Source organism: Heliobacterium chlorum, from assembly GCF_014502795.1.
GTDB lineage: Bacteria > Bacillota > Desulfitobacteriia > Heliobacteriales > Heliobacteriaceae > Heliobacterium > Heliobacterium chlorum.
On sequence record NZ_JACVHF010000001.1, the window covers coordinates 288,357 to 346,027 of the forward strand.

58 protein-coding genes, 1 tRNA gene and 1 pseudogene (2 of these 60 cut by a window edge) are annotated in these 57,671 nt (G+C 50.4%); 54 read left to right on the forward strand and 6 right to left on the reverse strand.

Annotation, left to right across the window (positions count from 1 at the left end; translation table 11 throughout):
- The 4 genes from H1S01_RS01315 to H1S01_RS01330 form a co-directional block, all read left to right on the forward strand.
- Positions 1-633 carry the 3' portion of a spore coat protein gene (locus tag H1S01_RS01315; protein ID WP_243236873.1) on the forward strand. 87 nt of this gene lie to the left of the window's left edge, so only the last 633 of its 720 coding nucleotides appear in the window; its start codon lies beyond the left edge, outside the window; it ends in the stop codon at positions 631-633.
- Positions 634-758: 125 nt separating this feature from the next.
- Positions 759-2,000: an aspartate aminotransferase family protein gene (locus tag H1S01_RS01320; RefSeq protein ID WP_188038317.1), complete on the forward strand. Its 1,242-nt coding sequence runs from the start codon at positions 759-761 to the stop codon at positions 1,998-2,000.
- A gap of 107 nt (positions 2,001-2,107) precedes the next feature.
- A complete protein-coding gene (locus tag H1S01_RS01325) occupies positions 2,108-2,566 on the forward strand; it encodes a type II toxin-antitoxin system RatA family toxin (protein ID WP_188038318.1) in 459 nt (152 codons plus the stop codon).
- A 332-nt stretch (positions 2,567-2,898) separates the two neighbouring features.
- Positions 2,899-3,588, forward strand: a complete 690-nt coding sequence (locus H1S01_RS01330) for a polyprenyl synthetase family protein (RefSeq protein ID WP_243236907.1) — start codon at positions 2,899-2,901, stop codon at positions 3,586-3,588.
- A gap of 286 nt (positions 3,589-3,874) precedes the next feature.
- Here H1S01_RS01330 and H1S01_RS01335 read toward each other — a convergent pair whose 3' ends face one another.
- On the reverse strand, positions 3,875-4,030 hold the full coding sequence (locus H1S01_RS01335) for a hypothetical protein (RefSeq protein ID WP_188038320.1): 156 nt from the start codon (positions 4,028-4,030) through the stop codon (positions 3,875-3,877).
- A gap of 143 nt (positions 4,031-4,173) precedes the next feature.
- Here H1S01_RS01335 and H1S01_RS01340 point away from each other — a divergent pair, with 143 nt between their 5' ends.
- The 12 genes from H1S01_RS01340 to H1S01_RS01395 all read left to right on the forward strand — a co-directional run bounded on the left by H1S01_RS01340 (position 4,174) and on the right by H1S01_RS01395 (position 15,870).
- Positions 4,174-4,938, forward strand: coding sequence for a demethylmenaquinone methyltransferase (locus tag H1S01_RS01340; RefSeq protein ID WP_188038321.1), 765 nt, complete (start codon positions 4,174-4,176; stop codon positions 4,936-4,938).
- A gap of 200 nt (positions 4,939-5,138) precedes the next feature.
- Entirely contained in the window at positions 5,139-6,011 is an 873-nt protein-coding gene (locus tag H1S01_RS01345; protein WP_341479005.1) for a UbiA-like polyprenyltransferase, read from the forward strand.
- 47 nt (positions 6,012-6,058) lie between these two features.
- The gene (mqnE, locus tag H1S01_RS01350; RefSeq protein WP_188038322.1) at positions 6,059-7,162 is read left to right on the forward strand and encodes an aminofutalosine synthase MqnE; all 1,104 of its coding nucleotides are present in this window, start codon (positions 6,059-6,061) and stop codon (positions 7,160-7,162) included.
- Between the two features lies 1 nt (position 7,163).
- Positions 7,164-8,012 carry a menaquinone biosynthetic enzyme MqnA/MqnD family protein gene (locus tag H1S01_RS01355; RefSeq protein WP_188038323.1) on the forward strand — a complete coding sequence of 283 codons (849 nt, stop codon included), beginning with the start codon at positions 7,164-7,166 and terminating at the stop codon, positions 8,010-8,012.
- 10 nt (positions 8,013-8,022) lie between these two features.
- Complete coding sequence (gene mqnC / locus H1S01_RS01360) at positions 8,023-9,093, forward strand: cyclic dehypoxanthinyl futalosine synthase (protein ID WP_188038601.1); 1,071 nt, start codon at positions 8,023-8,025, stop codon at positions 9,091-9,093.
- Positions 9,094-9,108: 15 nt separating this feature from the next.
- The gene (gene tatC / locus H1S01_RS01365) at positions 9,109-9,858 is read left to right on the forward strand and encodes a twin-arginine translocase subunit TatC (protein WP_188038324.1); all 750 of its coding nucleotides are present in this window, start codon (positions 9,109-9,111) and stop codon (positions 9,856-9,858) included.
- A gap of 242 nt (positions 9,859-10,100) precedes the next feature.
- Entirely contained in the window at positions 10,101-10,493 is a 393-nt protein-coding gene (locus tag H1S01_RS01370; RefSeq protein WP_188038325.1) for a bacteriohemerythrin, read from the forward strand.
- A 12-nt stretch (positions 10,494-10,505) separates the two neighbouring features.
- Positions 10,506-11,198 (forward strand): chemotaxis protein CheC, encoded by a 693-nt coding sequence (locus H1S01_RS01375; protein ID WP_188038326.1) that lies wholly within the window; start codon positions 10,506-10,508, stop codon positions 11,196-11,198.
- Positions 11,185-11,670: a chemotaxis protein CheD gene (locus H1S01_RS01380; protein WP_188038327.1), complete on the forward strand. Its 486-nt coding sequence runs from the start codon at positions 11,185-11,187 to the stop codon at positions 11,668-11,670. The genes H1S01_RS01375 and H1S01_RS01380 overlap by 14 nt, the downstream gene beginning before the upstream one ends.
- 150 nt (positions 11,671-11,820) lie before the next feature.
- On the forward strand, positions 11,821-12,444 hold the full coding sequence (locus H1S01_RS01385; protein ID WP_188038328.1) for an acetate uptake transporter: 624 nt from the start codon (positions 11,821-11,823) through the stop codon (positions 12,442-12,444).
- A 166-nt stretch (positions 12,445-12,610) separates the two neighbouring features.
- Positions 12,611-15,223 carry a PAS domain S-box protein gene (locus H1S01_RS01390; protein WP_188038329.1) on the forward strand — a complete coding sequence of 871 codons (2,613 nt, stop codon included), beginning with the start codon at positions 12,611-12,613 and terminating at the stop codon, positions 15,221-15,223.
- Positions 15,224-15,477: 254 nt separating this feature from the next.
- Positions 15,478-15,870 (forward strand): hypothetical protein, encoded by a 393-nt coding sequence (locus H1S01_RS01395; RefSeq protein ID WP_188038330.1) that lies wholly within the window; start codon positions 15,478-15,480, stop codon positions 15,868-15,870.
- A gap of 55 nt (positions 15,871-15,925) precedes the next feature.
- Here the strand turns inward: H1S01_RS01395 and H1S01_RS01400 are convergent, their stop codons facing one another.
- The gene (locus tag H1S01_RS01400; protein ID WP_188038331.1) at positions 15,926-16,579 is read right to left on the reverse strand and encodes a superoxide dismutase; all 654 of its coding nucleotides are present in this window, start codon (positions 16,577-16,579) and stop codon (positions 15,926-15,928) included.
- Positions 16,580-16,753: 174 nt separating this feature from the next.
- Here H1S01_RS01400 and H1S01_RS01405 point away from each other — a divergent pair, with 174 nt between their 5' ends.
- From H1S01_RS01405 to H1S01_RS01485, 17 genes are all read left to right on the forward strand, one after another.
- Positions 16,754-16,981 carry a transcription initiation factor TFIIIB gene (locus H1S01_RS01405; protein ID WP_188038332.1) on the forward strand — a complete coding sequence of 76 codons (228 nt, stop codon included), beginning with the start codon at positions 16,754-16,756 and terminating at the stop codon, positions 16,979-16,981.
- A gap of 247 nt (positions 16,982-17,228) precedes the next feature.
- A complete protein-coding gene (locus H1S01_RS01410; protein WP_188038333.1) occupies positions 17,229-18,056 on the forward strand; it encodes a formate dehydrogenase accessory protein FdhE domain-containing protein in 828 nt (275 codons plus the stop codon).
- Positions 18,057-18,076: 20 nt separating this feature from the next.
- Positions 18,077-18,310 carry a twin-arginine translocase TatA/TatE family subunit gene (tatA, locus tag H1S01_RS01415; RefSeq protein ID WP_188038334.1) on the forward strand — a complete coding sequence of 78 codons (234 nt, stop codon included), beginning with the start codon at positions 18,077-18,079 and terminating at the stop codon, positions 18,308-18,310.
- Between the two features lie 96 nt (positions 18,311-18,406).
- Complete coding sequence (locus tag H1S01_RS01420; RefSeq protein WP_188038335.1) at positions 18,407-19,369, forward strand: polyprenyl synthetase family protein; 963 nt, start codon at positions 18,407-18,409, stop codon at positions 19,367-19,369.
- Between the two features lie 81 nt (positions 19,370-19,450).
- On the forward strand, positions 19,451-20,839 hold the full coding sequence (gene resB / locus H1S01_RS01425; protein WP_341479019.1) for a cytochrome c biogenesis protein ResB: 1,389 nt from the start codon (positions 19,451-19,453) through the stop codon (positions 20,837-20,839).
- 33 nt (positions 20,840-20,872) lie between these two features.
- Positions 20,873-21,712: a c-type cytochrome biogenesis protein CcsB gene (gene ccsB, locus H1S01_RS01430; RefSeq protein ID WP_188038602.1), complete on the forward strand. Its 840-nt coding sequence runs from the start codon at positions 20,873-20,875 to the stop codon at positions 21,710-21,712.
- A gap of 38 nt (positions 21,713-21,750) precedes the next feature.
- Positions 21,751-22,383 (forward strand): NAD(P)-dependent oxidoreductase, encoded by a 633-nt coding sequence (locus H1S01_RS01435; protein WP_188038337.1) that lies wholly within the window; start codon positions 21,751-21,753, stop codon positions 22,381-22,383.
- Complete coding sequence (hemA, locus tag H1S01_RS01440; protein WP_188038338.1) at positions 22,365-23,672, forward strand: glutamyl-tRNA reductase; 1,308 nt, start codon at positions 22,365-22,367, stop codon at positions 23,670-23,672. Before H1S01_RS01435 ends, hemA begins: the two co-directional genes overlap by 19 nt.
- 12 nt (positions 23,673-23,684) lie before the next feature.
- Positions 23,685-24,629: a hydroxymethylbilane synthase gene (hemC, locus tag H1S01_RS01445; protein ID WP_188038339.1), complete on the forward strand. Its 945-nt coding sequence runs from the start codon at positions 23,685-23,687 to the stop codon at positions 24,627-24,629.
- A complete protein-coding gene (cobA, locus tag H1S01_RS01450) occupies positions 24,626-26,173 on the forward strand; it encodes a uroporphyrinogen-III C-methyltransferase (RefSeq protein ID WP_188038340.1) in 1,548 nt (515 codons plus the stop codon). The genes hemC and cobA overlap by 4 nt, the downstream gene beginning before the upstream one ends.
- 144 nt (positions 26,174-26,317) lie before the next feature.
- Positions 26,318-27,493 carry a putative heme d1 biosynthesis radical SAM protein NirJ1 gene (nirJ1, locus tag H1S01_RS01455; protein WP_188038341.1) on the forward strand — a complete coding sequence of 392 codons (1,176 nt, stop codon included), beginning with the start codon at positions 26,318-26,320 and terminating at the stop codon, positions 27,491-27,493.
- A gap of 54 nt (positions 27,494-27,547) precedes the next feature.
- Positions 27,548-28,537 (forward strand): porphobilinogen synthase, encoded by a 990-nt coding sequence (gene hemB, locus H1S01_RS01460; RefSeq protein WP_188038342.1) that lies wholly within the window; start codon positions 27,548-27,550, stop codon positions 28,535-28,537.
- Positions 28,538-28,851: 314 nt separating this feature from the next.
- Entirely contained in the window at positions 28,852-29,847 is a 996-nt protein-coding gene (nirJ2, locus tag H1S01_RS01465; RefSeq protein WP_188038343.1) for a putative heme d1 biosynthesis radical SAM protein NirJ2, read from the forward strand.
- Positions 29,848-29,850: 3 nt separating this feature from the next.
- Positions 29,851-30,336, forward strand: coding sequence for a siroheme decarboxylase subunit alpha (gene ahbA / locus H1S01_RS01470; protein ID WP_188038344.1), 486 nt, complete (start codon positions 29,851-29,853; stop codon positions 30,334-30,336).
- Positions 30,337-30,361: 25 nt separating this feature from the next.
- On the forward strand, positions 30,362-30,835 hold the full coding sequence (gene ahbB / locus H1S01_RS01475; RefSeq protein ID WP_188038345.1) for a siroheme decarboxylase subunit beta: 474 nt from the start codon (positions 30,362-30,364) through the stop codon (positions 30,833-30,835).
- Positions 30,836-30,847: 12 nt separating this feature from the next.
- Positions 30,848-32,155, forward strand: a complete 1,308-nt coding sequence (gene hemL, locus H1S01_RS01480) for a glutamate-1-semialdehyde 2,1-aminomutase (RefSeq protein ID WP_188038346.1) — start codon at positions 30,848-30,850, stop codon at positions 32,153-32,155.
- A 304-nt stretch (positions 32,156-32,459) separates the two neighbouring features.
- On the forward strand, positions 32,460-33,308 hold the full coding sequence (locus H1S01_RS01485) for an EamA family transporter (RefSeq protein WP_188038347.1): 849 nt from the start codon (positions 32,460-32,462) through the stop codon (positions 33,306-33,308).
- 75 nt (positions 33,309-33,383) lie between these two features.
- Here H1S01_RS01485 and H1S01_RS01490 read toward each other — a convergent pair whose 3' ends face one another.
- The gene (locus H1S01_RS01490) at positions 33,384-34,040 is read right to left on the reverse strand and encodes a DedA family protein (protein ID WP_188038348.1); all 657 of its coding nucleotides are present in this window, start codon (positions 34,038-34,040) and stop codon (positions 33,384-33,386) included.
- A 249-nt stretch (positions 34,041-34,289) separates the two neighbouring features.
- The gene (locus tag H1S01_RS01495; RefSeq protein WP_188038349.1) at positions 34,290-34,511 is read right to left on the reverse strand and encodes a hypothetical protein; all 222 of its coding nucleotides are present in this window, start codon (positions 34,509-34,511) and stop codon (positions 34,290-34,292) included.
- A 41-nt stretch (positions 34,512-34,552) separates the two neighbouring features.
- On the opposite strand from H1S01_RS01495, the gene ilvB reads away from it, so the two are divergent.
- The 20 genes from ilvB (at position 34,553) to H1S01_RS21305 (ending at position 56,111) form a co-directional block, all read left to right on the forward strand.
- Positions 34,553-36,244, forward strand: coding sequence for a biosynthetic-type acetolactate synthase large subunit (ilvB, locus tag H1S01_RS01500; protein ID WP_188038350.1), 1,692 nt, complete (start codon positions 34,553-34,555; stop codon positions 36,242-36,244).
- 1 nt (position 36,245) lies between these two features.
- Positions 36,246-36,743 carry an acetolactate synthase small subunit gene (gene ilvN / locus H1S01_RS01505; RefSeq protein WP_155474607.1) on the forward strand — a complete coding sequence of 166 codons (498 nt, stop codon included), beginning with the start codon at positions 36,246-36,248 and terminating at the stop codon, positions 36,741-36,743.
- A gap of 34 nt (positions 36,744-36,777) precedes the next feature.
- Complete coding sequence (gene fni, locus H1S01_RS01510) at positions 36,778-37,878, forward strand: type 2 isopentenyl-diphosphate Delta-isomerase (RefSeq protein ID WP_188038351.1); 1,101 nt, start codon at positions 36,778-36,780, stop codon at positions 37,876-37,878.
- Between the two features lie 107 nt (positions 37,879-37,985).
- Complete coding sequence (locus H1S01_RS01515; RefSeq protein WP_188038352.1) at positions 37,986-38,699, forward strand: hypothetical protein; 714 nt, start codon at positions 37,986-37,988, stop codon at positions 38,697-38,699.
- Complete coding sequence (locus H1S01_RS01520; RefSeq protein ID WP_188038353.1) at positions 38,665-39,609, forward strand: hypothetical protein; 945 nt, start codon at positions 38,665-38,667, stop codon at positions 39,607-39,609. Before H1S01_RS01515 ends, H1S01_RS01520 begins: the two co-directional genes overlap by 35 nt.
- On the forward strand, positions 39,606-40,991 hold the full coding sequence (locus H1S01_RS22230; RefSeq protein ID WP_188038354.1) for a DUF512 domain-containing protein: 1,386 nt from the start codon (positions 39,606-39,608) through the stop codon (positions 40,989-40,991). Before H1S01_RS01520 ends, H1S01_RS22230 begins: the two co-directional genes overlap by 4 nt.
- Positions 40,992-41,008: 17 nt before the next feature.
- Entirely contained in the window at positions 41,009-42,337 is a 1,329-nt protein-coding gene (gene der / locus H1S01_RS01530) for a ribosome biogenesis GTPase Der (RefSeq protein WP_188038355.1), read from the forward strand.
- Positions 42,338-42,355: 18 nt separating this feature from the next.
- Positions 42,356-42,970, forward strand: coding sequence for a glycerol-3-phosphate 1-O-acyltransferase PlsY (plsY, locus tag H1S01_RS01535; protein ID WP_243236911.1), 615 nt, complete (start codon positions 42,356-42,358; stop codon positions 42,968-42,970).
- A gap of 121 nt (positions 42,971-43,091) precedes the next feature.
- On the forward strand, positions 43,092-44,123 hold the full coding sequence (locus H1S01_RS01540; RefSeq protein ID WP_188038356.1) for an NAD(P)H-dependent glycerol-3-phosphate dehydrogenase: 1,032 nt from the start codon (positions 43,092-43,094) through the stop codon (positions 44,121-44,123).
- A 578-nt stretch (positions 44,124-44,701) separates the two neighbouring features.
- Positions 44,702-45,715: a 3-deoxy-7-phosphoheptulonate synthase gene (gene aroF, locus H1S01_RS01545; RefSeq protein ID WP_188038357.1), complete on the forward strand. Its 1,014-nt coding sequence runs from the start codon at positions 44,702-44,704 to the stop codon at positions 45,713-45,715.
- A 292-nt stretch (positions 45,716-46,007) separates the two neighbouring features.
- Entirely contained in the window at positions 46,008-47,486 is a 1,479-nt protein-coding gene (gene spoIVA, locus H1S01_RS01550) for a stage IV sporulation protein A (protein WP_188038358.1), read from the forward strand.
- 120 nt (positions 47,487-47,606) lie between these two features.
- A complete protein-coding gene (locus tag H1S01_RS01555; protein WP_188038359.1) occupies positions 47,607-48,209 on the forward strand; it encodes an NAD(P)H-dependent oxidoreductase in 603 nt (200 codons plus the stop codon).
- A gap of 116 nt (positions 48,210-48,325) precedes the next feature.
- The gene (locus tag H1S01_RS01560) at positions 48,326-49,333 is read left to right on the forward strand and encodes a deoxyguanosinetriphosphate triphosphohydrolase (protein ID WP_188038360.1); all 1,008 of its coding nucleotides are present in this window, start codon (positions 48,326-48,328) and stop codon (positions 49,331-49,333) included.
- A 165-nt stretch (positions 49,334-49,498) separates the two neighbouring features.
- The gene (gene dnaG / locus H1S01_RS01565; RefSeq protein WP_188038361.1) at positions 49,499-51,430 is read left to right on the forward strand and encodes a DNA primase; all 1,932 of its coding nucleotides are present in this window, start codon (positions 49,499-49,501) and stop codon (positions 51,428-51,430) included.
- Entirely contained in the window at positions 51,427-52,554 is a 1,128-nt protein-coding gene (rpoD, locus tag H1S01_RS01570; protein WP_155474619.1) for an RNA polymerase sigma factor RpoD, read from the forward strand. The genes dnaG and rpoD overlap by 4 nt, the downstream gene beginning before the upstream one ends.
- Before the next feature lie 77 nt (positions 52,555-52,631).
- Positions 52,632-52,706 (forward strand) — tRNA-Ile (locus H1S01_RS01575).
- A gap of 122 nt (positions 52,707-52,828) precedes the next feature.
- The gene (locus tag H1S01_RS01580) at positions 52,829-53,638 is read left to right on the forward strand and encodes a tRNA (adenine(22)-N(1))-methyltransferase (protein ID WP_188038362.1); all 810 of its coding nucleotides are present in this window, start codon (positions 52,829-52,831) and stop codon (positions 53,636-53,638) included.
- Positions 53,578-54,699 (forward strand): Nif3-like dinuclear metal center hexameric protein, encoded by a 1,122-nt coding sequence (locus H1S01_RS01585; protein WP_188038363.1) that lies wholly within the window; start codon positions 53,578-53,580, stop codon positions 54,697-54,699. Before H1S01_RS01580 ends, H1S01_RS01585 begins: the two co-directional genes overlap by 61 nt.
- Positions 54,700-54,746: 47 nt before the next feature.
- Positions 54,747-55,358: a metallophosphoesterase family protein gene (locus H1S01_RS01590; RefSeq protein WP_188038364.1), complete on the forward strand. Its 612-nt coding sequence runs from the start codon at positions 54,747-54,749 to the stop codon at positions 55,356-55,358.
- A gap of 72 nt (positions 55,359-55,430) precedes the next feature.
- Complete coding sequence (locus H1S01_RS21305) at positions 55,431-56,111, forward strand: DUF1405 domain-containing protein (RefSeq protein WP_243236876.1); 681 nt, start codon at positions 55,431-55,433, stop codon at positions 56,109-56,111.
- Positions 56,112-56,152: 41 nt separating this feature from the next.
- Here the strand turns inward: H1S01_RS21305 and H1S01_RS22460 are convergent.
- Together H1S01_RS22460 and H1S01_RS01600 are read right to left on the reverse strand one after the other, a co-directional pair.
- Positions 56,153-56,668: pseudogene (locus H1S01_RS22460) on the reverse strand (TVP38/TMEM64 family protein); the annotation flags it as partial.
- A 142-nt stretch (positions 56,669-56,810) separates the two neighbouring features.
- Complete coding sequence (locus H1S01_RS01600) at positions 56,811-56,984, reverse strand: small, acid-soluble spore protein, alpha/beta type (protein ID WP_155474625.1); 174 nt, start codon at positions 56,982-56,984, stop codon at positions 56,811-56,813.
- Between the two features lie 118 nt (positions 56,985-57,102).
- On the opposite strand from H1S01_RS01600, the gene mobA reads away from it, so the two are divergent.
- Positions 57,103-57,671, forward strand: the 5' portion of a protein-coding gene (gene mobA / locus H1S01_RS01605) for a molybdenum cofactor guanylyltransferase (RefSeq protein ID WP_188038366.1). Its footprint extends 40 nt past the window's final position; 569 of the gene's 609 nt are visible here — the first part of the coding sequence; the start codon lies at positions 57,103-57,105; the stop codon falls past the right edge of the window.

Genomic DNA, 57,671 nt, shown 5'->3' on the forward strand with positions numbered 1-57,671 from the left:
GCTGGTGCGATGGGTATGGGAGGAATGAACACGATGGCGACTGCAATGAGAACAGGCGGACAAAACCAAAATCAAAAGCAAGGTGCCCATGAGATTTTGATGGTTCATGAGGTACTGACTCATACGATCGATACGATCAACAATTTTGAATTGTATCGTCAACATGTAAAAGATTCGCAACTGGCTAACATCCTCGACAATCAACTACAGCATATGCAAAGCGGCTATCAGAACATCGTGAACTTCATGCACAACCGTGGTACAGCCCATGCCGTTCCCTACCGGGCGCCTCGCAGTGGAAGCCCCGCTTATGGCCTGCGTAATCCTTCGCCGCAAATGCCGAACACGTCGATGAACCAAATGGATGATCGCGACGTGGCTTCCTGTATGCTTGGTTGCGCCAAATCCAGTGCCATTATGTGCACGCAAGCTGCCTTGGAATGCGCCGATCCTACCCTGCGCAATATGATGGTCAGCTGCAGCCAGTCGAGCATCAACCAAGCCTACGAAGTGTTCCAATATATGAACCAGCGGGGTATGTACCAAGTACCCACCCTGGCAGACAACACCACCCAAACGATGGTCAACACCTATCAAGCCCCTCAGGGCGGCATGCAAATGCAAATGCAATAAGCCTACTGAGCCGAGAGCCTGGAACCCTTTACGGGGAAACCAGGCTCTTTTCATTCGACCTTTCTCTCCTTGTGAATGCCATTTTAATTCAGTAAAATAAAGGGGCTTGTGAGGTGGAGTGATCGATGAAGTCTGTGGTCGAGTTATACGAAGAGCACATCAATCCGTCTGTAGCTCGTTTGTATCGTCTGATGGGGATGGCCTCGACGGCCATCAAAGCGGAAGGATCCTATGTGGTGGATGATCAAGGGCGAACCTTCCTCGACTTTCTGGGCAACTTCGGAACGGTCAGTTTAGGTCACCGCCATCGCCGGGTCGTCGACGCCGTCATCTCCCAACTGGGTGTAATGGGGCAGACTTCACGGTACCTGCTCGATGAACCGACGGCACGACTCGCCCAGATGCTGGCCCAGCTGACGCCGGGTGATCTGCAGTACTGTTTTTTCTGTAACTCTGGCACCGAGGCGGTGGAAGCCGCCATCAAACTAGCCCGGTTGGCGACGGGGAAAAGCGGGCTCGTCGGGACGATAAACGGTTTTCACGGTAAAACATTAGGTGCCTTGAGCGTATCGGGACGGGAACCCTTTCGGGAACCTTTTGAACCTCTTTTACCGCGAGTAAAACATATCCCTTACGGAGAAGTGACGGCCTTAGTACATATTCTGGAAGAGGACCGAGATGTGGCTGCCTTTATTCTCGAGCCGCTGCAAGGCGAAGGGGGCGTTGTAGTACCACCGGCAGGCTACCTGAGCGAAGTGAGAGAAATCTGCGACGATTACGGCGTACTCTTGATCTTAGATGAAGTACAAACTGGCATGGGTCGAACGGGAAAATGGTTTGCCTGTCAGGAGGAAGAGGTTGTTCCAGATATTCTTTGCCTGGCAAAAGCCCTCGGTGGAGGTATCATGCCCATCGGTGCAATCCTTAGCCGGCCCTCTGTTTGGCAACCCATGCTGGAGAACCCCTGGATCCATACAAGTACATTCGGAGGCAGTCCCTTGGCTTGCGCCGCGGCGATCGCGGCGATCGAAGTGATGATGGAAGAGAATTTGGCCGAGCAGGCTCGGGAAAAAGGTCTTCGGATCATGCAGCGTCTGCAAAAACTGGCCGAAAGGTACCCCCGGGTTATCGCTGATGTCCGTGGGCGAGGCCTGCTCATCGGCATTGAATTTGTGAAGGAGGGCGTCGGAGGGGTAGTGATCGGCCGTATGGTGGAAAATCAGATCATCGTCGGCTATACCTTAAACAATCCCCGGGTGGTCCGCCTGGAACCGCCCTTGAATGTGGCCGATGAAGATATCGATCGGGTACTTGATGTATTGGAAGCTGCCGTTGCCGAGGCGAATGAGATCATTGAAGAACTGTAAACACGGATGAGCTTTATAGCCGATTACATAGCGGATAAGGTTAGTGGTTCGACTATTTTAGATTTGTGGGCGTCCTGTGGAGTCCTTGAAGCAGAGGAGGGGGAGCCATGCCTTTGGTGGAAGTGAGCCTTTGGATCGATGGCAGCCCGGAAGAAGTATTTGAGCTAGCGAGCCGGATGGAAGACTATCCCCGGTTTATGGAGGATGTGCGCTCCGTCAAAGTGATCGAGCAAGGCGACGGATACACGGTGACCGATTGGGTGACCGAAGTGGATGGAAAGTCTTTTTGCTGGAAGGAGCGGGACGAATTCTATCCGACGGAAGGGAAGATCCGCTATCGACAGATCGCCGGAGATGTGAAACGCTTTGAAGGGGAATGGTACTTCCGCTGCGAAAGAGGTGGATGTCAAGCAGTGCTCACCGTCGATTTTGATTTGGGCATGCCGATGCTGGCACCCCTTCTCCATCCAGTGCTCAAGAAGAAAGTCCGGGAAAACAGCCAGGCCATGTTGGCTGCGATTAAGGAAAAAGTGGAATCCGGCAGTTCCCAGAAACGACGATATTAACGGAAAATCTTCGATAGAGTTTTTTATTTTTACACCAAATCCCTTTTATCGTGGAAAAAAGCATCGACGAAAGCCTTACAAAGCTTAAGAAAATATTAGGCTTTCTTTTTTTTTTATACCCAGACATTCACTAGAGCAGGAATTTGAGAGGTGTGCTAGAATTATAATAACGCTGCCGGCCGGAAAGGGGTGTTTTCATGATGTCCTGGAGAATGTGGGAATCTATCTTACCTGAACTCTGTCGAGTTCGGGCACTTTTAGAAGAGAAAATGCCGCTTACGTCCAAACAGCACCTACGCTATGTAGGTTGGGGGACTTATAACGTGCATAAAATGTTTCCGGCCATCCTGGTACTGCTTACAGCCCGTATGCTCGGGGGAACAAATCGACAAGTAAACTATCTGGCGGGTATCGTCCAGTTTATCCAAGCGGCTACGGATATTCACCGTTTGATACCGGATGAAGGAAAAAACCAATTATCGCTGGAGAAAACTACGATTCCCTTCTCGGTACTGGTAGGGGACCTTTTCTATGCCCATGTATTCAGCCTTCTCAGTCAAGGAGGCTTGTTGGCATATTTGACTCCCTTGTCCCGCACGATCTGCCAAATTCATGAAGGCGGTGTGATCCGAAAGGAATTTGTCGAAACCGGTTTTGCTACGGAAGAGCATATCCTGGAGACTCGCGAACTGGAATTCGCCAGCCTGCCCTCGATAGCCTGCCGTATTGCCGGGGAGCTTTGCGGCGCTTCTACGTCTCAATTGATGGCTTTGGAACAGTTGGGACGAGCTGTCGGCATGTTGACGGGAAGCCGCATGGTACCTGCTTCTGCAGAACAGATGAAGGTGTGGATGGAGGAAGCCCTGGACGCCCTAGAACAGCTTCCCCAAGGTGCCATGTCTGAAGCATGTAAAGTAATGTTGACCCAACTATACGGGAAGAACCGGAACGAATCCTTCAATTTGTCGATCGATGTGAAATCGATAGGGATCGCTCCGAGTCCCCGGGCTGTCGTCGTATGATAATCCAATATGAAAATGCCGGCTTCGTGAGCCGCCCTGTGACAATCGCTGATTTGTCTGGGCGGCTATTTTAATTGCTGCCTTATGACGAAAAAGCTACCCCTTGCCGGAGTAGCTTCCTGTCTAAACAGAAATTTTCTTAGTTAGCCTGGATTAGCTGCGAACTTTTGCAGCGGTATCAGTAGTCGTGGAGTGTTTGTCCGTCTTGGTCTCGGTGCCTATAGACTTCGGATTGACGGACGTGGTTTTCTTTTTATCGTCTGACAAGTTTCCCTCTCCTTTATCACTATGAGTTTAATTTTGGCGGGGCCGCTGTCGTGGTAAACTCGGAGGCGTCAACATTTCGACCGGACTCTACGTCCCCGCCGTGAACAAAATCGGTAGTCCCGTCATCGCCACGGCGCGGTTGTTGTTTCCCTGGGATATAGGGTGTGTCAGGCATGTTTATCACCTCCTTGGTTAGTATGTCCAAGTCGCTTGTGGATAGATGTGGATGACAGGATGTTGGCAAGAACAGGTCAAATGATTGAATAAATAAGGAATCTCGGATAAAATAACGGAAGAGAAGGTGGTGCTATCATCAAGATGCCTGATGAGTTCCGTTCCGCAGAGGAGAAGGAACGATATATACAATCAACCTTTTCCACGATCGCTTCCCGTTATGACCTGATCAATCAAGTGTTTACGTTCAATTCAGATCGCCGTTGGCGCAGAAAAACAGCCTATTACTCGGCGGTCGGCGTCGGGGGTACAGCCTTAGATGTTTGCTGTGGAACCGGTGAACTAGCTCAAGCACTGGCTGAACGGGTAGGTCGTAGAGGACATGTGGTCGCCTTGGATTTTAATCAGGACATGCTGGAAGTGGCCCGGGAAAAACAGCGACAACGCTTGTTAGAGCCTCAAATTGAGTTCATCCAGGGAAATGCCATGGAACTTCCCTTCGAGGACAATCGTTTTGACGCGGCGACCGTCGGTTTCGGACTACGCAATGTTCCCGATTACCGTCAGGCTCTGCGTGAGATGACTCGGGTCATTCGCCCCGGCGGCACGGTTGTCTGTTTGGAAACGAGCAAACCGGTATCAACGGGACTTCGTATCCTCCATGGTCTCTATGTGGACCACTTTATCCCAATGTTGGACAAGATGGCAGCAGGGCGGCAAGGACCTTATGCTTGGTTGGCTCGTTCGACGCAAGCCTTTTTGTCCCAAGAAGAACTGGCTCAGGTTTTTCGAGATATCGGACTCATCAATGTACGGTACTACAACCTTTTTGGCGGTGCTGCCGCCATTCACGTAGGGTACAAACCTGCCAATCCGATATCCCCATTCCATACCGGAGAGTCGTCCTGATAGTTTCCAGGGACGATTTCTCCGGATTTTCTTGCGTTCCGAAAAAAGAAACCGGGGAAGCTATGGTCATCGAGATAAGTCACAATCTCCTTGCGAAAGAGACATCCGCACGTAACCCTAGGAGAACCACATATTCAAGAGGCGGGTATGGCCCAGCGCCGGGCGGAATTTGGCCTCGCTAGTACGTAGGAGGGAATCCCTTGCCGAAATCATCGACAGGCGCCATCGGCCGCGTAGGCACCTTCATGGAAATGATCAAGTTTGAGCACACCATCTTCGCCTTACCCTTCGCTTATATCGGCGCATTTTTGGCACAAGTGCGGATACCAGACTGGGGTCCTTTGTTCTGGATTACCATGGCCATGGTCGGTGCCCGCACGGCAGCGATGACGCTAAACCGGCTGATCGACCGCCATATCGACCGCAAAAATCCTCGTACAGCAAATCGGGCTATGGCCAAAGGAATTATCAGACCGTCGGAAGCATCCATCTATATCGCGATCAGTTTCGGGTTGCTGCTACTCTCGGCAGCCATGCTTAGCAAATTAGCCTTGTACCTCTCGCCGCTGGCGGTATTCCTCTTGACGCTCTATTCCTACACGAAGCGCTTTACCTGGGCCTGCCATATCGTTCTCGGCATGTCTCTGGCGGCAGCGCCGATCGGTGCTTGGATCGGCATCAATGGCACTGTTGACTGGCCTGTGATCGTCCTCGGTCTTGCGGTCTTAACCTGGTCAGCCGGGTTCGACATCATTTACGCCTGTCAGGATGTGGACTTTGACCGCTCCCAGGGCCTCAATTCCATTCCGGCCCGTTTCGGTATCGCCCAGGCCCTGAACATCTCTAAGCTGTTTCATGTCCTCGCCGCTGTCTTTTTAGTCTTAACAGGCTATCTCTTAGGAATGGGCTTATGGTACTACATCGGCGTCATCGTATCGGCTGGGCTCCTCATCTATGAGCATTCTCTCGTATCCCCGACAGACCTGAGCAAGCTCGACGCTGCCTTTTTCGCCATGAACGGCTATATTTCCGTGGTTATGTTTGTTTTTACGTTATTAGACATAATTTTTTAACGTTCAATATTTTTTTCGATAAGAAAAACATAAGGGGGAAATCCAACATGGACGAACTCTTCACCCATAGCCCTTTGGCTGACCTGATTCCCAAAGTTCAGGCTGGGGAACGGCTCTCCCGAGAAGAGGGGATCCGTCTTTTCCAATCGCAGGATCTATTGACGATCGGCTATCTAGCCGATATGGTGCGTAAACGCAAAAACGGCGACAATGTATACTTTATCAATAACCGCCACATCAACCCCACGAACGTCTGTGTAAACCGCTGCAAACTCTGCGCCTTCGGCGTGGACAAGGGGACGGAACAAGCCTATTTAATGACGCTCGAAGAGATCGAGGAAAAAGTCCGCGGCTCGTTGGCGAGTAAACCTTCCGAAATCCACATTGTCGGCGGCCTTCATCCGGATGTGCCTTTTGAATTTCAAGTGGAGATGTTGCAACAGATTCGAAAAATCAACCCAGATACCCATATCCAAGCGTTTACTGCGGTCGAAATCGACTATTTTGCCCAGCAGACAGGAAAACCGGTTCGGGAAGTCTTGGAAATCCTAAAGGACGCCGGTCTCGGCTCTCTACCGGGAGGTGGCGCCGAGATTTTCAGTGCTCGCGTACGTGACAAGATTTGTCCGAAAAAGATGTCCGGTAAACGGTGGCTTGAAGTTCACGGCGAAGCTCACAAAGCAGGTCTGAAAACAAACGCCACCATGCTTTACGGTCATATTGAGACAATTGAGGAGCGAATCGATCACCTTATCAGGCTTCGGGAACAACAGGATAAGTCGGGAGGCTTCCAAGCCTTCATCCCATTGGCCTTCCATCCGAAGAATACGGAACTGGAAGGGGAGGGATTGTCTCGCACGACCGGCTATGATGACTTAAAATGCCTTGCTGTCGCCCGGTTGATGCTGGACAACTTTGACCACATCAAAGCCTTCTGGATCATGGTCGGCCCAAAACTATCGCAGGTATCTCTCTCCTTCGGTGTCGATGATATCGATGGAACTGTGGTGGAAGAAAAGATCACCCATGCCGCCGGAGCTGAATCGGGCATGGTTATGACCCGCAAAGAGCTTGTTTCTATGATCCGGGCAGCCGGTCGGATTCCGCTGGAACGAGACACCCTTTATAACGTTGTTCGCAGGGAGTTTTAACATGTTGCGGTTGGGACGAGTCGATTATTTAAACGTATTGCCGATCTATTATGCTTTCGAATCGGGTGCCGTCCCGCTGGCAGCCGAAACGATCCGGGGAGTGCCGGCTCTTCTGAATCAAAAGTTCATGGCTGGCCAACTGGACATCACTCCGATTTCATCTATCGCCTATGCCCGTCAGCCCCAAGCCGGTTGGGTGCTGCCCGATGTGTCGATCAGCGCTGACGGTCCCGTCGCTTCAATACTGCTTTTTACCCGAAAACCTGTCAAGGAACTCAACGGCGAGACTATCGCGGTGACGACATCGTCGGCGACGTCTGTGGTGCTGCTGCAGATCCTGTTGGAACGACATTACGGCATCCATTGCACCTTACAATCGGCAGCGCCAGAACTAGAACCGATGTTGACGGAATGCCCGGCAGCGCTGTTGATCGGAGACGATGCGCTCCAGGCTGCAGAAGATGCGAAATCAGGTCTTTTAAACCATCTGGCCATCGAAGATGTCATCGATCTCGGCCAAGTCTGGAAAGAGATGACCGGATTGCCTATGGTCTATGCCCTCTGGGCGATCCGCGATGATTATGTCCGGCGCCATGATCGGGAGATCGATCAAGTGGCCCAAGCTTTTAGACAAGCCCGATCCTGGGCCGATAAGCATGCTCAAGAAGTACTCGCCGAAGCCTCTCGTCGCTACAGCCTTCCTCTGCCTGTGCTTGACGACTATTTCCACCTGATCCGCTATGACTTAGATGATTTGTACCGGAAAGCGGCTGAAACCTATTTTGCCGAAGCGGCTCGCTTGGGGATTCTCCCGGCTCCCGTCAAGCTGCAGGTATGGGGTGAAGTCTGAGGTGACAATAATGACAGCGGATTGGAAGTCGGCCCTTCAAAAAGCGTTGCAAGGTCAGCGGTTGACCTTAGAAGACGGCTTGGTGCTTTTTCATGAGGCGGAACTGCTTCCCTTAGGGGCCGTCGCGCGGGAAATCAGCACCCGTCTGCATCCTGAAAATCGAGTGACCTTTGTCATCGACCGGAACATCAATTACACCAACATCTGTACGACCGGTTGCCGCTTTTGCGCTTTCTACCGGTCACCCGGCCATCCGGAAGGATATGTGCTGCCGAAGGAAGAGATCTTCCACAAGATCGAAGAAACGGTCGCTGTCGGTGGTACGCAGATCTTGATGCAGGGAGGCATTCACCCTGAACTGGGCATCGAGTATTACGAAGACCTCCTACAAGCCATCAAAGGTAGGTTCCCTATCCATATCCATTCCTTTTCACCGCCTGAGATCGCTCATATCGCCGAAAAAAGTGGACTGACGATAGACGAAGTCATTGCCCGCCTCCATGAGGCTGGTCTCGATTCGATCCCTGGCGGCGGTGCCGAAATCCTCGATGATCGGGTTCGCCATTACATCAGTCCGAGAAAAATCGGCTGGCGCCTCTGGATGGACGTGATGCAGGCGGCTCACCGGCAAGGGTTAAAAACGACAGCCACCATGATGTATGGTTCAGTGGAAACACCAGAGGAACGAATCATGCACATGATCCGGGTCCGGGAAGCCCAAGATGAGACGGGCGGGTTTACCGCTTTTATCCCTTGGAGCTTTCAACCGGCCAACACGGCCTTGGGAGGGAGTGCCTCGACAGGTGTCGAATACGTAAAAATCCTTGCCCTTTCCCGGTTAATGTTGGATAATGTTCCTAACATTCAAGCGTCCTGGGTGACCCAAGGTGCCAAAATGGCCCAGGTAGCGTTGCAGTTTGGGGCCAACGATTTTGGGGGCACCATGCTGGAAGAAAACGTTGTCCGGGCTGCCGGTGTCGTAAACCGGGTGCCCCTGGATGAGATCGTCCGGTGCATCCGAGAGACGGGAAAAGAACCGGTTCAGCGGGACACTTTATATCGCATTCTTCGGGAGTTCTAGGGAGGCGCAGGGCGCATGACGGATGATAAAACGATGCCTTTGATGGAGCACCTGGAAGAATTGCGCGGAGTGCTCATCTGGTCGCTTGCTTTTGCTTTGGTTGGGACCTTGATCACCTACTATTGGAACCAAGACCTCATCGCTCTCATCACCAAACCCTTGACCGACCTGGGGATAAAGCCGGTCATTTTACGTCCGGCAGAAGGCTTTTTCACGTCCGTCAAGATATCATTTTTTGCGGGTCTTATCGTCGCTTCCCCGCTGATATTCTGGAAGATCTGGTCCTTTATCGTACCAGCCTTATACCCGAACGAACGCAAATGGGTATACATCGTTCTGCCTTTCTCCGTTTTTCTTCTGCTAACAGGTGTTCTCTTCGCCTTCTATGTGGTCTATCCCATCGCCGTTACCTTTTTGATCACCTTTGGTGATTTTACCCCGATGATCTCCATTAGCGAGTACCTATCCTTTGCCCTTTGGTTTATCTTACCTTTCGGTCTTATTTTTCAACTTCCCCTCGTCATCATGTTCCTCGTTCGTATCGGTATCATTGACCATCATTTTCTGAAAAAGTACCGTAAACATGCCTTATTGATCATGTTTGTGGTGGCAGCGGTGTTCACACCGACGCCTGACGTAGTCTCTCAAACGCTGATGGCTGGCCCTATGTACCTGCTCTATGAGATCAGTATTTTGGTGGCTCGTTTCATTCAGCCGAAAAAAACAACGGAAGAACAGTCGCTGGCGACGCAAGATATGCATTAGAAGGTCAAAACCGCTTTTATTATAGAGAGCGGTTTTTTTCTACTTATTTGCAACCGTATGCAGGGATGGTTTTTTTCAAAGATCCATTCGCTTAAATATCTAACGGTCCTAGAGTGACCGGCAGGTATTTTTATAAACGGAAGCGAATGTCTTTTCGTCTAAATGGTGATAAATTTGTGATATAATCAGAAATAGATCGTTTCATTGCAGAAATACACGTGAAAGCGGAGAGGGGCCTGCCGATGAAAGTGGAATGGACAGATGATCTGCTTATCGGGATCGGCATCATCGATGACCAGCATAAGAAGTTAGTGGAGCGGGTAAAAGGCTTTACCCAAGCTGTTGAATCAAAAGACATGGCGAAAATCGAAGAAACCATCAATTACTTGATCGGTTATACGATCCAGCATTTCGGTGCCGAAGAACTGATCATGATCCGAAACGGTTATGATGACTTTAAGAGCCATCGAGAGGAACATTCCTCCTTTATCAACATCGTCTATGATGCCAACAAAAGCTTGCAAAAGAAAGAACTCACTCAGGAGAAGCTCGAAGAGTTGCAAGAGCTTTTGCTCAATTGGATCGTCAACCATATTAAAATTAAAGATAAACGCATCAGCGAGCAAATTATTTGACGGGGGTTCTTTATGAACGACCTGAAAGACATGAATGCTTTTCACCTCGACGTGCTTCGGGAAATCAGCAACATCGGTGCTGGAAATGCAGCGACGGCCTTATCGACACTGTTGCAAAAGAAAGTGGATATGAAGGTATCCCGCGTCATACCTATGCAGTTTAATGAAATTACCGAGTATGTAGGCGGCGCGGAGAACATCGTGGCTTCGGTCTTCTCACGCATCGAGGGAGATATCTCCGGCAACATGCTCTTTGTCATCGGTGAAGAAAATGCCAAGGGATTGGTCGACAATCTGACCGGCACGGACGGTGATGGTCAGTTTTCTGACATGGCCCTATCGGTGCTACAGGAGATCGGCAATATCTTAGCCGGCTCCTATCTGACCGCTTTGGCTGATTTTACCGGTTTTGAATTGCAGACGAGCGTGCCATCTCTGGCTGTCGATATGGCTGGCGCGATGCTCAGCTTTGGATTGATGGAGATCGGACGCAGCGGCGATTGGGCGATTATGATTGACGCAGAAATACATACGGAAGAAGAGAGTGGAACAGACGATAGCGCCGTCGACAAGGAAATAAACAAGGGCGAAAATATGGACAAAGGTGGAAAGGGCAAGTCAGGTCACATTTTTCTCTTGCCCGATCCGGAATCCTTTGAAAAAATTTTTATTGCCTTAGGAGTTCATCGGTATGGCAGTAATTAAAGTGGGTATCGCCGACTCCAACATTTGCAAGGCCCCTGATTCCATCACCACCTTGGGGCTCGGATCTTGTGTCGGCCTCACACTCTATGACGAATCGAATAAGATTGCCGGTATGGTACACGTGATGCTTCCCTCCTCAGAGGTAGCTCGCAAAGGTGATTTTAAAAAGGCCAAGTTCGCCAATACCGGTGTGCCTGAGTTGGTCGATATGCTGATCAAGGCGGGGGCGAACCGGTCACGATTAAAAGCGAAGATGGCAGGCGGTGCTCAAATGTTCAGCTTTGAAGGAAAGATGGATACGTTGAGCATCGGTGCAAGAAACGTGGAAGCTTGCAAAGCGGAGTTGATGAAGCTGCGGATTCCACTGTTGGCAGAAGATACGGGAGGGAATTATGGCCGGACAATCGAATTGTTCAGCCAAACAGGCATGTTAGAAATCCGGGCTGTATCAAAGCCTGTCAAACAGATTTAACGGTGAGGAACACCCTTTTCGGCGTAGGGGGTGTTCCTTCTTTTTTGAAAAAATAAACGAAAACAGCTGTAAATCCAAAAAAGAGCATTGTCTTCGGCGAGCTTTTCCTTTACAATCTATCGTGGATATTGTGAAAAAAGGAGCAAGTGGATGGCAAACGATTTGAAACAGGTTGAAGCAAAAATCACCGTTGCCGACCCGACGGCGCTAGGTGTTTTTGGTCTGGCCATGGTCACCTTTGTGGCGTCAACACAGAAACTTGGTTGGACCAGCGGTGTTTCCGGCCTTGTACCCTGGGCGGTTTTTCTGGGAGCGATCGCGCAAGTGATCGCCGGCATCTTTGACTTCAAAAAGAACAACTATTTTGGCGCCACTGTCTTAACCACCTACGGGCTTTTCTGGTTTGGTGTGGCCATGTCCTGGTCCATCACCCTCGGCTGGCTCGGACCGGAGTTTCAAGCCGCTTTTAGCGGAGTCCAACTCGGCTGGGCTTTTCTAGGTTACTTTATCTTTTCTCTCTTCATCATGATTGCCGCATTTGAAACGAACAAAGTCTTTGCGGCGATTCTCATCCTGATCAATGTGCTTTTGCTCTCACTTGCACTGACATCTTTTAAGATTGTCGACCTCCATCCGGTAGCCGGCTGGTCCGAATTCTTAATTTCCTTGCTTGGTTTCTATGGTTGCGGCGCCATCTTCTTGAACAACTTTTTCGGACGTACCATTCTTCCCATCGGTGGACCTATGGGTTTCATCAAAAAGGGCGCCCGCTAAATCGGTTGGTCACGGCAAAAAGGCCACATTTGCACAAATTTGCAGTGTGGCCTTTTTTTGTTTTTTAAAAATTATCATCCGTTGTTGACAGCGATCGACAGAATCTTCATTTATTTAATAATATAATGCTTTTACAGACACTTTTTATTGTTGAGGGATAGAAGAAATGGGCAAATTCGATTTTGTCTCCGCCGAGCAGATGGTGGACAACTCACCCCAGCACGTATATGTCTATAACGTAGAAGGAAAATTTCTCTATGCCAACATTGCTGGTGCGAGAGCCTGTGGTTTACATCCAGACGATTTCATCGGCAAATCCTGGAGAGAATTAGGGTTTGCCGAGACCGTTATAGAGACGTTTGACCAAAATCTGAGGAAAGTGTTTAACAGTGGGAAACCCATCATGGATGAGACGATATTTTTCACTATCGACGGCCCGAGATACTATGAATATATTCTTCAACCCGTCTTCTCTTCCGAAGGAGCCATGACAGCGGTGGTCAGTTATTCCCGAGATATTACCGTACGAAAAGAAAAAGAAGAGATCATCAATCAGTTTTTCAACCTTTCCTTGGATGTTTTTATGATTTTAGACTTCGAGGGAAACGTCGTAGAAAGCAACGGAATTTTAAGTAGGCTGCTAAGGGTGGAAGAAAAAAGAGTCTCGAACATAAAAGATTTTGCTGACTTGCTCCATCCTAATGATTTTGAAAAAACCAAAGACGCCTATCATTTCTTACTTGCCGGAATTCCCAGTACGAATTTTGAGAATCGTTATCGAACTTCCACCGGTGAATACCTGTGGTTTTCATGGAATTCCATGCCGAATAAAAGCAAGAAACTGCTCTATTTAGTGGGGCGAAACATAACTGATACGAAGAAGGTTAGAGGTGAACTGGCTCAATCCCATGAACGACTGGATCGGATCCTAAACAGTATCAATGAGGGCTTTTATATTCTCGATCGGGAATGGAAGTTTACCTATGTAAACAAAGAGACGGAACAAATATGGGCGATGCCCAAGGCGAAGCTGCTCGAAAAACGTTTATGGGAGGTATATCCCGATGCATGTAATGAAAAGAGTTATTCAGAGTACGTAAAAGCTTACCAGAAAAACGAAGTTGTTCGCTTTGATGAGCAAAACCGCCATAGCGGAAGATGGTCTGAAATCACTGCCTACCCCTCAAAAGAAGGGCTGACCGTATTTTTTCGAGACATCACCGAAAGAGTACGCAATGAACAGAAAATACGTAGAAATGAGGCTTGTCTTCAAGCCCTTTTAAAAATTAGTCGAATGAGCAAGGAGAAAATTGAACATATCGGTACAAACGTTCTCAAGGATGCTCTAAGACTGACGGGTAGTGAAATTGGATATATCGGCTTTGTCAATGATGCGGAGTCGGCGATGCAAACCTTTTCATGGTCTATCGATGCAAAAACCTGCGCTATTCCAAGCAAAACGCGGTTTCATTCGATTGAAACCGGCGGTATTTGGACTGAGGTGATCCGCGAGCGGAGAGCCCTAATCATCAACGACTATAAAGCGTATTGCACTCAGAAAGCTCTACCCGAGGGGCATGAGAATCTAAAAAAAGTTCTATCTGTCCCGATCTTTGAAGAGGATAAAATCGTCATGCTGGTTGTCGTAGCCAACAAGACGGGGGAATATGACGGTTGTGACATCGATTTTCTAAACGTCTTAGTAGGCGGTATGTGGGAGGTGCTTAAACGAAAAAAGGCTGAGAAAGAACTTCGTTTATCGGAAGAACGCTTTTCCAAAGCTTTTGCTATGAGTCCGAGTGTGATGTCGATTAGAGAACTGGATAGCGGAAGATATGTAGATGTGAACCGTACTTTTGAACGAGTGACTGGTTTTTCAAGAACAGAGGTAGTGGGTCTGAGGCCGGAAGAATTGGGAATCTGGGAAGAACATAGCGAGATCCAAGCTTTTATGCGCGGAGAAACCCTAGCGAAAAACAGGGAATGCAACTTTTTTGTCAAATCCGGTATTTTTACAGGGCTTGTATCCACCGAGATCATAACTATAAATGGGAAAAAGCACATTCTGACGGTAACAAACGATATCTCAGAAATAAAGCGATTCCAACAAGAATTTTCACGTTTAGATCGGTTAAATTTGATTGGACAGTTGGCCAGCGGTATCGGTCATGAAGTACGCAATCCCATGCAGACGGTCCGCGGGTTTCTCCAGTTGATGCAGCGAAAAAAGGAATACAGCCGTGATGAGCCCTATTTTGAATTGATGATCACTGAACTGGATCGAGCCAATTCCATTATTACGGAATTCCTCTCCTTATCGAAAAAGCAGTCCGATAATCTCTTAGAAAAAGACCTAAACAAGATTTTAGATAAACTATCTCCGTTGCTTCTAGCTCAAGCTTTGAACGAAAATAAAGAGATTGAAATGAAACTAGGTCAAGTTCCGACGATTCTTGCCGATGAGAAGGAAATTACTCAACTGCTTCTTAACCTAGTGAAAAACGGATTTGATGCGATGGAAGAGCGAAAAAAATTGTTCCTTCGGACATATGTCGACGTAGATGGACTGGTTGTGCTTGAAGTCAAAGATCAAGGCCGGGGAATCGCCCGAGAGCTTCAAGATAAGCTGGGAACGCCTTTTGTGACCAACAAAGATAATGGGACCGGATTGGGATTAGCTGTCAGTTACAGCATCGCAGATAGGCATAGGGCGAAGATAAATTTTGAAACAGGAAGTGAAGGGACGACCTTTTATGTGAAGTTTCCCCCCAGGGTTTAAGACAGTAGGAAGTAACCATGCAGCATTTGGTAACCTTCCGTTTTGTAGACTTGAATATGCGTGTAATATAATTCCATATATTTTTACACCCTTTCGTGCTTTGCGAAAAGGGTGTTTTCATTTTAAAAATCCGTGTATAATTCGGACTAATGGGCATATAGTCCCAAATTCACGGAATTGAAGTTAAATAGGGACAATTCACGGTAAATATAGCATATATATACTAATATCAATCGTATAAAGGGGTTATCAACATGTCCACATTGGAAAGGGACATTGAAAAAATCTTTAAGCGGGATCAACGAGAGAAGAAGGTCGCTGCCAGTGGTGTACGAGGTCGTGCTTCCCGGCTGGGTCGAGTTGGCCGCATGGTCTTTCCTTCTGACCGGCTATCCCCAAAAGAGAAACGCCAATATCGTCAAGCGGGGGCGTTGATTGTCTACTCTTTATACGACCAATTGGTTTCTTTTGATGAATTCGACCGAATGGCTTACCTCCGGCAGCGGGAACTGTTAACGAAGTGGCGAACAAAGTACTCCGACAACGAAATATGCCGAGCTTGGGGATTAAGCCGCTATGCCTATGAAATCATTCTAGAGGCATTGGAACTGCCGAAAAAAAGTCAACTGACTTATAAAGGTCAATAAAAACCCGCCTGATTTATGATCATACCAGGCGGGTTTATTTTATCGGGGGCCTTTATCAATAGGTTGAGGCCAGGAGGGGCAACTGGCCTTGCATGGCGTAGAGAAGACGGTTTTCCACTTCAGCCCAGTTGATCAGATTCCAAAAGGCTTTTACATAGTCGGAACGGCGATTCTGATAATCGAGGTAATAAGCATGCTCCCAGACATCGATAACTAGGATAGGGGTAGCCCCCCACTGAGTTAAGTTTTGATGTTTTTCCGCTGTCAGGATCTCCAACCTTCGCCAAGCAGGCTGCCATACAAGGATGCCCCAGCCTGAAGCTTCCACATCGACAGTTGCTTGGGTCAATTGTTCTTCGAAAGCAGCAAAACTACCAAAATACTTATTTATCTGATTTTGTGTATGCGTCCCTGGCTGGAGGCCTCTTCCTGGTGACGTCATGATTGTCCAATAGACACTGTGCAGGATATGACCGGAACCATGAAAGGCCAGTTCCCGTTCCCAGTGTTTGATTAAGGAGAAATCCCTTCTCTGCCTCGCTTCCACTAGCTTTAACTCAGCCCGGTTCAAGCCGTCCACATAGGACTTGTGGTGTTTGTCATGGTGGATCCTCAAGGTGCTTTCGCTGATGACTGGCTCCAGGGCATTATATGGGTAGGGGAGCGGCGGCAATTGGTGTTGACCGGGTGGAACCGTAAAATGTTGCATGTCGTAAACCTCCCGACTTTTTGAGTACGCCGCTACAACCTATTAACAGGTTTTAAGACCTATACGGACTAAATTTTTCTTCAAAAGGAATCTCTCTCAAAGTGGCGAATAATAACAGCAAAAATTGCAAGAACCTTTTGAGAGACGATGGGTGCCTTTTTAGGAGGAGTGTTTATGGAGCATCTCACCCGATGCCCAGATTGCGGTTCGACCGATATCGGACAGGGGATCTTCAAAGGGTATGCCAGTATGATGCCTGTCGACAATTTCTTCTCCTTCGGTTCTCCTGTCGTGGCCGATGTCTGTGCAAGCTGCGGACTTGTCCTTCGACTTCGCGTTTTGAAGCCGCACAAGTTTAAATCCACCAGCCAAGACTTTGAGCAATTGGAACCGGCTGACTAAAACCCATTACAGGACCAGAGCAAGTACGTCAAAAATTCTGGCGTATATAGATAAACTGGATTTATTAGCTGAATTTTGTTCGAATTTCGTGCATTTTTTTTACATTTGAACATATAAATCTTAGTAGACTGTACCCGATGTACGGGACAGGCTCGGCACTCCTTTGAAACACCAGACGACTCGCTGACTTTCTCTTTCTTTACACCACTGACACATTGTGCGATAATATCGTAAAAGGAGCGTGGCGGTGGTGTTGCAACACCTGATGACCGGTTTGCCGGAGGACTTAGTTACCTTTGTCCGGGAACTTCGGGCAGTCCGTGACCGGTACCGGCACGTGAGCATAACTCCCGTGGACATTCCTTGCGCTAGTATTCGATTGGCTGTCGTAACGGGACAACCACTATTGGAACTGGTAGCTTTTACTATCGCTGAAAACCAATTTTATGATTTACTTGACGAGGTGCTGTCAACGGTAAGAGTCCAGCGACCTTCGTTGAAAGAACAGATCGATCGAATAAAAATTCATCTGAAGCAAGTGGACTTAGCCGTCTTAGCATTTAAAGGGGCCATCGATGAAAATGTTTATTTTCGTTCACTTGCTCAAGATGCTGCTGTGAGTCAGGAATTGTACCACTTCTTGGTCAATCAGGCTGTTCGACCATTTCTTATCGCTTTCGCCCGGGAATATGCCTCTCGCCTAGACTTAACCCATTGGCGAAGACCATATTGCCCGATCTGTGGTCGCCTTTCCGACTTATCACGATTGTCTGGAGATGAAGAGGGCCGCCACCTCGTATGTATTCACTGCCAGAGTATGTGGGAATATGAACGGTCGGCCTGTCCACACTGTGGAAATAAGGAGCCGGACAATTTAGATTATCTAATGACCGACGAGTACCCGGGATGGCAGATACATATTTGTCAACGGTGCCAGGGATACGTGAAGACTGTTGACAGTCGACAAGCTTTTGTCAACCTTGCCGTCCTTGATGAGTTTGATACGCTGATGCTGGACATAATCGCACAGAAAAAGGGCTATCTTAATGAAAGAATCGGGCCTATTCTCAACTAGGGCGCTCAGGGAGGAGCAACATGTTTGGTTTTTTGTCTACCATCGGCATACCTGAACTTCTTCTTATCCTCGTCGTAGCCCTGTTGATTTTTGGACCTGGAAAACTTCCAGACGTCGGAAAAGCCTTAGGCAAAAGCATTAATGAATTTAAGAGTGCCACAAGCGCCAGCAAAGCAGAAGAAAAGGAATTAGAAAAACCAACAGCATCGGGAGACTCCCCAGATCAGGGGAATGCTCCTTCAAAGGACAACTGACCTTTGGCAAGGGCACGTCTCATGGGCGTGTCTTTATTCATTCGACGAAAATTCATTATCCTCTGATGACAACACAACTTTGAAGCAGGTGACTTCATGCAGTCTCGTCTTTTTCAAGAAATTCAAAACGACTTGGCCAAAGTGGAAGCCGAACTGGCCAAATACGCCGATACTTCGCTGCCGACGTTGACCGCCGCGTCCAGCCACTTGCTTCATGCCGGAGGAAAACGACTGAGGCCGGCCTTTGTCTTGCTGGCCGGCAGGTTTCATAATTACTCCCTTGAGCGCCTATTGCCTCTGGCGGTAGCCATGGAGATGATCCACATGGCTTCCTTGGTTCATGATGATGTGGTCGATGAATCGAAGACACGGCGGGGAATCCCTACCGTAAAAGCCCGTTGGGGAAACCGCATCTCGATCCATACAGGCGATCATCTTTTTGCCCGTTCCCTGTTGCTCATTGCTGAACTGAACGATGATAAGATTTCAGAGGTGTTAGCAAAGGTCTCTGTGGAGATGTGCAAAGGTGAGATTCAACAGATGTCAGGCACCTTTGATGTAAACCAAACTTTCCGGGACTATCTGTTCCGTATCAAGCGAAAAACAGCGCTTCTCATCTCGGCATCGTGTCAGTTAGGCGCAATGGCTGTTAAAGCCGATCCTTCGATCGTACGGGCGCTGAAGATGTACGGTCATCATCTTGGCATGGCTTTTCAGGTAACCGATGACATACTTGATTTGACAGCCGACGAAGCGGAACTTGGCAAGCCCGTCGGTTCAGATCTGCGCCAGGGTATCATCACGCTGCCGATCTTGGAAGCCCTGTGGGAGACGAAAGACCCCCTGTTGCGTTTGTTGGTGGCTAAGCGGGACAAGTCCCAAGAAGAAGTCCGACAAGCAATTGAGATTATAAAAAATTCTGGAGCAATCGATCGCAGCCAAAAAATTGCTCGTCGCTACCTTGAGAAAGCAAAAGACGAGTTAAAGCGCTTACCGCCGGTGCCAACCCGAGATTCTTTAGCCTCTATCGCCGAATTTATTGAAAAACGAACGTACTAAAACGTGATGGAAATCCTTTTTCCTTGTGAGGGGATATGCTAGAATAGGTAGCGTTGAAAGTTGAAGGAGTGAGGAAGCTTGGTGCAATCAAATGAAGACCTAAAGGCTTCAAAGTCTCCGGAAGAACAGTTGAATCAACAAAGACCCGATAAGGATGGGTTTGTCGATAAAGCATGGAGCTTTTTTAGTTCTATGAAGCTGGGCCTCTTCCTTTTACTCATCATCGCAGTCGCCTCTATCGCTGGAACGATCATTCCTCAAAATGGTTCCCCTCAAGAGTATGGTTCACTTTATTCGCTTTACAGCACTTTGGGACTCGTTGATATGTACCACAGTTGGTGGTTCCAAACACTCTTGTTCCTTTTAGCGATGAATCTGTTTATTTGCTCGGTAAACCGGGCTTCTTCGCTATGGCGCCTTTTTTCCAATCCAAGGATTAAGGCTGCTAACGGGGAAATTTCTCGGATGGCCCATTCCTTTCAAACTGAAAAAGCGATTTCAGAAGAAAGCCTGGTTCAACAAGTAGAGGATGTATTCCGAGAAAAGGGTTATCGTGTTTTCACGGAACGAGAGTCTGGTAAAACATATTTATATGCCGAAAAGGGACGTTTCGGCATTTGGGGATCTCTGATTTCCCACATTGGTTTGCTTGTTATCCTCGTCGGTGCTGTCATCGGCATCTATGCCGGTCAGGAAGGCCAGATGCCTGCTGAAGTACATAGCACCTTCCATATCCGAGATGTACAGGGTCTGGGTAAGGTAGATGAAGATTTCGATGTTCGAGTGGACGACTTCAAAACGGTCTATCGTCCCGATGGCTCCATTCAAGCTTGGATCAGTCGTTTGACGATTTTGGACAAAGGCCAAGAATTATTGACTAAAGATATCGAAGTTAACCATCCTCTAGAAATCCGAGGATTTAAGATCTACCAAGCATTCTACGGCGCGAACATCCCCACGAAAGTCACTTCCAAAGAAATTCCGCAAGGTTATGACTTTACGATCAACGAAGGTGACTTCATCCCTGTTCCTGGCACGAATCTAGGCGTCTTGGCCTATAAGTATGTCCCCGATTTTGACCCTCAATATGGCCTCCAATCGAAGTCTGACCAGCCCAACAACCCGCGCATGGTCTACGTGCTATACCGGGGAAAAGAGCAGATTGGCGTCGGCGCTGCTGAATTAGGCAAGACTGAGATGCTTGCTGGTGGAGAAGGCCAGATCACCTTTCAACGATATGCCCCGTATACAGGGTTGACCATTCGTCGGGATCCCGGAGTTGCTATCGTCTGGCTGGGCTGCGTTGTCCTGCTCATCGGTTTGGGTTTATCCTTCTACATGCCTCACAAGCGCATGTGGGCCACTGTTGAAGGGAATAAGGAAAAGAGCTTGTTATATTTCGGAGGATTTGCCCAGAAAAATAAAATCGCCTTTGAACAAGATTTTATTCAATTGAAAGATAAACTCTAACGGGGAAATAGGGGAGGGTTTGATATGACGGACATGGTAGCACAAGAGAACCTGCTCTTTTATATCACATTTGCGGCATATGGATTGGCAACCTTCCTCTATATCGGCTTTTTAGTGATCCGCAACCAATTCCTTGCACGCGTTGGTTATTACATTATCGTCATCGGTGTTCTGGCCAACACGGCTGCCCTGGCTCTTCGGGCTATGGTTGCTGGATATGTACCCTTAACGAATGGTTATGAATTTCTTTTAGCATTTTCCTGGGGTATTGCTTCAGTTTATCTATTTGCCGAAAAAAAATATCAAATCCCTGTTGCCGGAGCTTTTGTCGTTCCGACTGCCTGGTTGATTCTAGCCTATGTGGCTGTGCTTATGGATCCGGCGTCGAGAGCCGCCCGGCCCCTCATGCCGGCCCTGCAATCCAACTGGCTGACCTATCATGTCATCACAGCCATGTTCTCTTACGGGGCTTTTGCTTTTTCTTTCGGTGTCGGCATCATGTACCTATGGAAAAAGAGCGCCGAAAGCAGGGAAAAACAAAGGGGAGTTGTGGCTTTCCTGCCATCATCGGAAAAACTAGATGAGATCGGCTATCGCCTGATCGCGATCGGTTTTCCTCTCCTCACCCTTTGCATCATCACCGGTGCGATTTGGGCTGAATACGCTTGGGGCCGCTACTGGAGCTGGGACCCTAAGGAGACATGGTCACTCATCACCTGGCTGATTTACGCCGCCTATCTGCACGCCCGTTTCACCTATGGTTGGAAAGGCAATCGGGCTGCCTGGATGGCTGTGATCGGTTTTTTAGCTGTGTTGTTCACCTTTTTTGGTGTCAATTACTTCTTAAGCGGATTGCATTCTTATGCAAAGTAGCCTAAGGAGTAGATAAATTAGTGGCATAGAAAGGGGCTGTGCTGTTGTATCCGTTGATGTTAAGACTGGAAGGACAACCTTGCCTCGTCGTCGGTGGGGGCCAAGTAGCCGAACGGAAAATTGAATCTCTTCTCGAGGTAGGGGCTCGGGTAACTGTGATCAGTCCCGAAGTCACGCCCGCTGTTCAGGAATGGGTTCAAGAAGGGAAGTTGCGTTGCCACCTGCGGGGTTACCAGGAAGGAGATGCGGCAGGACATTTTGTTGTCATCGCAGCAACCGATGTTTCAGAAGTCAATGAGATGGTCGCTCGCGATTGTTTCCAGCGAAATATTCTCATCAACACAGTTGACATTCCCCCGCTCTGCAATTTCTACGTACCTGCCGTTGTTCGTCGAGGCGACTTAACCATCGCTATCTCTACCAACGGTGCTAGTCCGGCTGTCGCCAAACGTATCCGTAAAAAAATGGAACGTGAATTTGGCGAGGAGTACGGCGAGTACCTTCAAGTGATGAAGTCCCTTCGAGAACAGGTACTCCGTGAGGTTTCGGATCCGGAAATGCGCAAAGATATTTTCGAGCGTCTGGCTGATGCCGGATTGTTAGATTGCATCAAGGCCGGTGACGAGCAGGGACTGAAGGAGCGAATCGCCCAGTGTTTATCTTCGTCGTAGGGCTGAACCATAAATCAGCACCTGTAGAGATTCGGGAACAATTGTCCTTTCCAGAGCACATACTGGAGAGTTCTTTGCAACGGCTGAAATCAGAACCTGGCATAGAGGGCTGCGCCATTCTTTCCACCTGTAACCGCACAGAGATCTACGCAGCGACGACAGACCTGGAAAAAGGTCTAGCCGCTGTTAAGAGATTCTTTTCCAACTCCGGTCCCCTGCAGGTAGATGACTTCGCTAGTAATTTTTACACGCATACCCTCTATGATGCGATACGCCATCTTTTCCGGGTGGCTGCTGGCTTAGATTCTATGGTGTTAGGGGAGACACAGATTCTCGGTCAAGTGCGACGCGCTTATCAAGCCGCTTGCGATTATGGAACCTCCAACGGGATCATCAACACTTGGTTTCAACAGGCCATCACCGTAGGCAAACGGGTTCGCACTGAGACGGGTATAGATCAGCATGCTGTTTCTATCTCCTATACGGCGGTGGAGTTAGCCCGCCAGGTATTTGACTCCTTAGAAGGTCGAACCGCTTTAATCCTAGGCGCCGGCAAGATGAGTGAACTCACCTTGACCCACCTCATCGCTAACGGGGTGTCCACAGTCCTCGTAGCCAACCGTACCCGCGAACGAGCCGATGAACTCGCTCGCAAATGCGGAGGTAAAGCTGTATCCTTTGCCGAGTTGGAACAACATATGGAAATTGCCGACATCGTCATCTCTTGTACGGCGGCCACCCACTATGTTATTCGCCGAAATCTTGTGGAGACGGTCATGGCGCAACGTCCAGAACGCCCTCTTTTCCTCATTGACATCGCTGTCCCTCGGGATATCGAACCGGCCGTCGGCACGGTACAGTCTGTACACCTCTTTGATATCGACGACTTGAACAGCGTAGTCGACCGCAATTTAGCCGAACGTCAGAAAGCAGCATCCCAGGCAGAAGTCATCATCGAAGAAGAGATCCATGAGTTTATCAAATGGCTCAATTCCTTGTTTGTTGTCCCTACGATTGTCGCATTGCGAAATAAAGGAGACGCCATCAAGGAAAAGGAACTCGAACGGGTCCTGGGAAAACTGAAAAACCTTTCTGAAAAGGATAAGAAGACCCTCGGGGCGATGGCCTCTTCCATCGTTAAGCAACTGTTGCATGATCCGGTGATCCAAATTCGCCATTATGCAGCCAGCCCGGAAGGTCACTTATATTCAGAGATTTTGCAAAATCTCTTTTCCCTAGATATCGCCGGACAGCGGCCGAAAGGCTGTGACGATAACAATCTGAGATAAGGAGTCACCGTAATGTCAGTACTTCAACGACCAGTTGTCATCGGAACCCGGGACAGTGCTTTGGCACTCTGGCAGACCAATTGGGTCATGGCCAGATTGAAAGAGTTATTCCCGGAACAAGCTTTTGAGGTTAAAGCGATCAAAACCAAGGGAGACAAAATCCTCGACGTGGCCCTGGCCAAAATCGGCGATAAAGGCCTCTTCACGAAAGAACTGGAAGTCTCCATGCTTGAAGGTGAAATCGATATGGCGGTCCACTCCTTGAAGGACCTGCCGACGGTTTTACCGGAAGGACTAACCATCGGAGCCATGTGTGTCCGTGAAGACTGCCGCGATATTCTCATCTCCCGTCACGGCGGTTTGGATGCGCTGCCTCAGGGTGCTCGCGTGGGGACTGCCAGCTTGCGGCGAAAGGCCCAGATCTGGCAAGTTCGTCCAGATTTAGAACTTCTGGATATTCGCGGCAACTTGCAAACGCGCCTCCGTAAGATGGAGGAACAAAACCTCGACGGCCTGATTCTCGCTGCCGCTGGAGTGATTCGCCTCGGTTGGGCCGAAAAAATCAGCCAATACATACCGGTAGACATGTGTCTTCCTGCCGTGGGCCAAGGCTCCATCGGCATTGAAATCCGAGAAGGCGATGATGAAATCGCTAAGATTGTCGGCGCCTTGAACCATCATGAGACCTCTGTAAGCATCCGGGCCGAGCGGGCATTGATGCGTACCCTCGAAGGCGGTTGCCAGGTGCCGATTGGCTCGCTGGGACGTCTGCAAGAGGGTCGCCTAGTCCTAGACGGGATCGTAGCGTCCCTCGATGGGAAACATGTCGCTCGAGGACGGGAAGAAGGTGACCCGTCACAACCGGAAGAAGTGGGTATCCGTCTGGCCGAACAGCTCTTGCAACAAGGGGCCAGAGAGATATTAAACGTTGTAAGACAGGAGACTGAGTTGCAATGAAACAGAAAGTCGGAAAGGTTTATCTCGTCGGTGCAGGTCCCGGGGATCCCGGACTCATCACTGTAAAAGGTCTACAGTGTATCCAAAAAGCTGAAGTGCTTGTCTATGACCGTTTGGCTGGTCACCGCTTGCTGACCTACGCCCGTCCCGACGCCGAGTTGATCTTCGTTGGCAAAGGACCGGACAAGCATGTCTATAAACAAGAAGAGATCAACGAAGTCCTTAAGGTCAAAGGTTTGGAAGGCAAAATCGTCACCCGTCTAAAAGGCGGAGATCCCTTCGTCTTCGGTCGCGGCGGTGAAGAAGCTGAAGTTTTGCGGGAAGCCGGCGTACCTTTTGAGATCGTTCCTGGCATCACCTCGGCTATCTCCGTTCCTGCCTATGCAGGGATCCCCGTGACCCACCGCGATTTTACATCGAACTTCGCCGTGATCACCGGTAATGAAGATCCGAATAAAGAAGACTCGGCCATCGATTGGGCGAAGATCAGCACAGGTATCGGTACGCTGGTCTTCCTGATGGGGATGGGTAACCTGCCGCACATCGCCAGCAAGCTGATGGAACATGGACGCAGCCCTGAAACTCCCGTCGGTCTGATCCGCTGGGGTACACGCCCAGAACAACGGGCGATGACCGGAACCTTGGCCGACATTGCTGACAAAGCAAAAGCGGCTGGATTCCAAAACCCGGCCATCATCATCGTCGGTGAAGTAGTCACCCTTCGGGAAAAACTGGCTTGGTTCGAAGATAAACCCCTCTTTGGCAAACGTATCGTCGTCACCCGTTCTCGTCAACAAGCGTCGGCCTTTGCCTCCCGCCTCGAAGAACTGGGAGCAGAGCCTTGGGAGTTCCCCACGATCGATATTCAAGAACCGGTTGACCTGGCACCGTTGGAAAATGCCATCAGCAAGATTCACGAGTACGAATGGGTTATCTTTACGTCACCGAATGGTGTGCAGCGCTTCTTCGAGCGTTTCTTCACCAACGGTCATGACATTCGTGAACTCTTCAATGTCCGCCTCTGTGCCATTGGGCCGCAAACACGCAAGGAATTGCAGAAGTTCGGCTTAAAAGTCGACTTTGTCCCTGAAGAGTATCGTGCGGAAGCCATCATCGAAGGCCTGAAAAACCTCGATGACTGGAAGGGACGCAAAGTCCTGCTGCCTCGGGCCGATATCGCCCGTAAGATTCTTCCGGAAGCACTCACCAGTTTTGGTGCTGAAGTCGACGATGTAGTCACCTACCGCACCGTACGCGGCGGCGGTGATGCGACGTTGCTCCGTCAGATGATGGAAGAGAAGATGATCAGCGCTGTAACCTTCACCAGTTCCTCTACCGCTCGCAACTTTGTGGAAATGCTCGGTGTAGATGCAGCAGAACGGGAGCGTCTGCTCGATGGCGTCACCTTGGCTTCGATCGGTCCCATCACCTCTGATACGATGAAGGAACTGGGCCTCCGGGTCGACGTGGAAGCCACCGAATACACCATTCCCGGTTTGACTCGTGCCTTGATGGCTCATTGGAACATACAACTTCCTGAGTAAAACTGTCATTTGCCCCGAGGGCGTAATCACATTGTTTCTCGACGGAATATAACATTTCGCCTTCGGGGTGACCTATATCCACCATGTGCTATAAATTTTTATAGTTTTTCATGCAAAATGAAAGACGTGAGAGGAAGGATCACCATGATCGGAGTAAGTAAACTGCTTGTCGGCAGCGAGAACTATGGCGACCGGTTGCGTTACGCCAGCGGATCCCACGGACAACGGAACGGCGCTGTTGAAGGATATGGCCCTGTCGTCGCTTGGAACGTATCCCGGACCTGTAACTTGCACTGCATTCACTGCTATTCCGACTCCGATGAAATCGATTATCCCGGCGAACTGAATACCCAGGAAGCCATCAAGTTCATCGATGAATTGGCCGATTTCAATGTTCCCGTGTTGCTGCTTTCTGGTGGGGAACCGCTGATGCGCCCCGACATTTTTGAACTCGTCGCTCATGCCAGCAAACGGAACATCCGGGTTACCTTCTCCACAAACGGCACGTTGATCACTCCTGATGTGGCTAAAGAAATTAAAAAATATGGCGTCGGATACGTGGGCATCAGTCTCGATGGTATCGGCGAAAACAACGACAAATTCCGCGGTAAAAAAGGCGCTTTTGAAGAAGCCTTGAATGGTATTCGCAACTGTCTGGCCATCGATCAGCGCGTGGGCCTGCGCTTCACCATCAACAAGCATAACTTTAACGACCTGGAAAACATCTTCAATCTGATTGAAGAAGAAAAGATTCCCCGTGTTTGCTTCTATCACCTCGTCTACTCCGGTCGCGGCGGCAGCATGATGGAAGAAGACATGACTCGCCAAGAAGCTCGTGAAGCGATGGACCTGATCATGGCCAAATCGGTGGAATTCCACAAAAAAGGTTTCGATTGTGAAATCCTCACCGTTGACAACCATGCCGACATCGTTTACCTGTACTTGAAGATGAAAGATAAAGATCCTGTGCTGGCTGAAAAGATCTGGAAGCTGATGCAGTTGAACGGCGGCAACCGCTCCGGTATCGCCTTTGCCAACGTCGATTCGCAAGGATTTGTTCACCCTGACCAATTCACTCAAAACCATACCTTTGGCAACATCAAAGAACGTCCCTTCAAAGAGATCTGGTCCGACACTTCCAGCAACCCCATCCTGGCTGGCTTGAAAGACCGGAAACCCTTGCTCAAAGGACGCTGCTCCAAGTGTAAATGGCTCAACGTCTGCAACGGCAACTTCCGTGCCCGTGCAGAAGCCGTTACCGGCGATTTCTGGGAGTCTGATCCGGCTTGCTACCTCACCGATGAGGAAATCGGCCTCTAAAAAGGATCCCGAATCAAACTTGAGTGGCTTGAATAACTGGGAGGGAGAAAAGGGATGAAACACATCCTGTCTGGATTTCCTATCCAACGACCCCGTCGACTCCGGGAAAACCCGGTGCTGCGGGATATGGTACGGGAATACCACCTGCGCCCGGAAGATCTGATTTATCCTCTCTTTGCTGTACCCGGAAAAAACGTCGTCAATCCCGTCAGTTCTATGCCTGGCGTTTGCCAGCTTTCAGTAGATAACATCGTCAAAGAAGCTGTCGATGCTTACAAAGCCGGCGTTCGGTCCGTGGAGCTCTTTGGTATCCCTCCGGAGAAGGATGACGTCGCTTCTGGTGCCTACGATCCGAACGGCATCGTTCAAGAAGCGGTAAAAGCCGTGAAGGACGCTTGTCCCGAATTGTACGTCATCACCGATGTCTGCTTATGCCAGTACACCAACCATGGTCACTGCGGCATTGTCGAAGATGGACGCATCCTCAATGACCCTTCTTTAGACTATTTAGCGAAGACAGCTGTTTCTCATGCCCAAGCCGGTGCCGATATGGTAGCTCCGTCCGATATGATGGACGGCCGAGTCGGCGCTATCCGGCTGGGATTAGATGAGGCTGGTTTCGAAAACGTACCGATCATGTCCTACTCGGCCAAATACGCTTCGGCTTTCTACGGACCTTTTCGGGAAGCGGCTGAATCATCGCCCAAGTGGGGTGACCGGCGCTCCTATCAGATGGATCCCGGTAACAGTACCGAAGCCTTGCGAGAGACGGCTCTCGATATCCAAGAAGGCTGTGACCTGATCATGGTTAAGCCGGGGTTAGCCTATCTGGACATCGTCCGCCGCTTGAAAGAGACTTTCGATCTGCCTGTAGCCATCTATAACGTGTCCGGTGAATATTCCATGGTGAAAGCCGCCGCCGAAAAAGGCTGGATTGATGAAAAACGAATCACCCTAGAGCTATTGCTCAGCATGAAGCGCGCTGGGGCTGATCTAATCATCACCTACCATGCCAAGGATGCGGTTCGCTGGCTGAACGAATAGCCTTTTCCTACACCCTTGACCCGGAATTCTGTTGAATGGCGGGGTGCAATGGCTACGTTCACTTTGTGCTTCGCGACGACTCGCTAGACTGTATCGCAGGGCGCCTATGAATTCGGTTGTTGTACCGATGGCGCCCTACGATTTCCCAGTCTCCTTTGCCGATGCCGCTGGCTCAAATCGCTACTTAGCCAATGTACCCTTAATTTTTCGCGGAATAGCAATATGAGCGTGTTGGAATTTAGCTGACCCCTGATTTTTATATTAAAAGATAAACGAAACGAACGAGAGATAGACATCAAAAGGAGGGTTATTCCTTGATTATTTCATGGAACACAACGAACCAGTGCAACATGTTTTGTGACCACTGTTATCGTGACGCCGGCGCCAAAGCTGAACAGGAGTTGTCCACAGTAGAAGGAAAACAACTGATCGATGAGATCGCCAAAGCCGGCTTTAAAATCATGATTTTCTCCGGTGGCGAGCCCCTCATGCGTCCTGACATTGTCGAATTGGTTGCCTATGCTACATCGAAAGGTCTTCGTTCTGTCTTTGGCACGAACGGCACCCTGATCACCCGTGAAATGGCTCGAGATCTGAAAAAAGCGGGAGCCATGGGTATGGGCATCTCTCTCGACTCCATGGACAAAAAGAAACACGACGAATTCCGCCGCTATCCCGGTGCTTGGGACGAAGCCGTTCGTGGTATGGAAAACTGCCGGGCTGAAGGGCTAGGTTTCCAAATCCATACGACGGTTATGGAATGGAACCGTCATGAAGTATCTACCATCACCGATTTTGCTGTTGAAATCGGCGCTGTAGGCCACCACACCTTCTTCTTGGTACCTACCGGCCGTGCCGTGGACATTGAAGAAGAATCACTGAAAGCCGAACAGTATGAGCAAATCCTGACGGAAATCATGGAAAAACAGAAGGAAGTCAAAATCGAACTGAAGCCCACCTGTGCGCCTCAATTCATGCGCATCGCCAAAGAGATGGGCATGGATATGAAGTATGCTCGCGGCTGTCTCGCCGGAACCCACTACTGCATCATCTCCCCCATGGGCATCGTTCAGCCTTGCGCGTACCTGAACATCTCTGCCGGAAATGTTCGCGAAACGCCTTTCTCCGAGATCTGGAAAGAAGCTCCGATCTTCAAAGAACTGCGCACCTTGAAATATGGCGGCGGCTGCGGCGACTGTAAGTACAAGTTTGCTTGTGGCGGATGCCGGGCTCGTGCCTATTACTATCATAACCAAGACTTCATGGCTGAAGAGCCCTGGTGCCTCTATCACGGTCGGAAGGGGTATTAAGCCATGAGTCTCGATGATCTGGACCGTCGATTGTTGACCATTATCCAGTCATCTTTCCCCATTGCCGCCGAACCTTACAAACAACTGTCTGAAGCATTGAACACGACCGAAGAGGACATCCTCTCCCGGGTTCAACGCTTCAAAGCTACAGGTCTCATTCGGCGCATTGGCGGCATCTTCGATTCCCGCAATTTGGGCTACAAGTCGACCTTGTGTGCGATGAAAGCGCCTGAGGATAAGTTAGAAAAGGCGATCGCCGTCGTCAACGAATACCCCGGCGTGACCCATAACTACCTGCGGGAACACGAATTTAACGTATGGTTTACCTTAATCACACCTTCGGAAGAATACATGGAGAATGTGCTCGATGAGATCCGGGAGCGGACCGGCTGTGAAGTACATAACCTGCCGGCAGTTCGTTTCTTCAAGATTAAAGTCGATTTCAAACTGGACAAGGAACGGCAAGGGGCCGCCGAAGCGGCGCAATAACTTGCTGGTGAAGGAATGAGACGGTATGCTTACAGAAGTCGATAAAAAATTAATTCGCCTGCTGCAAGATGATCTGCCGGTCACTTCCCGGCCCTTTGCCGTACTGGCTGAACAAGTCGGCTTGACGGAAGAGGAAGTCATCGCCCGTACCAAGGAATATCAAGAAAAAGGTTATATGCGCCGTTTTGGCGTAGCCCTGCGGCACCGGGAAGTCGGGTTCACCGCCAACGGCATGGGTTGTTGGGATGTCCCAGAAGAACGGGCCGAAGAGGTGGGCAAAATTATGGCCACTTTCCGAGAAGCTTCCCACTGCTATCAGCGCCCTCGCTTCGAAGGCTGGCCTTACAGCCACTTCACCATGATTCACGGCGAAAGCCGGGAAGAGTGTGAAGCTGTGGCTAAGCGGATTTCGGAAGCAACGGGTATCACCAATTACCGGCTGCTTTTCTCTACCGAGGAACTGAAGAAAACCAGCATGCGTTACTTTATGGAAGAGTAGGGGGAAAGACACTTGACGAAGGGTTACCAACGGTCAGAAGAACTGTTTGCAGAAGCTGTGAAGGTGATTCCCGGCGGTGTAAACAGCCCAGTACGGGCCTTCAAATCGGTGGGCCGCAACCCCGTCTTCATCGAGAGGGGCGAAGGGGCCTACCTCTACGATGTGGACGGCAATCGTTATGTGGACTACGTCGGTTCCTGGGGCCCTCTAATTCTAGGACATGTTCATCCCGAAGTTTCTGAAGCGATTAAAGCTTCGATTGATAAAGGTACTTCCTACGGAGCGCCGACAGAACTAGAGACGCGTCTCGCAAAACTGGTTTTAGAAGCGTTCCCGCACTTTGACATGGTTCGCATGGTCAACTCCGGTACGGAAGCGACCATGAGCGCCCTGCGTTTGGCTCGTGGTTACACGGGACGAAGCAAAATTGTCAAATTCGAAGGATGCTATCACGGGCATGCTGACAGCCTGCTGATCAAAGCAGGTTCAGGCGCCTTGACCTTGGGCGTACCTACGAGCCCGGGTGTTCCCGGTAATATCGCCTCGAACACGATTACAGCACCATACAATGATTTGGAGACCCTCCGGGAAGTCTTCAAACAGGCTGGAGACGATATCGCTGCCATCATCATCGAAGGGGTACCCGGTAACATGGGTGTCGTGCCGCCCAAGCCCGGCTACTTAGAAGGTGTTCGTGAGTTGACTCGCGAATACGGCGCATTGATGATCGTAGACGAAGTCATGAGCGGCTTCCGTGTGGCCTTTGGCGGCGCTCAAGGTCTTTACGGTATCGAGCCGGACATCACTTGTCTCGGCAAGATCATTGGAGGCGGTCTGCCTGTCGGCGCTTACGCCGGTAAAGCCGAAATCATGGAAAAAGTCTCCCCGGCAGGTCCCATCTATCAAGCAGGTACCCTCTCAGGCAACCCCTTGGCTATGACCGCCGGAATCGCCACCTTGGAGATTCTGAAGCGTCCGGGAACCTATGAGTACTTGGAAGAAAAAGCCTCTTACTTGGCGGACGGTTTGGCGAAAGCAGCCCAAAAAGCGGGTGTCTCTCTTTCTACGAACCGCGTCGGTTCAATGTTGACAGGCTTCTTCACGGATAAAGTGGTTGACGATTTTGCCTCCGCCTGTACATCAGATACAGAGGCATTTGCGACCTATTTCCGGGCTATGCTCGACCGTGGCGTCTATCTGGCCTGTTCCCAGTTTGAAGCCGCTTTTGTATCCTTGGCCCATACGAAAGAAGACCTGGATTTCACCATTGCAGCCGCCGAAGAGGCGTTCCAAGTGGTGGCCGGTTCAAAACAAAAATAGAACAAAAAATAGAACAAACAAACCGTATTTGTTCAAAATAAAAACTCCGCCACAGGCGGGGTTTTATTTTTTAAGATATGAAGAATTCTGAGGTGGACACTGCGGCTCGTTAAGTTGGCGTACAGTAAAGGTCAGTTTTTCCCCAAAAAAATCGGCGACGGTCGATGATGACAATAAAATTTCTTAGCCGAGAACTAAGCGAACCAACTTCACCGCCAAGCAATAGGCATTTGCGGTTATACTAAATACAAAATACCATGAGGGCTGTCGCAACATTTTGACAGAAGAAAGGTGTACAAATCTGATGTGGTTGTTCTTAGCCCTTACGAGTGCTATCGTTTTTGGTTTAGCAGGATTTGGAATGAAAATGGGGCAAATGCGAGGAGTCCCCTCGTCCATGGTGCTTGTCGGTCTATATTTATCGGGTACGCTGGGATTTTTGATAACTTGGTGGAATGCCGGAGCTGTCACTGCCTGGTCAGTCATCATAGCGGGATTGATCATCGGTATTGGCTCGGCCGGAGGAAATTATGCCTTTATGAAGGCAATCGAAAGCGGGCCGGCCAGTTTGACTTCACCGATCATCAACATGAATGTAGTGCTCGTAATCGGCATGTCAGTCTTCGTCTATGGAGAGACCATTGGCCTAACCAAAATGCTTGGTGTCGCCTTATTCCTGATCGCCATCATCTTGATCGCGATTAAGCCGGGCAAAGGAAAAGGGACGACCACTTCGGCTTTCTGGTTTGGTATGGTGGTGCTGAGCACCTTGCTTTTCGCCGTTCGTAACGGCGGACTTAAAGTGACTCAAGAACTGGCTATGGATAACAGCGCCGTCCTCTTTTTCAGCTATCTGATACCGACAATCTACTTTTTAGTACGGTACCGGGCGGAACTGATGAAACTAAAAACGGGCGAAATAGTTCCCCAGTTGGGCTGGGGGTTAGTGAGCGGGCTGGGTTCTTTCGGAGGAATGCAACTCTATGCCTATGCTTTATCGCAAGGACCGGCTTCAATCATCTCACCTGTTTTTTCTTTATACGGATTGGTGATCGTTCTATTATCGGTAGGCGTATATAAAGAACGGCTTACGGCACTGCAGACTATGGCAGTGGCGCTAACCTTTGTGGGTCTTATTCTGGTCAAGTTTTAAAGAAACTAGAGGAACAAAGAAATACCGTCAGCGACGGTATTTCTTCAAAGAGTCTTATTTAATTTCCCACACTACCTATTCTTCGTTCTCTCTGATTCTTTCTGCGACTGATTTCACAGGCGCCTTTTTCAAAGCAGCGTTTCGATACCTATATAGCAGATAAGCAGCGCCGAAAACCAAAAGGCCGGCTAAAACTAAGACGTTCACATAATGATGGAACTCTCCCATCATCGCTTCGTAAGCTTCACCGGCGGCTACTCCGATAAGGATAATCGGCGTACACCAAAGAATCGAACCCAACAGGTTCCAGAAAAAGGTTTCCCAAAAACCCATCCGGACGAGACCGGTAAAATAGGGTGTTACATGACGCACACCGATGATCCAGCGACTGAAGAGGATCATTGTAATACGATTGCGGCGAAACCAGGACTCTGTCCGTTCAATGTGTTCCCGCTTCAATCCCATTCGGGGAGCCCATTCGTAAAGAACAAGCTGCCCATAACGTGTTCCGATCACGTGGGCAACCATGGAACCCAACTGGCTGCCGGCGACACAAGCCAGTAGGGTGATCTGAAGCTGGAGACGATCTTGAGAAATTAAAAATCCGGCAAAAGCTTGAGCTATCTCTCCAGGAAAAGGAGCTCCCAAAAACTCGAATAAAAGGCCTAGAAAAAGGCCTACATCGCCATAAGTGCTGACAATCCAATGAGCCGTATCTTTCAATGCATGCAATGCAATGTCCCCCTAAGGAACAGAAGTCTTCTAGTTTATTTTAGCAAACTGATGGATGGGGTACAATCAACTCCGAATAGACAAATTTTCTGCAAATCTGAGAATTTCTCTTGCAAGGAATTTATCACTGTGTATAGAATAGTATGTATAGATCCATAGGAGTATAATCCAGGTCCACATGTTGATATAAGCGTACAAATCCAATGCGGAGAAAGAGTACTGTATGAAGGGCAGTTGACAGAGAGCCGCTCATGGCTGAAAGGCGGCACTGCAACCATCGACAGGAAAATCCTCTCCAAGGTGCAGGCCGAAAGGGAGATGATTCCCCATTAAGCCGTGCCGGACGGTCACCGTTATCAGACCGGGCAAGCATCGACTTGTCCTGTTGAGGGCTGCCATTCGTGACAGCCGAACAAGGGTGGTACCGCGAATTTCCCTCGCCTCTTGAATGATAGAGGCGAGGGTTTTCATTTATCTTTGAGTTAAGTTTTGAAAGATGAGGTGTGTCAGGTATGAAGATGACCGGAGCTCAAGCCGTCGTCGCCAGTCTGCAGGAAGAAGGGGTGGACTTGATTTTTGGGTATCCCGGCGGTCAGGTGATCCCGCTTTACGATGCCCTTTATGACAGTTCCCTCCGGCATATTCTTACCCGGCACGAGCAGGGGGCGGCTCACGCCGCCGACGGATATGCACGGGCCACCGGGAAGGTGGGGGTCTGCATCGCTACATCCGGTCCAGGGGCAACCAACCTAATCACAGGGATTGCAAACGCCTATATGGACTCAGTGCCGATGGTATGTATCACTGGGCAGGTTCCTCTATCGGTAATTGGGAAAGATTCCTTCCAAGAAGCTGATATCACGGGAATCACCGCGCCGATTACCAAGCATAACTACCTGGTGAAAAAAGCAAGTGACCTGCCGAGAATCATTAAAGAGGCTTTTCACATCGCTAGAACAGGCCGTCCAGGTCCGGTCGTTGTCGATGTGCCCAAAGATATCTTTACGACGACCATTGATTTTGAATATCCCAAGGAAGTTCGGTTGCGCGGTTATGCGCCTGTTTTTGAAGGTAAGAGTTCAGAAGTGGACGCCGTGGCCCAGGCGATCGCTGAAGCGAACAAACCGTTATTCTTTATCGGCGGCGGAGTCGGAGCGGCAGGCGCGTCACAGGATTTCCTTCGGTTGGTAGAGAAATATCAAATTCCAGTAATCAGTTCGCTCATGGGATTGGGAGCGATTGCGACAACCCATCCGATGCACCTGGGCATGGTCGGAATGCATGGAACTGTAGCAGCCAACAAGGCCGTTATGGAATGCGACCTCCTCGTCGGCATCGGCGTCCGTTTTGATGACCGCGTGACCGGACTCATTGCCAGGTTTGCACCGAAAGCGAAAGTGGCTCATCTCGACATCGACCCCGCTGAAGTCAACAAAAACGTCTTTACCCATTTGCGAGTCATCGGTGACCTCCAATGGAGCTTGCCGGCCTTAGAAGCTTCCTTGAGAAAGATTTTTGTTGAAGGGCAACGCTCCGGTGGATGGATCCAAGAGGTTACCCGCTGGAAAGAGGAATCGCCCGTAGCCTATCAAAAGAGTGATGACATCATCAAACCTCAGTTTGTCATTGAAGAGCTAGCTCGGTTGACAGGGGGCAAAGCAGTCGTCGCTACCGACGTAGGACAGCACCAGATGTGGACGGCTCAATTTTTCCCTTTTCACCAGCCCCGGACACTGATCACCTCCGGAGGGTTGGGAACGATGGGCTATGGATTACCAGCGGCTATCGGTGCCCAACTGGGACAACCCGATGAACTGGTTCTTTTGGTCACCGGAGACGGATCCATCCTGATGAACTGCCAAGAAATTGCCACAGCGGTAGAACATCGCTTACCGATTAAGGTGGCCATCATGAACAACAACGTTCTGGGCATGGTCCGGCAATGGCAGAAGATGTTCTTTAACCAGCGTTATTCCCATACCCGCTTTGCCAACGGCGGTACAGACTATGTAAAACTGGCTGAAGCCTTCGGAGCCACAGGTCTTCGAGCGGAAACACCTGCCGATGTACCGGCCATCATTGCCAAAGCCCTGGAAACGGAAGGCCCTGTGTTTATGGACTTCCGCGTCAGTGACGATGAAAACGTCCTACCGATGGTTCCGGCAGGGGCGCCTCTCGATCAGATCATTGAGGAGGTGGACTGAGATGCGTCATACCTTGGCTGTACTGGTAGAAAATCGCCCCGGCGTGCTCGTGCACATCTCCGGTCTTATCGCCCGGCGTGCTTTTAATATTGAAAGCATCACCGCCGGATACACGGAAGAAGCCGATATCACCCGCATCACCATTGTGGTTGAAGGAGATAACCGCAGCTTGGAACAGGTCGTCAATCAACTTTCCAAGCTGGTTGATGTGATCAAGATCGTTGAACTTACTTCGGAACCTTCTATCGAACGGGAGCTGGCCCTGATCAAAGTAAAAGCCAACCCGGAGACCCGCTCAGATATCGTGGACATCGTCGAAATCTTTCGCGCGAAGATCGTCGATGTCAATCGTGAAACGATGGTCATCGAATTGACCGGAGAAGAGACGAAGATCGACGCCCTCTGTGAGGTCCTCAAAGATCACGGTATCGTGGAAATGGTTCGCACCGGCAAAGTAGCTCTTTCACGGAGACCGGGCGCGGCGAAAGAGACGGAATAATTCCCTCATAAGAACTGGTCCGAGGAGGACATGCGTGGACATTCGCCAACAACGAAAACTCGATCACATCCGTCAGGCACTCTCGCTGGAAGAGGGTCCGCTCCCCAACGGCTTTAAAGACGTCCGGCTCATTCACGAGGCCTTGCCCAGCCTTGACAGCCGGGATATCGATATATCTATTCCTTTTCTCGGGAAAACATTGACGATGCCTTTGTTGATCAATGCCATCACCGGAGGTACTCCCCAGGTGACCGATATCAACCGTCGCTTGGCCCGTATCGCTGCCAAAGCCGGTATCGGCATCGCCGTCGGATCGCAGGCGGCCGCTTTACGGGATCCGGCGATGAGGGAGTCCTATCAGGTCGTGCGGGAGGAAAACCCTAACGGCATCGTTATTGCCAACGTTAACCCGAACACCCCTGTAGATCAAGCGATCAAAGCGATCGAGATGATCCAAGCTGACGCCTTGCAGGTGCACCTCAATGTGGCACAGGAAATGGCAATGACAGAAGGCGACCGGGATTTTCGCCATTGGCCGGAAAACCTCGCTGAACTCGTCCGTCACTGCCCCGTACCGGTGATCGCGAAAGAAGTCGGGAATGGTGTTTCTTTCGAAACCGCCCAACGGCTTATGGAGTTGGGAGTCCGCTGCATCGATGTGGGAGGTGCCGGAGGCACCAATTTCATTGCCATTGAAATGCGTCGACGAGGCCTCGCCTCGCAAGAATTTGAAGCCTGGGGCATCTCTTCGGCGGCTACTTTGGCCGAGGTAGTCTGGTCAGGATGCCGCACTTTGCCGAGCGATGAAAGATTGACCATTATCGCCAGCGGCGGCATACGAAACGGATGGGAAGCAGCAAAGGCTCTCTCTTTAGGTGCCAACGCGACAGCTGTCGCTGGTTCAGTGCTCAAACATCTTCTCAGTTCCAGCGATGGCGAACAGTCTGTCGAGAAATATATTGAAGAATACCGGCAGGCACTCATCGTGAGCTTAACTTTGACCAACAGTTCTAACTTGGACACATTTGCCCAGCGGCCCTGCCTAATCCTTGGGGAACTAAAAGAGTGGCTCGAACAGCGTTGTATCCCCTTGGCTTTTTGGACTCAGAGAAATAAGGAAAACCCGGTTTATTGATAGCCGGGTTTTTCTTTTTTGCTGTACTAGCTTGACAGGCAGCGACGAGTACTCTTTTTGGTTTTTCCCCGCATTCCTCGGGCAACCTAGCTATGGAGGTGGGGAAGGTGCCAAGATATCCGATAGGAGCCATCATTCTGTTGGTCAGCATGATCTTCATTCTTTTCGGTATGGGGCGGGGGTTAGCTCAGCGGTTACGAACGCCGTCGAGGCGATTGCTTTTCTTCCTCTTGGCATGGTGGGCAGCTTCTTTTATCGATGTGCCGATCCCAGTGATAAAACCGTCTATGTCAATGAACCTCGGCGGCATTGTTGCACCGCTCTGTCTAGGGCTGCTTTTGACGGGTAAAACGAAACTGGCCGATATCAGACTTTGGATGGCTGTCCTGTCTGTTATGGTTTCCGGTTTGCTCGGGCAGGAAGTCCTCGGATTTGAACAGGATCATTTCCTCTGGGACGGCCACTGGATCTTCACCTTTCTCGGTGCATTGGCTGCGGCTACCGTCGCTGTCGAGATGCGCGGCGCACTGGCGGCCGTTCTTCTGGGGGGAGCACTGGCTGAGACGATCGGACCTTTTGTCAATCTGTACTGGCATCTGGCACCGGGACGGATCACTGAATTAGGAGCAGGCATTGTCTTTGACCGGATTGTTGTATCATCCTTGTTAGTGTTCCCCCTAAGCTTCATCATTGAACATCTCAGTGCCGCCAAGGCTGTCCGAGTGAATCTTATCCCCAAGCCGATCGACCGGAAGTCAACGAAGGAATCGCTAGAGGAACAAGAAATTGTCATTGATTCGGAAAAGAGATCATCAGAATAAGCACACTTTTCCGCTTGTATATACGATCGTATCGCTGATAACAGGACTGATGGCCTTTTTAGTCATCGCCGGCCTCTTTGCCTTTGTGTACCGTCTATCTGATTGGGACCGACTCGATGAGAGGGCCTCGAAAGGATCCCTTCGACCTGTCATGAATTACCAAGACATGGGAATGAATCGCCAAGGCGTAGGGATCGCCAAAACGGATCGAGAATGGAGCAGCGGTGAAGGGATCATCGACGAGCAGGGACGACCCTGGAGGGTTGAAAAAGTGGATGATGAGGCTGTCTATGTAAGGCAAGACGATGCAGTTCTTTGCGGCGAATCCGATCCGGTCCTATCCAGCAACTTGCTCCCGACTCGATTAGCCCCTTCCTCCGATGGGGCCGACGGTAACATTGTCGTCATGGCTGCTCCACAGGCGGAAGGGACGGCTCAGCATTTTGTCGATACCATTCGAGAAAGAGGCATGAGCGTCGCGTTTCATTTGGGGGAGCAGAACTTGACAAAACGAGCCCTATACCGTCATGGTGTCAACGGGACCGCTGCCATGATCATCCTTCGCGAAGGAACGGTCCACTGGGTGGACAGCAACGGAGAGAGCCGAATGGAGTTTATTGTGGAACAAGGACAGCCTCGTCATCCCTCTAATTTTGCTTTTGCCCTGCGGTGGGCAGAACACTTGCCCGTCGAAGTTAGACCGGTTATCACCGTGATCAAACCTTGCCACGAGCAGCATTTACATCCCCGGATGATCGATGTGACAGTACCGAAGGGATGGCAACCCAAAGAAACGGAAAAACTGGCAGATGGGCTGATGGAAGCGCTGGATCCCGATTCCTTGACGAAATGGAATCGCTCCTTCATAATGAGTAGAAGAATTGAGGACATAAGGAGGCCTGGGCCGTGAAGCCCGCAGGCGGCATCATCAGTGACATAGAGCCAGCCAGTTTGGCCGCCCGAATCGGTCTTCAGAGCGGAGACCGACTCCTATCAATTAATGGCCAGCAGGTTCGCGATGTGCTCGATTACGGATTTTTTATCCGTGAAGGTAGGGTAAAACTAGAAGTATTGGAAAATGCCACCGGGGAAACCCGGTGGTTTGAGATTGAAAAAGAAGAGGATGACGACTTAGGCATTCACTTTGCCGACGCAACCTTTGATGGATTGCGCCGCTGCCAAAACCGTTGCCTTTTTTGTTTTGTCGATCAAATGCCTCCAGGCATGCGTCCCTCCTTGTACGCCAAAGATGACGATTACCGCCATTCCTTCTGGCATGGGAATTTTATCACCTTGACAAACCTCGATGAAGAGGCCTTTCAACGACTTATCTCTCTTCGTCTGAGTCCGCTCTATATTTCAGTACAGGCCACAGACCCAGAGGTTCGGCAAAAACTGCTCCGCCACCGCCGCGCTGGCGAGATCATGAACCGATTGCGCCAATTGGCCGACTCCCGGATCCAACTGCACACCCAGATCGTTTGTTGCCCAGGACTGAATGACGGTGCCGTGCTGGAGAAGTCTTTGACAGACCTCTGGTCCCTTGGCTATTCCCTGGCAAGTGTGTCCGTCGTGCCTGTCGGATTGACGAGCCATCGTCAAGAACTTTTCCCCTTGCGTACCTTTCAGCCCGATGAGGCGAAGAAAGTGATTGAACTCATGGAAAGGTGGCAGCAGCAGTCTGTAAAGGAGCGTGGCGAGACGGTCTTCTTCGCGGCCGATGAGTTTTATTTGCTTTCCGGAGACGATTTTCCTGAATCGGAACGGTATGAAGACTATGCCCAACTGGAAAACGGAGTCGGCCTTTGTCGACTGTTTATGGACGACTGGTATGGGGCCGTCGAGGAGTTCCTTGAAGAAGCAAAGGGCGGGAAAGCCCTTCGGGCGAGTGACTCGGAGAATCGACAAACCTTTCTGATTACGGGCAAGTCTGGTGGGCGATTTCTTTCACGGTTGTTAGGCCAGACTGACCAGGATTACGGTATATCCTGGTCAGAACAGGTTGTTCAGGTGGTCACCGTCGAAAACCGTTGTTTTGGCCCTACGGTGACCGTGACGGGACTGGTGACAGGCAGAGATGTGATACACACTCTGCAGGGATTGGACAATCCCCCTAAGCCAACGGACAGGATCCTCCTGCCTTCGGTGATGTTCCGGAGCGAAGGCGATGTCACCTTGGACGATCTGACGCCAGAAGATATTTCGGCAGCCCTTGGCGGGACGCCGGTAGAGGTCATTGAAACGAGCGGCGATGCACTGTTTAAAAGCTTGATCCAGAACAAGGAACCTTAGAAAGGAAGGTGAAGCCTATGGCCAAACCTATCGTTGCTGTCGTGGGCCGCCCGAACGTGGGCAAATCCACGCTTTTTAACCGGCTCACTGGTGGAAGAGTCGCGATTGTGGAAGATCGGCCCGGCGTCACCCGGGACCGCTTATACCGGAACGCCAAATGGCTCAACCGGGATTTTACTCTTGTCGACACGGGCGGACTGGAATTTGGTGCCGACGGAAACCCTTTTTCAGAAGTGATCTATAAGCAGGCTGAAGCAGCCATAGACGAAGCCGACGTGATCCTCTTTATGGTGGACGGAAAAGCAGGGATCACTGCCGACGACGAAGCGGTGGCAGCGGTGCTGCGTAGAACGAAGAAACCGGTCTTTCTTGTAGTCAATAAGATCGAGGATTTTTCCCAACGGGATAAATACTATGAGTTTTTTGCGTTAGGCCTCGGCGATCCGATCCCCATCTCGGCTTCCCACGGTATGAATACAGGCGATCTATTGGATGCGGTGATCGAAGCTCTGCCGCCGGAAGGTGACGAAGAAGATGATCCCGATACGATCAAAATCGCTGTTATCGGAAAGCCTAATGTGGGTAAATCGTCCATGGTCAATGCCATTTTGGGAGAAGAGCGAGTCATCGTCTCGAATATTCCCGGCACGACCCGCGACGCCATCGATACGCCCTTCGAACGTGACGGGAAGCATTATGTGCTCATCGATACGGCCGGCATGCGCCGCAAAGGAAAAATCGATGAATCTGTCGAACGCTACAGCGTAATGCGCTCGCTGCGGGCCGTGGACCGCAGCGATGTGGTGCTCATGGTCATTGACGCTTCCCAAGGCGTCACCGAGCAAGATAAAAAGATTGCCGGTTACGCCCATGAAGCCGGTAAAGCCTGTGTGCTTGTGCTGAACAAATGGGATCTGGTTCCCAAGGACGATAAGACGATGAATCGCTTTGATAAAGTGGTTCGTTCGGAATTGGGCTTTTTGAATTACGCCCCGACGATTTACGTATCCGCACTGACGGGTCAGCGTCTGCCTAAAATCTTAGAACTGGTTGACTTTGTAACAGAACAGGCCAACCGCCGTATCCCCACATCGGTGATCAACGAGTTGATGACCGATATTATCCGTGTAACACCAGCGCCCTCTGATCGAGGCCGTCGTTTGAAGATCCTATATGTCACGCAGACTTCTGTGAAACCGCCTACCTTTGTCTTTTTTGTCAACGATGAGGAACTCTTTCACTTCTCCTATCAGCGACATATCATGAACCGGTTTCGGGAAACCTTCGGCTTCGAAGGAACACCGGTCCGCTTTATCATCCGGCAGCGTGAAAAAGAAAAAGAATAGAAGGGTAGCCGATTGCTTATGACAACAGCAATGAGCTTGACAATGGATTGGTCATCGCTGGGGTTAATCCTGCTGTCATTCTTTCTCGGATCGATTCCCTTCGCCTATCTAGCCGGCAAGGCTAAGGGCATAGACATTCGCAAACACGGGAGCGGCAATATCGGTGCGACCAATGCCTTCCGAGTGCTCGGTGCCACCATGGGCGCTGCAGTGCTGCTTCTTGATGCTGGAAAAGCGGCCTTAGCCACCTGGCTGGGACAACCTTACGGGGGTACGATGGCGGTCTTCGCTGGCTTGGCGGCCATCCTCGGACATACCTTTTCGCCTTTTATGAAGTTCAAAGGGGGAAAAGGGGTCGCCAGTGCTGCCGGTGTGGTGCTTACGATCGCTCCGTTGATCGCCTTGATCTGTCTTGTCGCATTCGCACTGGCCGTGTATTTGACCAGTTACGTTTCGGTCGGTTCCATCTTGGCGGCAGTGCTCTTGCCGTTGCTCATGTATTTTCTTGGTAAACCTGTGGCCTATCAGGTCTTTGCCTTAGCTGTTTCTCTTTTTGTCATTTACCGCCACCGGTCTAACATCAAGCGGTTGATGGAAGGCACAGAGAACCCCATCCGGCGGAAAACAACATAATTGATTTAACTGTTTCCGGCCTGTATCGTTATTGGGATTTTTGTCGTACCGAGTCTGTTCGTCGGAGGGTTTCATTGACTATCTACCGGTGACCTATTTAAAAGTGGGAGGTCGTGGATCTATGCAGTTAGAAAAAGTAGCCGTCCTTGGTGCAGGGAGCTGGGGAACTGCTCTCGGCCGTCTGTTGGCCCAACAGGGCAAGCAAGTATTCCTTTGGGCACGTCGCGTCGACCTGGCTAAGGACATAAACAGTTATCGAGAAAACCGCCGCTATCTCCCTGGAGTTTTGTTGCCTGCTCGCCTTCGGGCTAATTCAAAACTCGATGAAGTGATTGAAGGGGCCAAAGTCATCGTCCTGACAGTTCCTTCCTCTGCGCTGCGAGAAACGGTCGCCTCCATACAAGAAAAACTATCTGACGATGTGCTTATCGTCAGCACCGCGAAGGGCATCGATCCGGAGACGGGAAAGCGTCCCTCCCAGATTTTGCAGGAGGTACTTCCGAAACACCTAGCAGAGCGAGTGGTCATCCTGTCAGGACCCAGCCATGCGGAAGAGGTGGCTCGCGATATTCCCACGACCGTCGTAGTCTCTTCCGTCTCCCGGGCCATGGCAGAACAAGCTCAGGACTTGTTCATGAACTCCTATTTCCGGGTATATACAAACCCTGACCTGCTTGGCGTGGAATTGGGCGGCGCTTTGAAAAATATCATCGCTCTCGCCTGTGGCGTCGCAGAAGGATTAGGTTTCGGCGACAATACGAAGGCAGCCCTTGTCACACGCGGTCTGGCTGAAATCATCCGTCTCGGCGGCGCTATGGGTGCAAACGTAGCCACTTTCTCTGGGCTGGCCGGACTGGGCGATCTCGTCGTCACCTGTACGAGCAAACATTCTCGGAATATGCGTTTCGGTGCTTTTCTGGGCAAGGGCAAATCGGTGGAAGAGGCCTTAAACCTGGTCGGACAAACGGTTGAAGGAGTTCGAACCACCCAGGCTGCCTATAAATTGGCCCAGGATATGGGCGTTGAAATGCCCATCACGGCCGAATGTTACAAAGTGCTCTTCGAAAATCACCCTCCCGATGAAGCCGTGGACAACCTCATGAGCCGGATCAAGACCCATGAAGTGGAAGAAGGCTTCGACGACTGGAAGTAACCGATAAAAAAGCTCTTGTCTTTCCGATGAGCCTATGCTATTGTAAATAACAACTCCACATTGGCAAAAGCGATGACAGAGAAAAGTAGGTCAGACCCAGCCTTACAGGGAGGAAACGTCGTCGATTGAGAGCGTTTCCAAGTGTATGACTGTCCGAAGTTCCCTCTGGAGCTGCTAGCTGAAGCCGGAAATAATCCCGGTGAGTAGGTGAGGCCGTAGACTTCCGACGTTACCAGGAAGGGAGTATCGGAACCGGGTTCCCGTACTCTGTGCATGAGGTGGATCGATGACGCTATAGCGTTATGGATTAACCAGGGTGGTACCGCGTTAAGCAAAAGCTTTTCGTCCCTGAGAGGATGAAAAGCTTTTTTATTTTCCTCTATCACTTTGCGCAGGTATGGTTTAATCTCGCTTCCCGCACTCTATCAATGAGCGGATCGCTCCCGATGCGAAAACATTGCTTTCAGGAGCCGATCAATCAGGGTGGTACCACGGATGCCCCGCAGCGTTCGTCCCTCTTCCAGGGACAGCTGCGGGGTTTTTAATTTTCATCAATAAAAAATTTGGAGGGATCCCCGATGATTATCGTCATGAATCCTAACGCTACGGCAAGCCAAATCGACAACATCAACAAAACCTTGACTGAATATGGTTTCACCGGACATTCGATTCACGGTGTAAACCGCATCGTCATCGGTGCTGTCGGCGACCGCCAGGCGATCGCCTCTTTAGGGCTGGAAGCCATGGCAGGAGTTGAAAAAGTGGTTCCCATTCGCCGTCCTTATAAACTGGTCAGCCGGGAAGCGAAAAAAGAGGATACGGTCATCACCGTTAAAGATGTAGCGATCGGCGGAGAGTCGGTCGCTTTGATCGCTGGTCCCTGTGCGGTAGAGAGCATCGAGCAGATGATGCTGGCTGCTGAGAAAGTGCGTTTAGCTGGAGCCAAAATCCTGCGGGGCGGCACCTTCAAACCTCGAACATCTCCCTACGCCTTTCAAGGGCTCGAGGAAGAAGGGTTAAAGATTCTGAACACTGCCGGTCGTTTCGCCGGGTTGCCCACCGTAACGGAAGTGATTGACCTTCCCAGTTTGGAGATGGCCTCCAGGTATGTAGATATGCTTCAGATTGGCGCTCGCAACATGCAGAATTTCCGTCTGCTCCAGGCCGTCGGCCAAACGCGCCTGCCGGTGATTTTGAAACGGGGCTTATCGGCAACGATCGAAGAGTGGTTGATGGCCGCGGAATATATCATGGCACAAGGCAACAGCCAGATCATTCTCTGTGAGCGAGGGATTCGGACTTTCGAAACAGCCACTCGCAACACCCTCGACCTGAGCGCAGTACCCCTCGTTAAAGAACTGTCCCATTTACCGATTTTGGTGGATCCCAGCCACTCGACCGGCGCTTCTCGGCTGGTAGCCTCCATGTCCCGTGCCGCTGTTGCTGCCGGCGCCGACGGTTTGTTGGTCGAAGTTCATCCAGAACCGTGTAAAGCCCTTTGTGATGGACCACAGTCCCTGGAGCCGGAGGATTTCACCTGCATGGTCGAGTCCCTTCGACCGATCGCCGCAGCGGTGGGACGAGAGATATAAAGTCAGAACCCCTTGGAAGCTAAATCATTAACACCACTGATTTACTATGCTACTGCTCAGGTAAGGTGAAGTTATAAAAGAACGAGCCAAGGCATATCCATTGCAACGGGGCCCAGGTACCACTGATAGAGCGACTTGTTGCGATTTTAACCGTCTTTATCGGCCCTAGCCTGTCATAGAGAACAGGCTGCGCTCATATACATTCTAGCGTTAGGCCTGTCAGCGGAAATATTTGGGGTGGGAACCCAACCGAGCGGCCAGGGCAGACAACCGATAAGGAGGGAAAACCGCGATGGAGAAAATGGATATTTTCCGTGATATCAGTGACCGCACAGGAGGAGACATCTATATCGGGGTGGTAGGCCCGGTCCGCACGGGTAAGTCCACCTTCATTAAACGGTTCATGGAACTGTTAGTATTGCCGAATATCAAGAATATCCATGATAAAGAGCGGGCCCGGGATGAACTGCCTCAATCCGGCGCCGGCCGGACGATCATGACGACAGAACCCAAATTTATTCCGAACGAAGCCGTAGAGATTGGCGTGAAAAATGGCGTCAAGATGCGGGTTCGCATGGTCGACTGCGTTGGCTATTCAGTCGAAGGTGCTTTGGGTTATGAAGAAGAAGACGGGGCTCGGATGGTGATGACTCCCTGGTCAGAGACTGAGATGCCCTTTCAAGATGCAGCTGAGATGGGGACACGAAAGGTCATCGCTGATCACTCGACCATCGGCCTCGTCATCACCACCGACGGCAGCATCACTGATTTGCCCCGTGACGGATATGTAGAAGCAGAAGAACGGGTCGTCGACGAGTTGAAGGAACTCCGTAAACCCTTCGTCGTCGTGCTCAACTCGCTTCGTCCCCACTCGAGGGAAACAGCCGAACTGGCCTATAACCTGGAAGGGTTATATCAAGTTCCCGTCCTTCCTTTGAACGTGACCGAACTGAGTCAAGACGACGTCCTGAAGATTCTCGAAGAGGCCTTGTATGAATTTCCTGTCACCGAGGTCAATATCAATCTCCCTCTCTGGATTGAAGAGCTTGACAATAAACATCCTCTGCGCCAGAAGTATGAGGGGGCTGTGCGTGACACCATTTCCCAGGTAAAGCGCCTGCGCGATATCGATCTGGCTGTGGAGACGCTGGCCGATTATGATTTCATCGAAGATGTATACCTGCAGGAAATGAATCTAGGTACCGGTGTGGCCGCTATTGAGATGACCGCGCCGGAAGGCATGTTCTATCAGGTCCTGCAGGAAGAGAGTGGCTTCACCATCACTGGCGAACATGACCTGCTTCGCCTGATGAAAGAATTGGCTAAGGCGAAACGGGAGTATGACAAAGTGGCCACAGCCTTAGATGATGTGAGGGAAGTGGGCTATGGTGTCGTCAACCCGAGCCTCGATGAGATGTTCCTGGAAGAACCGGAACTGATCAAGCAGGGGAACCGTTTTGGAGTAAAACTTAAAGCGAGCGCACCTTCCTTACACATCATCCGCGCTGATATCACCACAGAGATTACACCGATCATCGGCACGGAGAAGCAATGCGAAGAACTGGTCCGTTACATCCTCGAAGAGTTTGAAGAAAATCCGCAAAAAATCTGGGAGTCCAATATCTTTGGCAAATCCCTTCATGATCTGGTCCGTGAAGGGGTACAAAACAAACTGCAGCGCATGCCAGAAAACGTTCAAGGTAAACTTCAGGAGACATTGCAGCGCATCGTCAATGAAGGAAATGGTGGACTCATCTGCATCATTATTTAAGCACGAAGCCGGGAACGAGAACCCGGCTTTTTTCCTTATCCCGGCAGGAAGGGTTTTTATGACCGAAGGTGGTATTAATAATAAAGCTTATTATATTAAAGGAAAGGAGATTTCAACGAAGTGAAAATCGTCCTTATTAACGGAAGCCCAAATCCAGAAGGCAACACAGCCCAACTGCTTCAAGCGGCAGCCGATGAAATCGTTCAAGCAGGTTTGCAAGTCCAATGGATACAGGTGCCGACAGTGCTCGCCAAGGCTAAACACCCTTTCTGCACCGCCTGTTCCAATCCTTGTTCGACCGTTTGCTATAAAGGAACTGAGTTGGAACAAGCTTTTGCCGATATCGCCGACGCTGACGGGGTCATCATCGGCAGCCCTGTTTATTTCGGCACCGTAAGCGCCCAATTGAAAGCTTTTTTTGATAAAACACGCAAAGTGCGTGGAGACAAAGCTTGGTACGGAATTCCTGGAGGCACCGTCACGACGGGAGCTTCCAAATACGGCGGCCAAGAGACGACGACAAGGGCCATCCATGACATGATGCTCGTTCAAGGAATGACTTTAGTCGGCGACGGACACGTTGATCATGACTGCGGCCATTTCGGCGCATCGGCACAGAAACCAGCTCAGCAGGATCAGGACGGACTGAAGCGGGCCAGGATTCTCGGCAAACGGCTCGTAGAAGCAGCTCGAATGTTTCGAGCAGGCAAGAAGAGTAAATAAGCAGCAGCACACTGTCGTTACAATGCAAAGGTTACTGGCGACGCATAAGCTCGATTGTTAAAAGTCGTATTCCTGAAAGGCCTTTAGAAGAAGGAATCTGACGGAGGGAGAACTCTATGATCCTGCGAGAAGAGTTGGAACGGCGGGAAGAGACCTTGCTATCTCCATACGCAGCCAAGAGTGGACGGAACCGTGGTCGAGAGCGGTCAGAGCAGGAGTGTTCTATGCGGACCGCCTTCCAACGGGACCGGGATCGAATTATTCATTCGAAAGCCTTTCGTCGTCTAAAACATAAAACACAGGTCTTCATCTCACCAGAAGGGGACCATTTTCGCACCCGCCTAACCCATACCTTAGAAGTCTCCCAGATTGCCCGGACGATCGCCAGAGCGTTGGCGCTGAACGAGGATCTGGCTGAGGCGATCGCCCTGGGCCATGACTTAGGTCATACGCCCTTTGGTCATGCCGGAGAAGAGGCCCTCGATCGGGTTTTCAAGGAGGGCTTTTCCCATGCCCGGCAGAGCTTACGGGTTGTTGAAGTACTGGAACAAGGTGAAGGACTGAATTTGACCTGGGAGGTCCGTGACGGTATCGTCAACCATTCCAGCAGTGGCAAACCGTCTACTCTGGAAGGGCAGATCGTCCGCTGGGCCGACCGGTTCGCCTATATCAACCATGACATCGATGACGCCCTTCGAGGCGGTATCATTGCCGAAGAAGAACTTCCCCAAGATTGTATTCGCCTCTTAGGGAACGGTCACCGGTCCCGGATCAACAGCATGGTCATGGACATGGTTCAGGCGTCTTGGCAACAGCCGGAGATCCGGATGAGCCCGGAAGTGGAGGAAGCCACGTTGAAACTGCGCCAGTTCATGTTCCGGCACGTTTATATCGGTTCCGAAGCGAAGGCGGAAGAGAGCAAAGCCAAAGAATTGATTTTCTCCCTCTATCGCGTCTTTATCCATCACCCTCATCGCATGCCTGCGGAGTTCCAAGCCATGATACCTCGTCACGGTCTCGAAAGGACCGTTGTAGACTATATTTCCGGCATGACGGACCGTTTTGCCGTAAAAGTCTACGAAAATCTCTTTTTACCTTCACCATGGATGAGTTTTCGAGACTAGAGAACCTGCAGGTCAGACATAATATAGAAGATTGCAGGAGGGAAAAAAGTGTCGATAATGTGGAGGAAATGTCAATTAAAGCGCGAATAACAAGAGAGTGTTTCGGGCAGTAGGGAAGAAGGAAATTAGGCGCATGACGGCGAATGCATGATGGGGTGATTTTAATTGAAGGATCCCCAAATTGTCGAAGAGATTCGCTATCGAGTAGATATCGTCGAAATCGTAGCCGATTATGTAGCCCTCAAGCGTCAGGGCGGACGGTATACGGGACTTTGTCCTTTCCATTCGGAGAAGACACCGTCCTTCACCGTTTCCCGAGAGAAGCAGTATTTTCATTGCTTTGGTTGCGGGACAGGCGGCGACGTTTTCACCTTTGTCATGCTCCGAGAAAACTTGACCTTCCCAGAAGCGTTAAAAAAACTAGCCGAACGGGCTGGCGTCACCCTTCCCGAACAAAAGTTGACGCCGACGCAGCAGGCGCTGCGGACGGCGGTAGAGCGGGGGCGGGCGCTTCATCGCCGGGCGGCTGAACTGTTTTTTCGATGTCTGAGGGAAGACACACGAGCTCGACAAGCCCGGGAGTATCTTTCCCGGCGCGGCTTGAGTGATACGGTCACCGTGGCTTTCGGTTTAGGTTATAGTCCTCCAGGCTGGGATTTCCTGACGGAACGACTGGTACGGGAAGGCTATGCACCGGAAGAACTGGAACAGTTCGGTCTCATCGTCCCTCGTCAAGGCGCAGATGGGTACTATGATCGCTTTCGCAATCGCATTATGTTCCCCATCTTTGACGCCCAAGGACGTCCGGTCGCTTTTGGCGGCCGGGTACTTGACGACGAGATTCCAAAATACCTGAATTCCCCGGAAACTCCTCTCTATAAAAAGGGTCAACACCTCTATGGTTTGCACAAAGCCGGACCGGCGATTCGAGAAAAAGGGATTGCCATTCTCGTCGAAGGCTATATGGATGTCATCGCCTGTCACCAGCACGACATTTCTCAGGCTGTAGCCAGTCTGGGTACAGCCATGACGCCAGAACAAGGCCGGTTGCTCCTGCGGTACGCCCCTCGTGTCCTGATCTGCTATGACGCTGACCGGGCGGGTATCGAAGCGACAGTCAAAGCCGGAGAGATCTTGACCCGTCTCGGTGCTCAGATTCAAGTGTTGACACTTCCCGACGGCAAAGATCCCGATGAGTATTTGCAAAAGCATGGCGCCAGCAGCTTTTGGCAACTGGCCGATAGTGCTCCCGCTTTTTTCTCCTTTTGTTTTTCTCGAGTCGCGGCGCAGCATGACTTGACGACGGTTGCCGGCAAGGTGGCTGCTGTTCGGGAATTGGCTCCTCAACTGCTAATCATCTCCAGCGCGATAGAGCAAGAAGCGAACATACAGTGGCTCGCCCGGGAAATACGCCTCTCTGAAGCGGCCATCATGGAAGAGTTACGAGGTCTTTCTCGTAATACCAAGTCATACCTTCGAGGGGATAGAAAGGAAAATCCCAGGAATACTAACTATACCTCTGCCCAGAAAAACGAAACGGAGTCATTTGCCTCAACCGTGATGAAGGGCCTTCCTGACAGGACAAATGGGGACAGACAGGAACAAGCCTGGCGCTACCTGATTTACTGGATGGTTGGCGCACCGGAACGGGTTCGATGGGTTTTTGAACGGCTGGGGAATGAGATTCCCCAGGTTCAGGGGCCGCTGCAGGAGATTCTGGAGGCGCTGGTCGCAGTCAGCCGGGAAGGACAAGGAGTCCTTGTCGGGCGAGTTGCCGAAGGTTTGGCAGCGGAAGAGACGAAGGCTTATTTCAGCGCTCTTTTGGTTGAAGACCTTGAAGGTGCCCTGCAGGAATCGGTTCTTGAGGATTGTGTAAACACACTTCGATACGGTTGGCTGGTGGAAGAAATCGCTCGCCTGGAAATCCAGGTGGAAGCGCTAAGCCGGAGTGGGGACATGGAAGCGCTGCAGCGGCTTCTGCCGCAACTGTCTAATTTACAACAGGCTAGGAGCCGCGCGGCTCGCAGATTTGGATCTATGCCTTTAGGTGGTCGGTGGGAACAACGGCCCTGGTATAAGGGGGGAACCACAGAATGAAAGAAGAACTAAAAGTCGAGCAGGTACAACAACTGCAAAAAGTTAAAGACCTGATTGCAAAAGGCAAGAAAAAAGGTGTCCTCACCTACCAGGAGATCATGGACTCTCTGCAAGGTGTAGAAATGACGGCAGACCAGGTCGATGATGTCTATGAGCAGCTTGGGAACATGGGTATTGACGTGGTTTCGGAGCCTGCAGAAGCAGAATCCATGGAAAAAGCCGAAGAGCCCATAATTCGGGAATCAGAAGAGGAAGAAGAGGAAATCGAAGTCGACCTCTCTGTACCGGAAGGTGTAGGGATTGACGACCCGGTTCGAATGTACCTAAAGGAAATCGGGCGGGTTCCTTTGTTGTCTGCTGAAGAGGAAATCGAACTGGCCAAGCGTATGGAAGACGGCGATGAAGAAGCCAAACGCCGCCTGGCAGAAGCGAACCTCCGTCTTGTCGTATCCATCGCCAAACGGTACGTAGGCCGGGGGATGCTCTTTTTAGATCTCATCCAGGAAGGCAACTTGGGTTTGATCAAAGCAGTTGAGAAATTCGATTATACCAAAGGATACAAGTTCTCTACTTATGCGACCTGGTGGATTCGACAGGCGATCACCCGTGCTATCGCCGATCAGGCTCGGACTATCCGTATTCCCGTGCACATGGTGGAGACGATCAATAAGTTGATCCGTGTGTCTCGCCAACTGCTGCAGGAATTCGGCCGGGAACCGAACCCCGAGGAGATCGCCAAAGAGATGGACATACCGGTGGAGCGAGTCCGGGAAATCATGAAAATTGCCCAAGAGCCTGTGTCCCTTGAGACTCCGATCGGTGAAGAGGAAGATTCTCATCTGGGAGACTTCATCGAAGACCAAGACGCGCCAGCGCCGGCAGAAGCAGCTTCCTTCATTCTCTTGAAGGAGCAATTGGAAGAGGTGCTGGAAACGTTGACGGCCCGGGAGATGAAAGTCTTGCGGCTTCGTTTTGGCTTAGACGACGGACGTTCCCGAACCTTAGAAGAGGTCGGTCAAGAATTTGGAGTAACCCGGGAGCGGATCCGCCAGATTGAGGCTAAGGCGCTGCGCAAGCTTCGCCATCCGAGCCGAAGCAAGAAGTTAAAGGATTATTTGGATTAAAATCGCTCTTGACCTAAGAGCATGTACAGGGTATAATATAAAACGTTCTTGCGACATTCCTTCGGGGATGTCACAGCGGGCCTATAGCTCAGCGGTAGAGCGGCCGGCTCATAACCGGTTGGTCCCTGGTTCGATCCCAGGTGGGCCCACCACCTTATGTACATTCAGCCCGTTTGCCTTATCTGGCAAGCGGGCTATTGTTTTATATTTCGCCTTCCGTACAATAGTTCTATTAATGATTAACGTACAAAAAAGAAGATATTTGGAGGTTCTAATGCCAGAACTTAGTCCTCGATTACAACGCATCGCTGATGCAGTGCCTCAAGGAAGTTTTCTTGCCGACATCGGAACGGATCATGCCTATTTGCCTGTTTACCTGGTTAAGAAAGGAATTATCCCTCGAGCCATCGGCGTCGAGGTTCATCCGGGGCCATTAGAGGCTGCGAAGCAGCATGTGATAGCTTTTCGGGTGAGTGAGCAAATAGACATCCGCCCAGGTGACGGCTTAGCGCCGCTGCATCCAGGAGAAGTACAGGCGATCACGATCGCCGGTATGGGCGGAGGGACGATCCAGTCCATCTTAGAAGCAGGTGAGAAAACCGGTAAGTTGACTGGTGTAAGCCGGCTCATCCTGCAGCCCTTAGAAGGGGCCAAGGAGTTACGACAATGGCTGTCTGGCCACGGATGGTCTTTCGTTGAAGAGGATCTGGTAGCGGAAGGTCACCGAATCTATGAAGTGATCGTTTTAGATAAGAACATAAAGAGCGAACCACCGATGACTATCCTATCAGGAACAGCGTCATCGGAAACATCGCCGTTGGGAATCTCCTTTTCCGAAGACGTCATCTGGGAACTGGGACCTCTGTTGTTACAGAACCGGCATCCTTTGCTCATTCAGGTCGTCGAGCGGCTCTTAGAGCGTGATCGAAGAGCACTGGAGGGCTTGCAACGGGCCAGAAATCGTGACGAATCTGCGATAAAGAAGAAAAAAATGCGAGTAGAAGAGTTGGAAAGGGTGAGAGTATGGCTGTCGCATGCGCTAGGATCATTGAGTGGATCGAACGGTTTGCCCCCAAAAGCTTAGCCGAAGATTGGGATTCGATTGGACTGCAAGTGGGTGATCCGTCGGCAACCGTGGAAAAAGTCTATGTCGCTCTCGACGTCGATGAAGATGTCGTCCAAGCGTCAGTGGAGCAGAACTGCCAGATGATCGTCAGCCACCACCCGCTCATCTTCAAACCGATCAGTTCCCTTCGCTGGGATTTGCCGCAAGGAAGGCTGCTTAGGTCTATTATCGACCAGAGGCTGAACATCTACGCTGCTCATACCAATTTAGATACAGCGCCCGGCGGGGTCAATGACGTTTTTGCAGCTAAATTGGGTTTGCAAGATGTGCAGCCTCTTTACGAGGATAAACGAGAAGAATTGGTGAAGATCGCTGTCTTTGTTCCTGCCGAGCAAGAGGGAGCGGTACGTCAAGCGATGGGCTATGCCGGTGCAGGGCACATCGGAAATTACGCTCACTGCACCTTTCGCACCCCAGGGCAGGGGACTTTTCTCCCCTTAGAAGGGACAAACCCCTATATCGGCAAAGTCGGCAAACTGGAAGAAGTGCCAGAAGTCCGCCTTGAAACGATCGTCCCGAAGAAAGGGTTGAATCGCGTCCTCAAAGCGATGCTGAAAGCCCACCCCTACGAGGAGGTGGCCTATGACCTTTATCCACTGTTAAACCAAGGTCCTGTGAACGGCTTAGGTCGCATTGGGCGCCTACCCGAAGCGGTTACGATAGAGGAATTGGCCAACCGGATTAAGAAATCATTAGGGATAGACCATCTTCGTTGGGTGGGCCGAGACAAACATAAGCGGGTACAAAAGATCGCTCTTTGCGGCGGTTCTGGTGCTTCAGCTATATCTAAAGCCCATTTTAAAGGTGCCCAGGCATACTTAACAGGCGATATTAAATATCATGAGGCCCAAAGCGCTCTATCCCTTGGCTTGGACATCTTCGATGCAGGTCATTTTGCGACGGAACAACCGGTCGTGGCAGAGTTAGCTCTGCGACTCCAAGAGACGGCAAAAGGGGAAAAGGCCGATGTCACCTTTTTATTTCATAGGGAAAACCAAGACCCAATAGCCTATCTGTAGAGACTCAAAGAGCTCTTGGATGGAAAGTTGAAGGAGGGTCTTAGACGTTGCGATACGGAATTCTGGCCGATGCTCACGGTCACCATAAGGCTTTAGAAAAGGCACTCCATTTACTAAATGACGTGGATCGCATTATCTTTCTGGGAGACGTCCCTAATTACCGAAACGGTGATGGATTTGTGGAATGTCTCGAGGCGCTTTATGCAGAAGACGCCCAGGGAGTACAGGGGAACTGTGATGAATATGTAGTCATGCAATATACACGTCCATCAGAACTCGCTGCCCAAATATGGAATGATTATGTGGCATGGCCGAAAGAATACCGCGATGGCGAATTGCTCTTCGTCCACGGAGGTCCTCGGGATCCCCTGAACGAACGGATCGGTGACGAAGAAAGGGCTTGGAAAAATTTCAGAGCACACGAATTCAAGGTTTGTTTTCACGGACATCAACACCGGGTGTCTTGTTTTGCTTATCATGATGATGATGTCGCTATGATTGAATTACAAGATAACGTACCCTTTGTCCTGGACTCCGCTACTCGATACATCATCGGCGTCGGTTCTGTCGGCATGCCGAAGGATGATCAAAAAGGCAGTATGGTCCTATACGATTCCCTGAAAGGGGAAGTCCTTGTCAGGCGGTTTACGCGTGATTAATGAATAAAAAGAAAAAGCCTCGTATTTACGGGGCTTTGTACAACTTTTTGAATGTCGATTGGGGATGACGAAATGAACAGCTATCGTCTTAAATCTTGGAGCGAACACCCCTGGATAGCTTGGATTTACACTCCCTTAGGTATGGCTTTGCTCTTCGTCGTTAACTTTCCAGGGACGCTTTACGGCTTTTGGTGGTACCGTCATCAACTGGCCGCTTCGGATCCGATCTTTTGGCCATTGATCCCGGATAGCCCACTGGCATCTGGAGATTTTACGATTCTGCTCGTCTTGCTTTGGCTAGGCCTTTCCATCTCCTGGTTCGAATGCTTGGCGCCGGCCCTGTTGTTCAAATACGGCATCTGGGCTGTCATCATCAATATTCACGCTGCCTATTTGTCTGGAGGCGCTTCTATCGAAAACTGGATGCTTGCCCTTTCTCATCTGGGTATGGCTCTGCAGGCGCTCGTATTCTGGCCCCGACTTCATTATTCCCGGAAAACTTGGATCGCTGTCAGCCTATGGATTCTTTTTAACGATTTCGCCGATTACCAGTGGGACATCTATCCTTATCTCTTTGATCCCCGCCAATATGATTTGGCCTGGATCAGCGCACTCGTTTTATCGGTCGTCGTCATCGGGCTGGGAGGGTATTTTGCCAGTTCATCATCGTTCAGCGGTGAGCGGCAACGGATCAACCAATTGCCGAAAAATGGCATCAATATAACAAGCCCGAAAATCCAAAGCCCGAAGTAAAGAATATACTGCCAAAGGTCTAATATACGGTGGCCTAAGAACGTATAGAAGATAATCGCCGGTGTTTGACCGACGGCAGTCCCCCAGGTAAAATCCCACCAGGTGACCCGGGTGATACCGAAGGCGTAGGAGGTAACATCGAAGGGCATAAAGGGCAATAAGCGGGAAAAGAGGACTGCCGATGATCCGTAATCGTAGAGATAATCATCGATGCGGGCGAGCAGTCCCTCCTTCACCACTTTGGATACGAAAGATTGCCCCAACCGCCGGGCTAGGCCGAAACAGACCAGAGAAGACACCAGGGAACTAGTCCAAGATAGAAGCAACCCGCCCCAAGAGCCGAACACGGCTGCGTTCAGCAAAAAGAGGACCACTGACGGAATTGGCGATAAAAAAGCTTGCAAGATCATCAGTGAAAAGGAAACCAGAGGCGCTGCAAACCCAAAAGATAGAATAAAGGCTCGTAGACCTTCCAAATCGCCATCGGTCATCAGCCGGATGGCGGTGAACAAATATCCGCGCAAAGTGGGCACCACGGCGAAGGCAAGGACAACCATTCCTAAGATGAACCAATGCAGGTTTCTCCAGGACCAACGCAATGTAAAACCCCCTCTGCGACGGACTGTTTTTATGGTGAATCAAAGGCAATCGAAAGCCAGAGCAGGATCACTGCTCTGGCGGGTGCGTTGGTGTGGAAGACTATTGACTCGCCAAGTTCCGCTCGGCACGTTCAATGGCGGCACGAACCAATCGGCCCGCATCACGAGTGGTAATTCCACCCCAGCCATCACGTTCCACCACATCAGCAAACCCCAGTTCCTGAGCCAGTTCATACTTGAGCCGGTCAGACATGACGGGCTTGCGACGAGTCATATTCCAGCCTCCTTTGCCAATGCTGTCGCACCTGCTTCTAGTTTAAGTGATTCTTCAAGGATATATGCCAAGGGCAAGTGGGTATCTTGGTTGTAGCCGAATAGGAGGGAGTTTGGCGATGGAAGCTACTGCGATCATTCTCTCCGGCGGCCGTAATTCACGGATGGGAAAAAACAAAGCCTTTATGCCTGTGGGCGGAAAAGCGATCATTGAACAGACCATCGCAGAGTTGGAGCCTTTGATGAACGATATCCTGGTCGTCACCAACGAACCGGAAAAGTATCGTTACCTTGGGGTTCCGCTAATAGTTGACATCTTTCCCGGTCAAGGCCCCTTGAGCGGCATCCATGCAGGTTTGACGGCGTCCCGTCACCATCATAACTTCATCGTAGCCTGTGACATGCCTTTCGTGGACAGGCACTTAGTTCAGGCCATGTTGAAGATGGCTCCCGGCTATGATGTTGTCGTTCCACAGGTTGGCGATTACTTGCAGCCTCTCTACGCGATATACAGTAAAAACTGTCTTTTGCCGATCGAACAGTGCCTGCGCGAAGACATTCGGAAAGTGATCGCCTTTTATCATAAGGTTCGACTCCGTTATGCCAGCGAAAAGATCTTGGGGCAGTGGGGCGACTTGGAAAAGATTTTTTACAATATAAACACACCTGACGATCTTTCGAAAGCGAT

Bases quoted from the DNA above. Each gene is read 5' to 3' on its own strand.
- H1S01_RS01335 (WP_188038320.1), bottom strand. From the start codon at position 4,030: ATGCCTGACACACCCTATATCCCAGGGAAACAACAACCGCGCCGTGGC.
- H1S01_RS01485 (WP_188038347.1), top strand. From the start codon at position 32,460: ATGTGGTTGTTCTTAGCCCTTACGAGTGCTATCGTTTTTGGTTTAGCA.
- H1S01_RS01390 (WP_188038329.1), top strand. From the start codon at position 12,611: ATGGGCAAATTCGATTTTGTCTCCGCCGAGCAGATGGTGGACAACTCA.
- H1S01_RS01600 (WP_155474625.1), bottom strand. From the start codon at position 56,984: ATGACTCGTCGCAAGCCCGTCATGTCTGACCGGCTCAAGTATGAACTG.
- ahbB (WP_188038345.1), top strand. From the start codon at position 30,362: ATGCTTACAGAAGTCGATAAAAAATTAATTCGCCTGCTGCAAGATGAT.
- ccsB (WP_188038602.1), top strand. From the start codon at position 20,873: ATGGTAGCACAAGAGAACCTGCTCTTTTATATCACATTTGCGGCATAT.
- mqnC (WP_188038601.1), top strand. From the start codon at position 8,023: ATGACAGCGGATTGGAAGTCGGCCCTTCAAAAAGCGTTGCAAGGTCAG.
- H1S01_RS01330 (WP_243236907.1), top strand. From the start codon at position 2,899: ATGTTTCCGGCCATCCTGGTACTGCTTACAGCCCGTATGCTCGGGGGA.
- H1S01_RS01585 (WP_188038363.1), top strand. From the start codon at position 53,578: ATGGCTGTCGCATGCGCTAGGATCATTGAGTGGATCGAACGGTTTGCC.
- cobA (WP_188038340.1), top strand. From the start codon at position 24,626: ATGAAACAGAAAGTCGGAAAGGTTTATCTCGTCGGTGCAGGTCCCGGG.
- H1S01_RS01385 (WP_188038328.1), top strand. From the start codon at position 11,821: ATGGCAAACGATTTGAAACAGGTTGAAGCAAAAATCACCGTTGCCGAC.
- rpoD (WP_155474619.1), top strand. From the start codon at position 51,427: ATGAAAGAAGAACTAAAAGTCGAGCAGGTACAACAACTGCAAAAAGTT.
- tatA (WP_188038334.1), top strand. From the start codon at position 18,077: ATGTTTGGTTTTTTGTCTACCATCGGCATACCTGAACTTCTTCTTATC.
- ilvB (WP_188038350.1), top strand. From the start codon at position 34,553: ATGAAGATGACCGGAGCTCAAGCCGTCGTCGCCAGTCTGCAGGAAGAA.
- H1S01_RS01405 (WP_188038332.1), top strand. From the start codon at position 16,754: ATGGAGCATCTCACCCGATGCCCAGATTGCGGTTCGACCGATATCGGA.
- H1S01_RS01325 (WP_188038318.1), top strand. From the start codon at position 2,108: ATGCCTTTGGTGGAAGTGAGCCTTTGGATCGATGGCAGCCCGGAAGAA.
- H1S01_RS01370 (WP_188038325.1), top strand. From the start codon at position 10,101: ATGAAAGTGGAATGGACAGATGATCTGCTTATCGGGATCGGCATCATC.
- H1S01_RS01380 (WP_188038327.1), top strand. From the start codon at position 11,185: ATGGCAGTAATTAAAGTGGGTATCGCCGACTCCAACATTTGCAAGGCC.
- aroF (WP_188038357.1), top strand. From the start codon at position 44,702: ATGATTATCGTCATGAATCCTAACGCTACGGCAAGCCAAATCGACAAC.
- tatC (WP_188038324.1), top strand. From the start codon at position 9,109: ATGACGGATGATAAAACGATGCCTTTGATGGAGCACCTGGAAGAATTG.
- plsY (WP_243236911.1), top strand. From the start codon at position 42,356: ATGACAACAGCAATGAGCTTGACAATGGATTGGTCATCGCTGGGGTTA.
- hemB (WP_188038342.1), top strand. From the start codon at position 27,548: ATGAAACACATCCTGTCTGGATTTCCTATCCAACGACCCCGTCGACTC.
- H1S01_RS01355 (WP_188038323.1), top strand. From the start codon at position 7,164: ATGTTGCGGTTGGGACGAGTCGATTATTTAAACGTATTGCCGATCTAT.
- H1S01_RS01420 (WP_188038335.1), top strand. From the start codon at position 18,407: ATGCAGTCTCGTCTTTTTCAAGAAATTCAAAACGACTTGGCCAAAGTG.
- hemC (WP_188038339.1), top strand. From the start codon at position 23,685: ATGTCAGTACTTCAACGACCAGTTGTCATCGGAACCCGGGACAGTGCT.
- H1S01_RS21305 (WP_243236876.1), top strand. From the start codon at position 55,431: ATGAACAGCTATCGTCTTAAATCTTGGAGCGAACACCCCTGGATAGCT.
- mqnE (WP_188038322.1), top strand. From the start codon at position 6,059: ATGGACGAACTCTTCACCCATAGCCCTTTGGCTGACCTGATTCCCAAA.
- der (WP_188038355.1), top strand. From the start codon at position 41,009: ATGGCCAAACCTATCGTTGCTGTCGTGGGCCGCCCGAACGTGGGCAAA.
- H1S01_RS01375 (WP_188038326.1), top strand. From the start codon at position 10,506: ATGAACGACCTGAAAGACATGAATGCTTTTCACCTCGACGTGCTTCGG.
- H1S01_RS01320 (WP_188038317.1), top strand. From the start codon at position 759: ATGAAGTCTGTGGTCGAGTTATACGAAGAGCACATCAATCCGTCTGTA.
- nirJ1 (WP_188038341.1), top strand. From the start codon at position 26,318: ATGATCGGAGTAAGTAAACTGCTTGTCGGCAGCGAGAACTATGGCGAC.
- H1S01_RS01395 (WP_188038330.1), top strand. From the start codon at position 15,478: ATGTCCACATTGGAAAGGGACATTGAAAAAATCTTTAAGCGGGATCAA.
- ilvN (WP_155474607.1), top strand. From the start codon at position 36,246: ATGCGTCATACCTTGGCTGTACTGGTAGAAAATCGCCCCGGCGTGCTC.
- H1S01_RS01340 (WP_188038321.1), top strand. From the start codon at position 4,174: ATGCCTGATGAGTTCCGTTCCGCAGAGGAGAAGGAACGATATATACAA.
- spoIVA (WP_188038358.1), top strand. From the start codon at position 46,008: ATGGAGAAAATGGATATTTTCCGTGATATCAGTGACCGCACAGGAGGA.
- H1S01_RS01540 (WP_188038356.1), top strand. From the start codon at position 43,092: ATGCAGTTAGAAAAAGTAGCCGTCCTTGGTGCAGGGAGCTGGGGAACT.
- H1S01_RS01560 (WP_188038360.1), top strand. From the start codon at position 48,326: ATGATCCTGCGAGAAGAGTTGGAACGGCGGGAAGAGACCTTGCTATCT.
- ahbA (WP_188038344.1), top strand. From the start codon at position 29,851: ATGAGTCTCGATGATCTGGACCGTCGATTGTTGACCATTATCCAGTCA.
- H1S01_RS01580 (WP_188038362.1), top strand. From the start codon at position 52,829: ATGCCAGAACTTAGTCCTCGATTACAACGCATCGCTGATGCAGTGCCT.
- H1S01_RS01495 (WP_188038349.1), bottom strand. From the start codon at position 34,511: ATGAAAACCCTCGCCTCTATCATTCAAGAGGCGAGGGAAATTCGCGGT.
- H1S01_RS01400 (WP_188038331.1), bottom strand. From the start codon at position 16,579: ATGCAACATTTTACGGTTCCACCCGGTCAACACCAATTGCCGCCGCTC.